The 57,671-nt window shown below is 47.9% G+C and carries 47 protein-coding genes (1 of these 47 cut by a window edge); 20 read left to right on the top strand and 27 right to left on the bottom strand.

Annotation, left to right across the window (positions count from 1 at the left end):
• From OCV62_RS00955 to OCV62_RS00930, 6 genes are all read left to right on the top strand, one after another.
• Nucleotides 1–935, top strand: partial view of a DrmE family protein gene (locus OCV62_RS00955; RefSeq protein WP_262584719.1) — the 3' end only. It extends 1,657 nt beyond the left edge of the window; 935 of the gene's 2,592 nt are visible here — the last part of the coding sequence; its start codon lies beyond the left edge, outside the window; it ends in the stop codon at nucleotides 933–935.
• 2 nt (nucleotides 936–937) lie between these two features.
• A complete protein-coding gene (locus tag OCV62_RS00950) occupies nucleotides 938–4,633 on the top strand; it encodes a helicase-related protein (protein WP_262584718.1) in 3,696 nt (1,231 codons plus the stop codon).
• Entirely contained in the window at nucleotides 4,626–6,968 is a 2,343-nt protein-coding gene (drmB, locus tag OCV62_RS00945) for a DUF1998 domain-containing protein (protein WP_262584717.1), read from the top strand. Before OCV62_RS00950 ends, drmB begins: the two co-directional genes overlap by 8 nt.
• 1 nt (nucleotide 6,969) lies before the next feature.
• Nucleotides 6,970–8,682, top strand: coding sequence for an ATP-binding domain-containing protein (locus OCV62_RS00940; RefSeq protein WP_021914076.1), 1,713 nt, complete (start codon nucleotides 6,970–6,972; stop codon nucleotides 8,680–8,682).
• Nucleotides 8,683–8,688: 6 nt separating this feature from the next.
• A complete protein-coding gene (locus tag OCV62_RS00935; RefSeq protein ID WP_021914077.1) occupies nucleotides 8,689–9,138 on the top strand; it encodes a very short patch repair endonuclease in 450 nt (149 codons plus the stop codon).
• A 144-nt stretch (nucleotides 9,139–9,282) separates the two neighbouring features.
• Entirely contained in the window at nucleotides 9,283–9,930 is a 648-nt protein-coding gene (locus tag OCV62_RS00930; protein WP_021914078.1) for a hypothetical protein, read from the top strand.
• Here the strand turns inward: OCV62_RS00930 and OCV62_RS00925 are convergent.
• From OCV62_RS00925 to OCV62_RS00895, 7 genes are all read right to left on the bottom strand, one after another.
• On the bottom strand, nucleotides 9,896–10,147 hold the full coding sequence (locus tag OCV62_RS00925; protein ID WP_021914079.1) for a hypothetical protein: 252 nt from the start codon (nucleotides 10,145–10,147) through the stop codon (nucleotides 9,896–9,898). The two genes, OCV62_RS00930 and OCV62_RS00925, sit on opposite strands and share 35 nt — an antisense overlap.
• Nucleotides 10,144–10,455, bottom strand: coding sequence for a hypothetical protein (locus tag OCV62_RS00920; RefSeq protein ID WP_262584715.1), 312 nt, complete (start codon nucleotides 10,453–10,455; stop codon nucleotides 10,144–10,146). The genes OCV62_RS00925 and OCV62_RS00920 overlap by 4 nt, the downstream gene beginning before the upstream one ends.
• 261 nt (nucleotides 10,456–10,716) lie before the next feature.
• Complete coding sequence (locus OCV62_RS00915; protein ID WP_021914081.1) at nucleotides 10,717–11,229, bottom strand: hypothetical protein; 513 nt, start codon at nucleotides 11,227–11,229, stop codon at nucleotides 10,717–10,719.
• Nucleotides 11,230–11,250: 21 nt separating this feature from the next.
• Nucleotides 11,251–11,568 (bottom strand): helix-turn-helix domain-containing protein, encoded by a 318-nt coding sequence (locus OCV62_RS00910; protein ID WP_262584713.1) that lies wholly within the window; start codon nucleotides 11,566–11,568, stop codon nucleotides 11,251–11,253.
• A 238-nt stretch (nucleotides 11,569–11,806) separates the two neighbouring features.
• Nucleotides 11,807–13,708, bottom strand: coding sequence for a sensor histidine kinase (locus OCV62_RS00905; RefSeq protein WP_262584712.1), 1,902 nt, complete (start codon nucleotides 13,706–13,708; stop codon nucleotides 11,807–11,809).
• A 1-nt stretch (nucleotide 13,709) separates the two neighbouring features.
• Nucleotides 13,710–15,728, bottom strand: coding sequence for a hypothetical protein (locus OCV62_RS00900; protein ID WP_262584711.1), 2,019 nt, complete (start codon nucleotides 15,726–15,728; stop codon nucleotides 13,710–13,712).
• Nucleotides 15,725–16,453, bottom strand: a complete 729-nt coding sequence (locus tag OCV62_RS00895) for a LytR/AlgR family response regulator transcription factor (RefSeq protein WP_262584710.1) — start codon at nucleotides 16,451–16,453, stop codon at nucleotides 15,725–15,727. Before OCV62_RS00895 ends, OCV62_RS00900 begins: the two co-directional genes overlap by 4 nt.
• A 203-nt stretch (nucleotides 16,454–16,656) precedes the next feature.
• Here OCV62_RS00895 and OCV62_RS00890 point away from each other — a divergent pair, with 203 nt between their 5' ends.
• From OCV62_RS00890 to OCV62_RS00880, 3 genes are read left to right on the top strand one after another with little or no spacing between them, the layout of a single operon-like run.
• Nucleotides 16,657–17,046, top strand: a complete 390-nt coding sequence (locus OCV62_RS00890; protein WP_117794962.1) for a hypothetical protein — start codon at nucleotides 16,657–16,659, stop codon at nucleotides 17,044–17,046.
• Nucleotides 17,021–17,395: a response regulator gene (locus tag OCV62_RS00885; RefSeq protein WP_262584709.1), complete on the top strand. Its 375-nt coding sequence runs from the start codon at nucleotides 17,021–17,023 to the stop codon at nucleotides 17,393–17,395. Before OCV62_RS00890 ends, OCV62_RS00885 begins: the two co-directional genes overlap by 26 nt.
• 1 nt (nucleotide 17,396) lies before the next feature.
• Entirely contained in the window at nucleotides 17,397–25,967 is an 8,571-nt protein-coding gene (locus tag OCV62_RS00880) for an S-layer homology domain-containing protein (RefSeq protein WP_262584708.1), read from the top strand.
• A 226-nt stretch (nucleotides 25,968–26,193) separates the two neighbouring features.
• On the opposite strand, the gene lexA is transcribed toward OCV62_RS00880, so the two are convergent.
• Nucleotides 26,194–26,814, bottom strand: coding sequence for a transcriptional repressor LexA (gene lexA / locus OCV62_RS00875; RefSeq protein WP_262584707.1), 621 nt, complete (start codon nucleotides 26,812–26,814; stop codon nucleotides 26,194–26,196).
• 193 nt (nucleotides 26,815–27,007) lie between these two features.
• On the opposite strand from lexA, the gene OCV62_RS00870 reads away from it, so the two are divergent.
• Nucleotides 27,008–27,412, top strand: a complete 405-nt coding sequence (locus tag OCV62_RS00870; protein WP_021914890.1) for a LysM peptidoglycan-binding domain-containing protein — start codon at nucleotides 27,008–27,010, stop codon at nucleotides 27,410–27,412.
• Here OCV62_RS00870 and OCV62_RS00865 read toward each other — a convergent pair.
• On the bottom strand, nucleotides 27,406–27,591 hold the full coding sequence (locus tag OCV62_RS00865; protein WP_262584705.1) for a hypothetical protein: 186 nt from the start codon (nucleotides 27,589–27,591) through the stop codon (nucleotides 27,406–27,408). The two genes, OCV62_RS00870 and OCV62_RS00865, sit on opposite strands and share 7 nt — an antisense overlap.
• 72 nt (nucleotides 27,592–27,663) lie before the next feature.
• Between OCV62_RS00865 and OCV62_RS00860 the strand changes: the two genes are divergently transcribed.
• Together OCV62_RS00860 and OCV62_RS00855 are read left to right on the top strand one after the other, a co-directional pair.
• Entirely contained in the window at nucleotides 27,664–28,374 is a 711-nt protein-coding gene (locus OCV62_RS00860; protein WP_262584704.1) for a response regulator transcription factor, read from the top strand.
• Complete coding sequence (locus OCV62_RS00855) at nucleotides 28,346–30,877, top strand: sensor histidine kinase (protein WP_262584703.1); 2,532 nt, start codon at nucleotides 28,346–28,348, stop codon at nucleotides 30,875–30,877. Before OCV62_RS00860 ends, OCV62_RS00855 begins: the two co-directional genes overlap by 29 nt.
• Nucleotides 30,878–30,974: 97 nt before the next feature.
• Here OCV62_RS00855 and OCV62_RS00850 read toward each other — a convergent pair whose 3' ends face one another.
• Both OCV62_RS00850 and OCV62_RS00845 read right to left on the bottom strand, forming a co-directional pair.
• The gene (locus OCV62_RS00850) at nucleotides 30,975–32,030 is read right to left on the bottom strand and encodes a tyrosine-type recombinase/integrase (protein WP_262584701.1); all 1,056 of its coding nucleotides are present in this window, start codon (nucleotides 32,028–32,030) and stop codon (nucleotides 30,975–30,977) included.
• Complete coding sequence (locus OCV62_RS00845; protein ID WP_118495521.1) at nucleotides 32,017–32,742, bottom strand: tRNA 2-thiocytidine biosynthesis TtcA family protein; 726 nt, start codon at nucleotides 32,740–32,742, stop codon at nucleotides 32,017–32,019. Before OCV62_RS00845 ends, OCV62_RS00850 begins: the two co-directional genes overlap by 14 nt.
• 226 nt (nucleotides 32,743–32,968) lie before the next feature.
• On the opposite strand from OCV62_RS00845, the gene OCV62_RS00840 reads away from it, so the two are divergent.
• From OCV62_RS00840 to dtd, 8 genes are all read left to right on the top strand, one after another.
• On the top strand, nucleotides 32,969–34,312 hold the full coding sequence (locus OCV62_RS00840) for a DUF2130 domain-containing protein (protein ID WP_262584700.1): 1,344 nt from the start codon (nucleotides 32,969–32,971) through the stop codon (nucleotides 34,310–34,312).
• A gap of 1 nt (nucleotide 34,313) precedes the next feature.
• A complete protein-coding gene (locus OCV62_RS00835) occupies nucleotides 34,314–35,753 on the top strand; it encodes an AI-2E family transporter (protein WP_262584698.1) in 1,440 nt (479 codons plus the stop codon).
• A 118-nt stretch (nucleotides 35,754–35,871) separates the two neighbouring features.
• Complete coding sequence (locus OCV62_RS00830) at nucleotides 35,872–36,420, top strand: GNAT family N-acetyltransferase (RefSeq protein ID WP_118762822.1); 549 nt, start codon at nucleotides 35,872–35,874, stop codon at nucleotides 36,418–36,420.
• Nucleotides 36,421–36,732: 312 nt separating this feature from the next.
• Complete coding sequence (locus OCV62_RS00825) at nucleotides 36,733–37,473, top strand: zinc ribbon domain-containing protein (RefSeq protein ID WP_118762821.1); 741 nt, start codon at nucleotides 36,733–36,735, stop codon at nucleotides 37,471–37,473.
• Between the two features lie 702 nt (nucleotides 37,474–38,175).
• Entirely contained in the window at nucleotides 38,176–38,664 is a 489-nt protein-coding gene (locus OCV62_RS00820) for a hypothetical protein (protein ID WP_262584697.1), read from the top strand.
• A complete protein-coding gene (locus OCV62_RS00815) occupies nucleotides 38,648–39,352 on the top strand; it encodes a hypothetical protein (protein ID WP_118763085.1) in 705 nt (234 codons plus the stop codon). Before OCV62_RS00820 ends, OCV62_RS00815 begins: the two co-directional genes overlap by 17 nt.
• Before the next feature lie 10 nt (nucleotides 39,353–39,362).
• Complete coding sequence (locus tag OCV62_RS00810; protein WP_118763086.1) at nucleotides 39,363–39,752, top strand: protein-export chaperone SecB; 390 nt, start codon at nucleotides 39,363–39,365, stop codon at nucleotides 39,750–39,752.
• Between the two features lie 212 nt (nucleotides 39,753–39,964).
• A complete protein-coding gene (gene dtd / locus OCV62_RS00805) occupies nucleotides 39,965–40,414 on the top strand; it encodes a D-aminoacyl-tRNA deacylase (RefSeq protein WP_117959766.1) in 450 nt (149 codons plus the stop codon).
• 562 nt (nucleotides 40,415–40,976) lie between these two features.
• Here dtd and OCV62_RS00800 read toward each other — a convergent pair.
• The 16 genes from OCV62_RS00800 to OCV62_RS00725 all read right to left on the bottom strand — a co-directional run bounded on the left by OCV62_RS00800 (nucleotide 40,977) and on the right by OCV62_RS00725 (nucleotide 57,670).
• A complete protein-coding gene (locus OCV62_RS00800) occupies nucleotides 40,977–41,723 on the bottom strand; it encodes an AlkZ-related protein (RefSeq protein ID WP_262584695.1) in 747 nt (248 codons plus the stop codon).
• A 66-nt stretch (nucleotides 41,724–41,789) separates the two neighbouring features.
• On the bottom strand, nucleotides 41,790–43,250 hold the full coding sequence (locus OCV62_RS00795; RefSeq protein ID WP_262584693.1) for an LptM family lipoprotein: 1,461 nt from the start codon (nucleotides 43,248–43,250) through the stop codon (nucleotides 41,790–41,792).
• A 303-nt stretch (nucleotides 43,251–43,553) separates the two neighbouring features.
• On the bottom strand, nucleotides 43,554–44,183 hold the full coding sequence (locus tag OCV62_RS00790; protein ID WP_262584692.1) for a cytidylate kinase-like family protein: 630 nt from the start codon (nucleotides 44,181–44,183) through the stop codon (nucleotides 43,554–43,556).
• Nucleotides 44,184–44,244: 61 nt separating this feature from the next.
• Complete coding sequence (locus tag OCV62_RS00785) at nucleotides 44,245–45,948, bottom strand: glycoside hydrolase family 13 protein (RefSeq protein WP_262584691.1); 1,704 nt, start codon at nucleotides 45,946–45,948, stop codon at nucleotides 44,245–44,247.
• A complete protein-coding gene (locus OCV62_RS00780) occupies nucleotides 45,945–46,541 on the bottom strand; it encodes an NUDIX hydrolase (protein ID WP_262584690.1) in 597 nt (198 codons plus the stop codon). The genes OCV62_RS00785 and OCV62_RS00780 overlap by 4 nt, the downstream gene beginning before the upstream one ends.
• 31 nt (nucleotides 46,542–46,572) lie before the next feature.
• Nucleotides 46,573–47,874 carry a ribonuclease E/G gene (locus tag OCV62_RS00775; protein ID WP_262584688.1) on the bottom strand — a complete coding sequence of 434 codons (1,302 nt, stop codon included), beginning with the start codon at nucleotides 47,872–47,874 and terminating at the stop codon, nucleotides 46,573–46,575.
• Nucleotides 47,871–48,572, bottom strand: a complete 702-nt coding sequence (locus tag OCV62_RS00770) for a TIGR03936 family radical SAM-associated protein (protein WP_262584686.1) — start codon at nucleotides 48,570–48,572, stop codon at nucleotides 47,871–47,873. The genes OCV62_RS00775 and OCV62_RS00770 overlap by 4 nt, the downstream gene beginning before the upstream one ends.
• The gene (locus tag OCV62_RS00765) at nucleotides 48,569–50,419 is read right to left on the bottom strand and encodes a TIGR03960 family B12-binding radical SAM protein (RefSeq protein WP_262584869.1); all 1,851 of its coding nucleotides are present in this window, start codon (nucleotides 50,417–50,419) and stop codon (nucleotides 48,569–48,571) included. The genes OCV62_RS00770 and OCV62_RS00765 overlap by 4 nt, the downstream gene beginning before the upstream one ends.
• A gap of 293 nt (nucleotides 50,420–50,712) precedes the next feature.
• A complete protein-coding gene (locus OCV62_RS00760; RefSeq protein ID WP_262584685.1) occupies nucleotides 50,713–51,066 on the bottom strand; it encodes a hypothetical protein in 354 nt (117 codons plus the stop codon).
• A gap of 284 nt (nucleotides 51,067–51,350) precedes the next feature.
• The gene (hisIE, locus tag OCV62_RS00755) at nucleotides 51,351–52,640 is read right to left on the bottom strand and encodes a bifunctional phosphoribosyl-AMP cyclohydrolase/phosphoribosyl-ATP diphosphatase HisIE (RefSeq protein WP_021914910.1); all 1,290 of its coding nucleotides are present in this window, start codon (nucleotides 52,638–52,640) and stop codon (nucleotides 51,351–51,353) included.
• A gap of 78 nt (nucleotides 52,641–52,718) precedes the next feature.
• Nucleotides 52,719–53,309: an imidazoleglycerol-phosphate dehydratase HisB gene (gene hisB / locus OCV62_RS00750; protein ID WP_317258826.1), complete on the bottom strand. Its 591-nt coding sequence runs from the start codon at nucleotides 53,307–53,309 to the stop codon at nucleotides 52,719–52,721.
• Complete coding sequence (hisD, locus tag OCV62_RS00745) at nucleotides 53,309–54,607, bottom strand: histidinol dehydrogenase (protein WP_262584684.1); 1,299 nt, start codon at nucleotides 54,605–54,607, stop codon at nucleotides 53,309–53,311. The genes hisB and hisD overlap by 1 nt, the downstream gene beginning before the upstream one ends.
• 28 nt (nucleotides 54,608–54,635) lie before the next feature.
• The gene (hisG, locus tag OCV62_RS00740; protein ID WP_117959778.1) at nucleotides 54,636–55,289 is read right to left on the bottom strand and encodes an ATP phosphoribosyltransferase; all 654 of its coding nucleotides are present in this window, start codon (nucleotides 55,287–55,289) and stop codon (nucleotides 54,636–54,638) included.
• Nucleotides 55,290–55,327: 38 nt separating this feature from the next.
• Nucleotides 55,328–56,536 (bottom strand): ATP phosphoribosyltransferase regulatory subunit, encoded by a 1,209-nt coding sequence (gene hisZ, locus OCV62_RS00735; protein WP_262584683.1) that lies wholly within the window; start codon nucleotides 56,534–56,536, stop codon nucleotides 55,328–55,330.
• A 71-nt stretch (nucleotides 56,537–56,607) separates the two neighbouring features.
• Complete coding sequence (locus tag OCV62_RS00730) at nucleotides 56,608–57,120, bottom strand: NUDIX hydrolase (RefSeq protein WP_262584681.1); 513 nt, start codon at nucleotides 57,118–57,120, stop codon at nucleotides 56,608–56,610.
• 10 nt (nucleotides 57,121–57,130) lie between these two features.
• Nucleotides 57,131–57,670 carry a Holliday junction resolvase RecU gene (locus OCV62_RS00725; protein WP_262584680.1) on the bottom strand — a complete coding sequence of 180 codons (540 nt, stop codon included), beginning with the start codon at nucleotides 57,668–57,670 and terminating at the stop codon, nucleotides 57,131–57,133.
• Nucleotide 57,671: the final 1 nt, after the last annotated feature.

Below are 57,671 nucleotides of genomic sequence, written 5' to 3'. Positions count from 1 at the left end.
GTCTGACTGAGAGAAAAAGCCAATCCCGGGAACATTTATTTAACTCCAGACAAAGAGTATCGGACGATTCCGCGGAAGACATTGCGGAAAACGTTTCCAATGATGACGTCGAGGAAATTGACCGGGTGGATGACGAGATTGCCGTATATGCGGATGAAATCGTGGAAAGCAAGTTTGATACCGTAATACGAGGGGAACGTGAAAACGGAACGGTTCCTCTTACGGATGTTTCCGTGCTGATCAGATTCGATGACGGAGAAGGTGCCATGCTTTCCAGACATTATGAGGCATATGTGCTGAATGATGAAAAAGGAGAGGTGGAAAAGAAGAAGGTGGATTCCCTGAAAATCGGGGATTCCCTGATATTTTTGAACCGGGACGATGACACAAGGGATATTGTTGATTATGTCCTGAAGGAACTGATCCGCGAAAAACGCATCAGCCCCGAAACCGTGCAGGATTATGAAATGTCCCGCAGATGGAAAAACGATCTGACGGAGTACATGAAGGAAACCGGTCATTCACCGAAACGGATTGCGGATGCAATGAAAGCAAACGGGGTTCGAGTTCAAAAAGCTTCCGTCATAAACTGGCTGGATGATGACGCGCACATCGTCGCGCCGCAGACAGTGGAATCACTCGAACAGATTGCATTGCTGACCAATGACACGGACATGTTCGATCATGTGAATGAATACTTTGATGCGTGCCGCAGGATACGGAAGGTTCGCAAAAACATACTGAAGGAACTGGGAACGGCGATTATCAGGCAGCTGGAGGGGCAGGAAACTTCCGGCACACTGATTCCGCCGGAAATACGAAAGCGTCTTGACACGCTTGCCGTGGTGCTCAGAATTGAAAATATCGTACAGACCGAACGCTCGGAGCCGTCATACCTGACCAACCGTCCGTTGGATCTGGAAGGGGGATTTTAACCATGGGATTTAAGTCTGAAATGCTTGAAGCCAGGGACGAATTCATCGCCCTGGTAAAAGACGAACTGCTCGGCCCCGGTTCGGAGGTTTCCGTGCCGGATGCAGAACATGAACTGATCACGACGCTGCCGGAAAAAAGATATTCCATCGGAATTCTTTTTCCGAAGGATAATAAAATGAAAGCGGACGAAAATGACGTGGATCGCGCCGAACAGGAGGATAATGCGGAAAGCGAAGAACCGACGGAAAGCATCGCGTCCGATAATTCCGACTATGTCGAAGTGAAAATACCGGAAAATACCAAAGATGAAAAGAGCAGCGAGGATATCGATGACGAGCCAGATCCGGAGAATAATCTGGATGAGGAGGTCAGTCTGGCGGCCCAGAACATGCCGTCTTCATTCGGCATCACGTTCTTTGTCAGAGGCAACACGGATCGCGTCAGAATTTCATTGAAATACGGCACATACAGAAAATCACGCCTGGAAGACTGTCGGATTCCTTTTACTCCGGTACGACAGGGAGAGTGGATTGCTCCGGACGGGTTTGATTCTTATGTCGGATACGACGTTGAGGAAAAGACTCTGAAACTGCTTCAGCCGATGGATCGAAAAACAATCCGTCAGTTGAAGGAACGTGATCTGTTGGATACGGATGATGATCACCTCATTGACAATCTCTATAAGCTTGCCGATCAGCTGAGAAACGGTTATGTCCGTGAACCGCGGGAACTGAATCATGAAATCGTGTTCGGAGACAGGGACTATGTAAGCGAATCCGAAATCCCGGAACACGGACTTCTGGAAATAACCGCCCTGAGAAGAAAAATGGAAAACGGAACCACGTCCCTGACGATCATGGCGGTGAATAAAACCGTGGACCGCCCACGCGGAATCAACTGTATTTTTCAGCCGGAGCTCAGAATTGATTCGGCAAATAATGATTTCGTGTTTGAAAAATATGCCGGAGCCGTAAATTTTGACGTTCTGGATGAGGAGGAACAGTCTCTGGAACTGCAGTACCAGAACAAGCATGTGTATGGCACCGGTCTCGGAACTGCCGTTAATTGGGATATTGACGCAAAAGGGTCCGGTTACATACGGAATGACTTTTTCCCGGAATGCGAAGTACCGTCCATGGACTTTACTCTTCCGAAAAACTGCGGAGTAAGCGATAAAACACTGTCCATGAAATACCTTTCCGACCTTGATGAAACGGACAGAAATGAAAAAATCAATGATCTGACAAAACTGGTTGATGCGTATTCGGCCTGGATCGATGATTTGTTTGCACGATCTCATTCACTGAATCCACGTTTTATGAAAGCCGCCGAGAAAAATCTGAAGGGATGCCGGGAAGCGTGCGAACGCATGAGGAACGGTATCGGAATTCTCAGGGAAGATGGCAGGGCGTGGGATGCCTTCCAGCTTGCCAATCGTGCCATGTTCATGCAAAGAGTTCAGCTTGCGGTTCAGAGGGAATATCCGGCTACGTTCCCTGATGAAAGAGAACTTTCGGATGTTTTGAAAAACATTGATTACGTAACTGCCGACACGGCATTTCCAAAAGACAGATATGCCTGGAGACCGTTCCAGCTTGCATTTATGCTTCTGGATGTTGTTTCGGTTACGGATGACTCCTCCGCGGACCGTTCCATGGTCGATCTCATTTGGTTTCCGACAGGCGGCGGAAAAACGGAAGCATATCTCGGTCTTACGGCAATGACCATTTTTTACAGACGGTTCCGCCATCCGGAAGAAAGTAACGGCACGACGGTTATCATGCGTTACACCCTGAGACTTCTTGCCGCACAGCAGTTTACCCGTGCATCAACGCTTATCTGTGCCTGTGAAAGGATCAGAAAGGATTGTGAAGCGAAAAAATCCAGATATAAACGTTATGTGCTTGGAAAGTCTCCGATAACCATAGGGCTTTGGATCGGAGGGGACCATACTCCGAACACCAATGAGAAAGCCAAAAAGAATTTGGAGCACTTGAACAAAAGTGCCGGATATAGTCTGGAATATGCAAAGGATACCTATAACAAGTTTCAGGTTTTAAAGTGTCCGTGGTGCGGAACCCGCATGACGCAGGAACAGGATAAAACAAAGAAAATAAGGGGAATATTCGGCTATAGAATGCGCAGCAGCAATCATTTTGAATTGTTTTGCCCGAGACAGTCCTGCCCGTTCGGCAACGGTTTGCCGGTTCAGGTCGTGGATCAGGAACTGTACACGAAACCGCCGACGCTTCTTTTCGGAACTGTGGATAAGTTTGCAATGCTTCCCTGGAATGAGCAGATAGGGAATTTCTTTGCCCTGAACTCAGCAAACCGTGCGCCGGAACTGATCATTCAGGATGAACTTCATCTGATTTCGGGTCCGCTCGGAACCATGGTCGGTCTGTACGAGAGTGCCATAGATGCGTTATGCCGTAAAAAGGGAAACATTACGAAAATCGTGGCATCAACCGCAACCATCCGGCGTGCGGTGGAGCAGTGTGCGGCGCTTTATGACAGGGATGTCAGTCAGTTCCCGCATCCGGCTCTGGATGCAGAGGATTCCTTCTTTGCAAGGGAATCAAAAATCGATTATGGGAATGAAATCTTCGGAAGAAAATACGTAGGACTTATGCCGTCTGGAAAGACGAAGGCCATGATGGAGATCCGCTCCATGGCAGCGATGCTGCAGAAGGCAAAGGACATGGATGTCAGTGATAAAGTGAAAGACAAACTCTGGACCCTTACGGCTTATTACAACAGTCTGAAGGATCTTGGAAAAGCGGCAACCATGGTGGATGATGATGTCAAGGATTTCATGAAGAGAATGTGTTATCGTCTGAAATCCAATGTGGAGGTAAGAAAAATCGGTACCGCAGATGAACTGACCAGCCGGGTTTCCACCACGCAGTTGAACCAGACCTTGGACAAGCTGGAAAAGAACGAATATTCAACCGAAAACATGCAGAAACATGTTCCACCGTATCCGTGCAACGTTCTTCTTGCGACAAACATGATTTCGGTCGGAATCGATGTAGCACGTCTGAACGTGATGCTTCTTGTCGGGCAGCCGAAGCTAACCAGCGAGTACATACAGGCATCCAGCCGTGTCGGCCGTGAATTCCCGGGTGTAGCTTTTACCATGTATGACGGAGGAAAAAGCCGTGACCGCTCCCATTATGAACAGTTCCGGCCTTATCATGAATCGTTCTATCGCCATGTGGAGCCTACCGGTGCAACACCGTTTTCTGCACCGGCGAGAAAAAGAGCCCTTCATGCGGTTCTGATTGCATATATCCGACTGTCGGTAAAGGGACTGGAACAGGAAAACGATGCGGTGAAGTTTCGCGGTGACGGGTATGAGGAAACGGTAAAAAATATCTGCGAATACCTGATTAACCGCTGTATTGATGTTAACCGCCGCATCAATCCGAACATGAAGGATGAATCCGCGGAACTCAGACGGGAAATGGAAGAGATTCTTGACAAATGGGAAGATTTGGCGAAGAATGCGGCTGATATCTTTTGCTACGGAAAAAAATTCATGGTAACCGGCCCTGATGCTCCGGGAGAGCGTCTTATGAAGACATTCGGGACGTATCGTGATGATCCGGCATTTGAAACCATGACCTCAATGCGTAACGTGGACGTCATGGTGCCGGGATCGATCATCGAATGGAAGGAGGAAGAAGATGGCTAAACACACTGAAAAAATCAGACTGAATGTTACATCGCATTCCGTGCGCGCCTCTCAGGCCGTACTGCAGTACGGTGTCGGTGCGATGGTGGATTTTCCTTCCCAGACACTCATGACCGCCGCACCGGAGTATTGGAACGATCAGATTGTCCGCATTCATGACGAACGCCTGGAAAAATCCCTCGGTGTCCGTTATTTCGGCATGCCTGCAGGCGGAAAGAATCGGGACGGTATCGCCTATGCCCGTTTCCCGGAATGGTATTTCTGCCCGAAATGCCGCCGTTTCCAGCCGCTTTCCCAATGGATTGCGGAATTCAACAAAGGTGCCAAGGAAAAAGAAAAAACCGCCAACAGAAACATGAGCCGTCGATTATATTGTCCGAAGGATCACGTTGAACTTGTGGTCGCAAGAATCGTAACGGCATGTGCTCACGGACATATCAACGATTTCCCGTGGGTAAAGTGGGTGCATGCGAAAAATTTCGGCGGAGCAAAAGACATATGCGGAAATCCGAAGCTGACATTTACGACAAGTCCGATGGCTTCCGAAGGTTTGGAAGGTCTCAGCATAAAATGCACGACCTGCAATGCGTCGGCAACATTAAAGGATGCCTTTAATGAAGGGGAATTTGCACGTCTTGATGATAAGTTTGGCGGGAAATATGACTTTTCCTGCGACGGCGGGCATCCGTGGAAAAACGAGAAGGAAGGCTGCGGCATTTATCCGAAAGTCCTTCAGAGGGGCAGCTCTTCGGTATATTTTCCGGTAACCGCCAGTTCTCTCGTAATTCCTCCGTTTTCCGACATCATTAACAGCCGCATTGAAGACAGCAGTTTGTATGAAGAATTCAGGACGAAAATTGAAGCATTCATGGAAATGAAGAAAGCCATGGGGCTGCCGGAAGAACAGGTGGATAATTACATACAGGGGAAACTGGATGAATACGCAAAAAAGATAGGCGACAATATCGGATGCAGAGCCGAACAGGTACGGGAGATTCTCAGCCGACGCATGTCCGAGCATGAGGAACTTAATTATGATACGGGAAGCATCGAATACCGTTCGGCGGAATTTGACGCACTTTCCGGGCGGGCTTCCGTGACCGGAACTCAGTATGATGACTTTAAGCGTGTCGGAACGGACATTAAAAAATACGACATTCCATTTGTCAAAAGCATATCCCTGATTGAAAAAATCAGGGAAGTGCAGGTCATGCTCGGTTTTTCAAGAATCACCCCGTTTCCGGCTTCCCTGATATCCGGTGCTTCCTATAATTTTGTAAACATCAAAAAGAAGGATGATGACTGGTATCCGGGCTACAACGTATACGGAGAAGGTATTTTCATTGAATTTGACGAGGACTTCATCAATGCCTGGAGAAGCGGAAATGCGGCTCTCGAAAGACGGGTGAACACGCTTCAGGAAAATTACGATAAATCATTCCTGGGAAGTCAGAACCCGCGAAAGATTTCGGGAAAATTTCTTTTGCTGCATACGATTTCACACCTGCTGATCAAACAGTTGAGTTTTGAATGCGGCTATAACATTTCATCCCTTAAAGAGAGAATATACTGCGGAGAAGCCGCGGACGGCAAGGAAATGGCCGGCATTCTGATTTATACGGCAAGCGGCGATTCGGAAGGAACACTGGGGGGACTCGTGCGTCAGGGAAGATACGACACGTTTCCGGGAATATACAAAAAGGCGATTGAATCTGCCGTTATCTGTTCCAATGACCCGGTATGTTCTCTCAGTAACGGTCAGGGTCGGGATTCCCTGAACCTTGCCGCCTGCTATTCCTGCTGCCTTCTTCCGGAAACATGCTGCGAGGAATTCAATGTTTTTCTGGATCGTGGAGTCGCGGTCGGAACATATGACAATAAAAAACTGGGATTTTTCCATGAACAGCTGTATGGGAGAGACGGGTGGAAAAGCGTGCCGGGAAAAACGGCTTCAGCCTGGACCGATAAGAAAAAAGACGGAAGTTCCGTGACTGTCATATCAGGAACTGACATGAGCGGAGAAGACTGGACAAGCGTGACGTCGGACATCTCGCAGTTTGCGGAGACGGACGGTGAACGGGAACTTGCCGACTGGATTGCGGAAAATCGGGCGTTTGAGGGAAAGCGGATGCCGCTCCGTAATGCAAAATTCAGCGTGCCGGGAAATCCCGATACGCTGGAATGCGATTACTGCTGGTCCGATCAGCAGATCATGTATTTCGCTTCCGGTCAGGAAGATGCCATGAAAGCCGCCATGAACAACGGCGTGAAATGCATTTACGGTCCGAACGGTTTAAGCGAGGACAATAAGAAAATCATCAAGGGGATGAAATAAAATGGCCGTTATGATTCCTGAATACCCGAATCCATTTCATCCGGGCAGTCTCGAAGACGTGATGTTCGATGCGTTGAAAGGACTGCCGGAGGCTTTTATGGTGTTTCATTCCTTTCGCTCGACAAATGTAAGCTCAGGCATGATTCATGAAAGCGAAACGGATTTTATCATTTTTCACAGTGAAATGGGAATTCTGTGCCTGGAGGCCAAGGCCGGAGCGGTTTCCTACAGGGACGGAAGCTGGATGTACGGAAATGGACAGCCGATGCGTTCGGGAGGACCGTTTAAACAGGCTGCCGCAAATAAATGGAAACTCATGGAACTGATCGGGAACAGCCGTTTCGGACATCTGACGGAAAAGATCAAATTTCTGCATGCGGTATGGTTTCCGTCTCTTTCCGATGAACGGATAAAACAGATTACTCTGCCGCCGGAAGCGGATCCTGCCATTACGTTGGGAAAGGAAGCACTTTCGGATCCTTTGCCTTATGTGGAGCGCCTGTTTTCCCTGAACGTTCCATCCGGAGTGAACACGGAACTTTCGAATCGTGAATTTTGCGAACTTGTCCACGAAGTGCTGTGTCCGCAATTCAACATATTTCCTCCGGCCGGATTTGATGTTGATCTGAAACACGCGGTGTTTCACAGAATGCTGGGCGAGCAGAGCGGAATCCTGAATTTTCTCACGGAGCAGAGATGTGCCGTCATAAACGGTGCGGCCGGAACGGGGAAGACCCTGATTGCGGTTGAAAAGGCACGGCGTCATGCCTTAAACGGGGAATCCGTGCTGTTCCTCTGTTACAATGCGGAATTGAAAAAGTATCTTGCATGTCGGTATGAGAATCCAAATATTCATTTCATGACCCTGGACGGTTATGCATGCAGAATCTGCGGAACGGCGGTTTCAAATTATGCAAAGGCAAAGGAAAAGCTGAAAGATTATGCGGCTTTCTACAGTTTCCCGTATGATCATGTCATCGTCGACGAAGGACAGGACTTCGGACGTGACGGAATCGAAAACGCGAAGCTTCTGGAACTGCTGCATGACGCCGTTTTGGCGGATGCGGAATCGAAGGCCTCTTTTTATGTGTTTTATGATGAACTGCAGTCCGTTCAGACGGATTGGGTTCCGAAATTCATCCTGAATGCGGAATGCCGTCTTACCCTGCACAGGAACTGCAGAAACACGGAAAACATATCGGAAACGGCCACCAGTCTGTTAAAAAAGAGCGAAAACCGGACATTTTTGCTGACTGCGGGTGCGATAACCGGGAAAATTCCCTGCCTTCATTTCTGCGAAGATGTCGGATCGTCCATTTCGGCACTGGATGAAATTCTCGACGGTCTGAAGCGTGACGGAATTGATGACATCGTGATTCTTGCCCTCAGAACGGTGGATGAAAGCTTTCTGAACGGATACGCGGCGGACGGAACATATGGAGGATTCCGGTTCACGACCTGCAGAAAATTTAAGGGGCTTGAGGCGGATGCGGTCGTTCTTGTCGATTTTACGGAGCGGACCGTGTTGAAGGATGACATGCTGTTTTATGTGGGTGCATCCAGGGCGCGTGTCCGGCTCGACATCATGACAATGATGGATAATGAATCATGCAAAAGAGCGGTGGAGCAGGCGGGAGAAACCGGTCGCCGACCCATGCGCGATTTGGCTTCCGCGTTGAAATGCACGGCACGGGTGCATCACAAAGGAGAGTGACCGATCATGCAAAATCCGGTAAGTAAGCAGCGAAGCGAAAACATGCGCTGCATCCATGCAAAGGATACGAAGATTGAACTTGCCCTACGGAAAGTTTTAAGACAGCATGGATACGGATACCGAAAAAACTGGGCGGAACTGCCCGGAAAGCCGGATATTGTTCTGACGAAGTACAGAATAGCCGTATTCTGTGACAGTGAGTTTTTCCACGGCAAGGATTGGGAAGTATTGAAACCGCAACTGGAGTGTGGAAATAACGGGGATTTCTGGGTAAAAAAGATCGCCAGAAACATGGAACGCGATGACGAAGTCAACAAGGAACTGCTTTTTCGTGGCTGGACGGTCATCCGCTTCTGGGGAAAAGATATATTGAAAAAACCGGATGAGTGTTTACGGATTATAGAAGAAACAATTTTCGAAGGAATGCTGGCAGAGCATGATGCAGATGATGAATAATGGAAGAAAGCAGGAGAGTGCAGGCATATGGCTTGCACTTTTTCCTTTTTCTGCAGGAATATTAAACCATGGGTTCAATGCAGCCTTTCCAGAGTCATGATATAACTGTCGTATCAAGGATATTACGGGAAAGGAGAAACTGCAATGGATGAAACCGTAAAGAAAATTACAAAGCGAATGAGTCCGAAAGAAAACAGAAAGAGACGGAAGGAAGAATGTTCTGTTTTTCTGTCGTACCGGAAGAGAGAATCATTATGGGAAAGAATTTCCATATGGAAGGAAGATATCATCTGCATTTATCAGAGACTGCGGTACGGATACTGTTACCGAGATACCTGGTCAATTGACCAATGGTTCCTTACGGTTGTTCCGAACATGATCCATGACCTTCGCATCAACAGCCATGGTTACCCAGGCTCTTTTGAGGGACTGGAGGAAGAAAATATCCAGAAATGGAACCGTATTCTGAAGAGAATGGAATTTCTGTTCCGGGAAGCGAATGAGGACACATGCAGAAAAAAGAATCCGTATGAGAAAGAACATGATCTGGCACGGGAAGAATTCACAGTAAAATACGGCATGCTCGGTGAGAAGCTGAAAACGGAAGAGGAGATTGCGAGGGAAAAACGGGAGCATACGCACCGTTTATATATGATGAGCGATGTGCCGGAATATGCGGAGATATCGGAAAAGTGGCTGGCGGCTGAGGGTGAACTGCGAGAGTACCGAGACCGGTGCCTAAAGCAGGGCATGGTGCTCATGACAAAATATTTTTGGAACCTGTGGGATTGATCAGCAGAGACGGACAAAAAGGAAGCGGCAGGGAGTCGAAGGAGGATTCCCTGTCGCTTCTGTCGTTGACCTTCTGTTTCTTTCGGTCATATGCCTTGCCGTTCGGCATGGTCCGCGTTGCCGGGTTCAGGATTCCCCAGGTGGAACGCTGTGCGGAATGATATGCTTTTCTTGCTTTCTTACTCTGTTTATTGATTGGGACAAATGATTTTTTCATGCGGCACCTCGATTCTGTTCCAGTGTTTCCATGATATTGTTGCAAAATCCCATGTAATCGCTGTGTTCGAAAAAAAGCATCTTGTTGCACAGCAATTCCATGGATTTCTCAAATTCCGCTGTGTCTTTCTTTCTGACTTTGCAGAGAATGATGCGGTACGGGGAATCGTCCCGCGAAAATTCGTTTCCGAACCGTACGGAGACATGGTTCTGTGCGAGTAAGGAATCGACAAGATAGTCTTTGTGGTCAATGTACATATATGGGACAGACAGAATGGACAGACCATCCAGTCTCAGAAAATTTTTCATGCGTCTCCTCCTTTGCGATGATTATCTGTAAGGAAAAGCTGCGAAATTCACATTTCGCAGCCGGTGGTGCCTGAAACCGAACCCCGGCACCGGTGTGATCGCTCACGGGTTTTCTACAGGGGAATTGTTTCCCATTGATATTTGCTGAATTAGCGTACCATGAACCGAAAGATACAACGGATAAAAAATAACAAAACAATCCATGTCACTGAACGTTAACAATCCCATCTGTATTTTTAAAGACCCTGTACGGAAAATTCTTTAAATGTCCGCTTCAAACAGGAACGTCTGATTGTACCGGTCAAGAGCAATCTGCATTTCCATTATTTCGCCGGAAATGCGTTCGTAATCCTGTTTTACCAGCTCTGGATCGTAATTGGTGTAGCGGTATTCAGGAACAGCATTTCTGGAGCTGAATGCATGAGAAGATTCCCTCATTTTCGGAAGACATTTCCGCATAACGTCCAGGGTCGCTTTGCGAGAGTTAAGCTGTGCCATTCTTACCAGGATGCTGTCAACGCTCATTTCCGTATCCCCGACCGGGATCTTTGCGGTGGCGTTGGCCAGGTTCAGAGCATGTTTGATGATGACGGTTTTACGGTCGATTTCTTTTAATGTCGCAGAAACAGCGGTGTAGTCATACTCCGGGATAACCGGTTCCTCACCGACGGCGGCAACATAAGTGCGGGATGCAGCTTCCTTGGCTTCCCAGTAGGATTTCTCGTCCGTCAGGCTTTTGAGCAGTTTATTGGCATAAGCCGATGTGATTTTCATGATGTATTCGCCTCCTTCGCATCAGTTCCTTGTGACACGATTATAAGGCGGGAGAGAGAGGAAGTCATTGAACCTTTGGTTTAAAAAAACCCCTAAACGAGGAATATCCCCGTCAATGACGAGGATATTTTCAATGCTGGTATGTAACAGTCGGCTGAGAATAACAAAGTTGTCCAGGCTCGGTAGCGATTTTCCAGAGATCCATTTGTAGATCGCCTGCGGGTTCTCAAAGCCGAACGCACCCTGGATCTCCCGGATCGTATAGTTCTGCTCTGAAAGCAGCTGCTTGATCCGCTTCCCGGTTTCCACGGGCTGGATTGACAAATACATCGGTTCCATTTGCATCCCTCCATGATTCTGTACCATCCCGAAACACTGCTTTCATTCTATCACGGTTGTGATGGATTGAACAGCAGAATTTATCCGGCCGGACAGCTTATCTGGAAAATATCCAGGCATATAGAAGATGATAGTGTGATTAATTCCTTTTATATCACGAACAGAAAGGGAAAAACCTGCAAATGGTTTTTCCCTTTTATCGTGAATAAGAGATAAAAACTTGATCAAAAAACAGTTTTTACATCTGTATTGTAATTCCAACAAGAAAGGATTCCTCACCAGGAACAAGATCGAGATCACCGCCATGACCTTCAATGATTTTTCGAACAGAGGAAAGCCCGATTCCATGATCAGCAGATGTACCCTTTCGGGAGAGGAATGTTTTTCCCTCCTGCAAGGCCAGACCGTCGTAAGTGTTTTCGATCTTCAAAAAGTACATAGTGCCTCTGGTTTCGCCTGCAATGAAAACGCGGCGCACCCCTTGCTTTTGGCGGCTGCACGCCTCAACGGCATTGTCCAGAAGATTGCCCAGCACCGTACACAGTTCCACATCGGTAAGCGGCATCTGATCGGGAAGATCGAGCCGTACCTGAAATTCTGTCCCTTGTGCCTGTGCCATGCCGTAGTAGTATTCAATCAGTGCATTTACGACGGGATTTTTGCAGAACGCAACATGGGAGTGACCCGATGTTGCCGCAACCTGTTCCTCAACCTGTAACAGGAAGGAGCAGATCTCTGTCTGCCCATGTTCAGAGGCCATGCGGTCTATGGTGCGCAGATGGTGTTTGATGTCGTGGATCAGCCTTCTGTTTTCTGCCGCTGCCTCAGAAACCTGACGGCTGTATTCGGTCTGCATAGAAAGCTGACGGATGACCTGCTTGCGTTCTTCCTGGAAAATCAGGCTGTTTCCATACCCTTCTATCACATCGCGCCAGAGGGAATAACCGATGGCGGCTGCTATGAAAAAGCTGCCCCATTCCAAAAACCAACCACCGATAACCGGCTCATAAACCGGCAGAAGGCGATCCCATATAAAGGCGCAGGTTGCGGCTGCCGCAGCATAAAAGATCGGCCTACTCCGTTTTTCTCCTCTGTGAATGGCAAGCACAGCGATGATAAGCAGATAGAGCGCAGATGCCGCCTTATAACAAAAGACCGCTGCAGAGAAAAAGCGAATGGCTCCAAGGGAGAGATGGGAAGCCATCATGCCATACAAAAACGCATATACCAGGAAGGCAGCGCCCACCCCATTACTGATGGCCGCAGGCAGGAAGCCCGGCCTGCATATCCGGTTTTGCAGAACCACGATCAGCCAGGTAACCAGATAGATACAGAACAGTTCCATCGTATACCATGGGAATACGGGAACCGCAGCCAGCATATGAAGTACAGGATAGGATGACAGGCCGCACATAGCAAGGCAGATCAGTCCGAACAGGAATGTATTTTTTTGTTTCATCCGGCGGCTGAAATAAAAGGACAGCAGCGCACAGACAAAGGTAACTGTACAGCCAAACAGGCAGAATGCAAACCGGATTCCTCTGGTTGTATTTACCGCCAGCATCGTTCCGAAAGCAGGAGGATAAACAATCCCTCCGTAAAAGTGGTCATAGTTGCTGACCGCTATGGTGAGTGTGACCGGTTTTCCGCCATAAAAAGTGACCATGCGGTTTTGAACCAATGGCGTCCCCTGTGCCGGTTCCCCCATTTGCAGGATCAGGTCATAATCCAGATAAAGATTGTAAGCAGAAAACACTTCCGGGATTTCCAGTGCATATGCTTCCTTCCGTTCCGGCAGGAAGAATGTCATCTGGTAAGTCCCGCAGCCATAGGGAGAAGGGTTTGCAGGGCTGGAGAAATTGGTCTGCTCTCCGCTGGAAAGGTAGCTCATATAATGGCTTTCATCTTGTATTTCTTCCGGGGTCAAAAGCGCGTCAGGATAAAATGCCCAGCCGGATACCAGAAAGCGCACCGGTGACTTTTGAAGTTCTTCCTCTGAAAGCGCCAGAATCCCATTTGCCGCTTGGATTGTGTTCTGGCTATATTTATTATTGAACTGATACAGGCCAAGAAAAAACAGGGATGAGCACAGGCAGACCATACATAAGGCAGCATATTTTTTTACCGCAGAAGATACCATCTTATTTTCGCCTCCTCCTTAGGAAAAACACACCGGCAGACAGAAGAAGCAGACAGGCCGGAATCAAAAAGAATATGGGCGACCAGCTGTGCTCTGTGTCGGCAGCATGTGCCAGGGAAGCGGTATCTTCCTTTCCCACAATGGTGTAAGTCCCTGTATGGCTGATCTGAAAGGAAGCGGCTTTCGCCGTATCGTCATAGTCGGTCATGGGAACTTCCACGCCGCTTTTATCACAAAGGAACAATGTGCCGGCTGCCGGGTCATTTGGATAGGGCAGCATGACAGAAACATCCGGCAGGGAGTTGAGCACAGTTCCATTGATGGAAAACGAAAAAGAAAAACCGCCATCCGTATCCTTTTGGATGATGACTTCAATCTGATCTTCGTTTTGGATACCCTCCGGCAAGGCGTCTTTGGGTATGCTGATAGTGATTCCCTGTTTGGAAAAGACGGCTCTTTGCGCCCCTGTTTGCAGCATCATCAAAAAGCGTGTTCCGGAAATCCGGTCAGTGGTTTCATCAAAGAACTCTGAAAAAGCAGAGTTTTGGGAATCTGCGGCTTCCTGGGGAACGGTCATAGCGCTTTGCACTGAATCTTTCCTGTTTTCTGAAAGCTTCCAGGCAGGATCGGTAAGCTCTGAAGCGCCGACAATCGTCTGCACTTCAGGGGGCTGCATCAAAGTGGTATCTTCCTCTGGCTGATCTGATCTAACGGGCGCTTCGATTTCCGGTATAGTCGGTTCATCGGAATCCGTTCCACCGTCATTTGTTGCAGGCGGTTTTGAAGGCTTCGTGGAGGGCCTGTCTGCAAAACCATGATCCTGATCGTCGGTATCTTCAGGAGGCGGCTGAATGATGGTGTCGGGTGGATTTCCGCCTGCATCCCCTCCATCCCGGTCGCCTTCATGATACCCTTCAAGAACAATTTCATCTGCGTAGGTAAAGGACAGGATGCCGGTCTGTCCGCCGTCATAATCAACCTGAAGACGGTAACCGCTGCCCGGCGTCAGCAGACGGGTAGCAATCGAGAGCATTTCCCGTCCCACGTAAATGCCATTTTCCAGCTGGTTCCATGAACCGTTGTTTTCGGACAGCCATACGCTGATCTTATCCAGTTCTCCCGGCGGTGTGACCCAAGGAAAATAAAGGTTTCCTCTGGCGGCCAGAAAACAGTTAATGTCTGGTCTATCCGGAGCCTGAACAGAAACAGGAATTGTAATTTCAGGGAAATCGACACGATCCGCAAATACGGTATTTTTCGGTGCAGTCAGCCTTCCTGTTGCATGGTACAGTCCCACAGTATTCAGATCAATACACGAAAAATCCCATTCCACCACAGCGGTGTAGCTGGTTCCGTTTTCCGCATAGCATTCCAGATAATACGGGGAGGCGGCGAATAATTCTTCCAGTGCTTCAATTTCGCTGCCCTGTGGGAGCGCAAATGCATTTGTATAAGGATACCATTGCTCTATAGAGGTAATGACAGCAGGCGTCATTTCTTCTACCCGGACGGGAATCTGCAGCTCCTGCAATACAGCTTCACCAAAGGCATACCCCTCCGGCAGTTCAATCCGGCCTTCTGCGGCATATTCTCCCGGAGTGGTCTGGTCAATGGCCGAAAAATCCCATGCGACAGAAAATGTTTCCTGCCGGATTTCTTCACCGGCTGTTACAGTGGCGCAAACGGTCTGATACTGAAGGGCCAGCTGATAAATTTCCTCCAGGTCATCATCAGACGGTGTGGTTCTAAGGGGCAGGGTAAAAGCCGGCAGGGAGAGCAGTTCGCCTTCCTTTTGTATTTTTGTGACAAGGACGAGGGGTATTTCTTCCGGTGTTTCCAGGGTTCCGCTATCCAGTGCCCCTGAAGCTTTGTTTTCTAAACCCGGCGGATTCTCCCTTCTTTCATCGGCGTTGGCTGGGGTTGCAGTTCCAGCGGCAAATGTAGGGATACTGCCGGTCAAGCAGAGGAGGCAGGCCAGACAGCCCCCCAGAATACGCCTGCGTATTTGTTTCATTCTCATACGATACGCCCCATTCCAGAGAAAACATACTGACGGTAGGTTTCCCGCAGCTGTTTTCCATTGCGGAGAGCAATCGGAAGTTCCTCCCCGTTTATCAAACGGAAGGCCTGGCTGTCAACATGGCTGATATAATCCATGTTGATTAGAACGCCCCGGTAGCAGGGCAAAAAACGCTTGTCCTTCTGCAATGCGGCAGTGACCTCCTGAAAACCTCCGCTTACCGGTATCACGCGTTCCGCCGTATGAATCCGCGTCATACGGTTTTGATAATCTATGTATAGAATTTTCTCTGTGGGAAGTTCCAGCTTTTGACGGCCAGCCATAACCGAAAGTGTCATCACTTCATAGGGCGGTTTTAGCTGGCACAGCTCCATCGCTTCTTCAAAATCTGCCTGATGGAGCGAAAGCGGCTTCAGCAGATAATAGCTGGCGGACAGGCTGTACCCCATCCGGGCATAATCTTCTGTAATGGTCAGAAAAACGATCTTACAGAGCCTGTTTTTCTGGCGCAGCCTTCTGGCGGCTTCTATTCCATCCATGTTCTCCATATAGATGTCCATAAAGACAAGCTGAAAATTGACCTGGGCGGCAGCTTTCAGAAAATTCTCTCCGTCCTCAAATTCTGTCAGCGTATAGTCCAGCTGATGCTTTTTCATATAATTTTCCAGGCAGACAGACAGTTCTTCTCTGTCCTCTGCTCTGTCATCCACAATCGCAATCTGCATCGTGCCATCTCCTTTGCACAATAATCCAATATTAGTATAACATAAAACCGCAGGAAAAAACTTGCGTCTTAAACAGGAAACCTGCGTCTTAAACAAAGTCGGTTGCATTTCTCTTGACAAGATGCTACTCTAATTATACTACCAGACTTTCCGATGAGAAGGTCTGGTTTTTTTATTTTTCTTTTCAGGAAAGGAGGCTCAGCATGAAAATCGCACTTTGTACGGAATTAAGGAATGCAGAATGGTTTGAGAGCAGGCTGCGCTCCCTTTTTGCTGGGGACGGACAGCTTGTCATCGACGAGCTATGGAATGAGAAGCAGCTATCTCAGGCACTGCGGCGGAGCCGCTACCATGCGGTTGTCATCGCCATGACCGGGGCAAGGGGATTGGAGGCTGCCATTCAGGCAAAGCAGCTGGCACCGGAAACACCGCTTGTCTGGTGGAGCGATGATAAAAACTTCGCCCTGATCGCGTATCACCTGCGTATCCCTGTGTTTCTTCCGGCAGACTGCTCCGATCAGGAGCTATATGAGGCGATAAAACCCATCATGAAATGGAGGTGCGAAAATGCGAATTGCGCTATGCAGTTATAGCCAGAAAGAAAAAGAAACCGCTTTGCTGATGAAGCTGGGCAAAGTAGACCGCTTTGATAACGGCGTGTTTTGTACCTATGCCATGCAGCGGGATGGGCCTTATGATGCTGTGGTGGTCATGGAGGACGGAGCCAGGGGGATGAATTTCTGCATGAGCATACGAGGGTACAGCAGGGATGTCCCTCTCCTGTGGATTAGCGACCAGGCAGAGTTTGAACCCCAAAGCCGCAGGCTGCAGGCGGACACCTTTTTGGTGAAGCCTGTGACGGAATATCAGCTGCGGGAGGCAGTATCCCGGCTGCTTCAGAAAACAACGAGAAGGAACGAACAACGTGAGGAGGATGAATAAAATGAAATGGAAATGGAAACGGCCGGCCGCATTTTTACTGGCGGCGGCAATGATTTTTACGATGCCGGGCGTTCCGGCATCTGCGGTGGAAGCGGGTGTGTCCGCCGTCCATACGGGGTTGTGCGAGCATCACCCGAAACATACAGAGGACTGCGGATATACGGAAGGAACCGAAGGGGCAGACTGTGAACATGAGCATACTGAGGATTGCTACACCCTTGTGAAGAAGTGTGTCCATGAGCATGACGAAAGCTGTTACCCTGTTTTGGAAGGCAGCGTACCAGAAAATACGGCGACCCCATCTGAAGCAGAGGAGGCACAGCCGACCGCGTGTACCCATGAATGCAGTGAGGAAAGCGGCTGTATCACAAAAGAATTAAGCTGTCCTCATGAACGCGGCGAGCATGACGATAGCTGCGGCTACATCCCGGCCACAGAGGGGACGCCCTGCGGGTATACCTGCGAGCAGTGCAATTCCCAGGACAGCGGGCTTGTTCCCGGCGCGTCCGGGAATGCTCCGGCGGAGTGCATCTGCGAAATCCGCTGTGAGAAAGAGGCGGTCAATCCCGACTGTCCGGTCTGCTCTGCGGAAGATGCAGACCTCTCTGCCTGCAAAGGCACAGAGGAAACCGTCTGTATCTGCACCGACCGATGCAGTGAGGAGATGGTGAATCCGGACTGTCCCATCTGCTCTGCGGAGAATGCAGACTTCTCTGCCTGTCTTGGAAAAGAGGCGGCGGTGCTGGCTGTGCAGGCACTCATTGACGCCCTGCCAGAAACAGTCACGGCGGACAATGCGACCAAAATTGAGGAGCAGCTGAAAGCCATTGATGCAAAAATAGAGGACCTCACCGATGAGCAGGTCGCCAAGCTGGACATGACGCGCTATAACGCCGTTTATGCGGCGCTGGCTGCGTTTGCGCTGCCGCAAGCCGCTCATACCCACTGCGTCTGCGGCGGGAATGGAGATGTCAACGGGCACGAACATGACACTGCTGGCACAGAGTGGACAACTACCGATTCCCTGCCTGATTCTGCGGGCAGCTATTATCTGACGCAGTCTGTGTCGGGGAGCTGGACTGTACCAACGGGTGAGGTCAACCTCTGCCTGAACGGGCAGACGATTTCCGGCAGCATCACCGTCGGCAGCGACGCGACGCTGACGCTGACTGACTGCTCCGGTAACGGAAAGGTTCAAGGCGAAGTGACCGTCAATGGCGGCAAATTTGAGCTGTACAGCGGCACGATCACCGGCGGCGTGCAGGTCGGTATAAAGGGTGGCACCTATCAGACCGGCTCGTCCTTTACCATGTATGGTGGAGAGATTACCGGTAATAAAGCAGGCAGCGGCTCCGGCGGCGGTGTGTTCCTTGTCGGCACGACGAATCAGACCGACCCGCCGAGCTTCACCATGCACGGCGGCACCATTTCTGGCAACACCGCAGCCGCGTCCGATGGCGGTGGCGGCGGCGTGTATGTAGGCGAGAAGTGCAGCTTCACCATGGACGGCGGCACCATCACCGGCAACACGGCAACCGCCGGCAACGGTGGCGGCATCTATATCCACTTTAACGCCGGCAATGTTTCGATCTCCAACGCCACGATCACCGGCAACAAGGCGTCCGCCACGGGGAATACAAGTTATGGCCACGGGGGCGGCATTTATTCGGAGAGAGGGGTAACCGTCGAGAATGTGACGATCACCGGAAACAACAGTACCTTTGAGGGCGGCGGCATCTATGGAAAGGGCGCTATTACCCTCACCGATGCTACCGTTACCGGCAACAATCAATATGACGTTTACTACGGCGGAGGGGAAAGCTCAGCTCCTAAGCTCACTGTTTCCGGCTCGGTGAAGGCCGGTTATTACGCCAATTATGCGTGGAAGCTGCCCATTCTTGTATCAGGCGCATTGAGAGAGGATTCGGTCATCCGTGTGGGCGTGCGTGAAGGCATAAATCTTGGGGCCATCGCCGAACCGGCAAGCGGCGTGACGCTCCGCGCCGAGAACTTCAAGGCGGACGCCGCCGACAGCGAGACCAGCCTGGGCAAGGACGGCAAGGTCTATCTTGTGCCCTGCACGCACGAGATGGACGATACCGGCTACACCTGCAAGAAGTGCCATACGAAATTCGACGCGCGCGTGGGCGAGAGCGCCTATTATCAGACGCTGACGAAGGCGTTTGATGCAGCCGGAGGCAGCACCGTGACGCTGCTGCGGGATGTGACGCTCACAGGAAATTGCTCTGCTGCTTACAATTCCACAGCGACGCTGGATTTGAATGGCAAAACTGTCAGCAGCGAGGGTTATTACATTGGTGTCGGAGACGGGAACCATTCCAGGACTCTGACGGTCAAGGATTCCGGAACAGGCGGCGGAACGCAGGCGCTCGATGTCACGTTTTACGTTTCCTCCAACGGAACGCTTACAGTTGACAACTCCTACACCGGCGAGATTTCGCGCGTGGAGCTGCAGGCCGGCGGCGCATTGGAGCGCTTTGGCGGCAAAATCGGCGAGTTGGCTTTAAGCAATGCTGCGGGCGGCTCCACAAGCACAGGCTACAATCTGAAGCTGTGGAATGGCAATACAAACGCCTGCACCATCGGCAAGTTCACGGATAACAATAAGAGCAAGAGCCTCACCGTTAAAGACCTGCTGGGAACCGACTACGCGAAGTGCGAGCTGTACGGCGAAAACAGCGGTACATGGAGCGTCGTTGATAAGAGCACCAAAATTGTGGACTTGACCGGCTATGCAGCGTACAAGGTGCAGTTCCCGGAGTGCGTCCATCAGTGCGCCGATGACAGCAACCCCGTATGCTCTGTGTGCCACAAGAAACTGTACACGAAAATTACCGCCCAGAGCACCGACGGCACGACCAAGACTGCCTACTTCACGGCAGACAGTGCGCTGGAACACGGCTATGCAGAGGCCATCCAGACCTTGAACGGCTGGAGCGCAGCGGGCTGCACCGAGCCGACGCTGACCCTGCTGCGGGATATGGATGTTTACAACACCTCCATGCCGCTGACCGGCACGCTGACGCTGGAGGGCGGAACGCACACCGCCAAGAATGTGACGGTCGCTGAAAACGCGAATGTGACCTTTGCCAGCGGCAGCTATCGAGGTGCGACCATCGACGGCACGGCGACGGTGAAGGAGGGCGTCACATTTGCCGACGACGCCACCGTCACGGTGAACGGTACGCTGAACGCCAAGGGCGGTACCTTCACTGGTAATGTCAAATTCAACGGCAGCAGCATCGCGAACATCAGCGGCGGCAACTTTACCAATGATAAGTTGCATGGCGGCGTTGAGTTCTTCAATTCTTCTGTCACGGGCACGATCTCCGGCGGCACGTTTGTCTTCGCGGATTTTTACACCACCAAAGTCAAGCTCTCCGGCGGCACATTTAAGGAGATCAGAAGCTACAGCGACCACAAACTTGCCGACCTGCTGGCGGAGGGCGCGGCGTATTACGGAGCAAGTGATAATCAGGCTGTGACCAATGATAGAGTGAATAAGCTGGAAAATGTCAAGGTCGTGTCGCATACGCACAACGGCGGCGCGGACGGCAAGGGCATTTGCAGTGTCTGTAAGAAACAGATGACGGCGTCGCTGACCGTCGGCGGCAAGACGAGCTGGTACGCGGCCTTTGCCACTGCCATCGAGGCGGCGAACGCGGCGGACGGTGAAAAGACCATCACGCTGTATCAGAATGTGGATGACACTGTCTACGGGAAGCGGACCGCCTATGAGCTGACCCGCGGGCCGGTGACGCTGGCGACCGGCGGGAAAAGGGTCGATGGTGTGGACCTCATCGCCAAGGGCATTTCTCTGACGGTCACGGGCAGCAACGGAAGCTTCTATGTGACGGTGGACGGCAAAGACGCGGAATTGATCGTCAACGACAAGGATACGGAGCTCGCCATTGTCACGGCGAAGAACGGCGGAAAGCTTTCGCTGAGCAACGGCACCTTCAGCCGTGTGGCTGTAAAGGACGACGGCAGCAGCGCCAGCCTCAGCGGCGGCAGCTACGGCGAGATCACGAGCGATGCCGGCTATGTCAAGCCCTACGCGCTGCTGGCGAAGGGGTACGCTTACAAAAAAACAAAGGATAACCAATGGCTCCCCAACGCCAATTCAATCCCGTCAGAAGTCACCGTTGAAAAAGCGCCCTTCGCGGTCGAAAAGATCTATCCGAATAGCGATACGAACTACACCGGAAACTCGGCGTTTGCGACGGACGGCAGCATCACGCTGACTGCGGTAATCGCGCCCGAAACGCAGGGCGTCACCTACTACTACTGGTGGGAGCGGTTTGACGAATCAAGCAAAGACTGGACCACGAAATTAAACGATGTTAATACTGCGACGCATACCGGCGGGCAGAGCAAGACGCTCTCCATCAGCAATCTGCCGGAAAACAGCAGCTACCAATACCACGTTTATGTGAGTAGCGACAACGGCTACAATTGCTACAGCGAGCCGTTCACCGTGACCCGGCATCAGCATAGCTGGACGTACACGGCAAGCGGCGCGACCATCACCGCAAGCTGCACAGACACGACTTGCACCAGCCCGAACGGCGGCAGCGTGACCATCAAGGCCCCCGCCGAGCTGACCTACAGCGAGGAAGGCAAACCCGCCACGGTGACTGCAAGCAGCGATTGGCAGGGTCTGGCGGCGAGTGGGATCACCATCAGCTACATAAAGACGGGCATGTATGGTCCAGAGAAATTGGAAAACGGCGCGCTCCCCACGTATGCCGGTACCTACACCGCCAGCATCACCCTGGGCGAGGCGACCGCCAGCGTGACCTATACCATTGGCAAAGCTACCCCCAAGGCGGAGGACTTCACCTTCACCGCCCCGACAAGCCTGACCTATGACGGCAATGTCAAGAGCGCGACGGTTTCTCCCGCAAAGGCCGGTACGGGCGATGTCATCGTAAAATACTACGATAAAGACGGTAAGGAAGCCACACCTAAGAACGCGGGCGAATACACCGTCAAGATCGATGTAGTCGAGAGCACGAACTATGCTGCGGCCAACGGCCTGACGGCGGATGGCTGGAAGTTTAGCATCACCAAGGCTGTCGCACCCACGATGCAGCCCATAGAGCTGACCGTTATCAACGGGCTGGCAAAGACTTACTTGGTCAATCTTCCCGCGCTGCCGACGCTGGGCGATAATTGTAAGTACGGCTCCATCAAATATGAGGCCTGCAACTTCGATCTGAATGGAGAGGGCGGCTACGCAAATTCGACGGCAATGATCACATCAAACGATGAGTTCCAGTTGACTGTCCCGGCTGTCGAATCTCAGACCGAAGGTTCCGTCGGAACCGTAGGCGTCAAGATCACCACGGACAACTATCAGGACATGCTCCTGACCGTTAAAGTCATCGCGAAGAACAAGATCGTTCCCGTGCTGGACGGCGAGATCACCGCAACGCCAATCACCTTTGGCCAGATCCTGCGCGTCAGCACCATTACTGGCACGATGAAAGACGACGGCAAGCCGGTCGAAGGCACCTTCGAGTGGACGGATCCTAGTACCAAGCCCGACAAAGCCGGCAACTATCAGGCTGAGTGGACATTCACCCCGGCGGAGGGCTATGAGGAATACGCGACCGCGACCGGAACTGTGACCATCAAGGTGAACAAGGCTACCCCCACCTTCACCGCTCCCACGGCGCAGGAAAATCTGACCTATACCGGACAGGAGCAGGCGCTGATTACTGCGGGCATGACGGACCATGGCACCATGCAGTACAGCCTGACCGAGAACGGCACATACAGCCAGGACATCCCTACCGGCACCGATGCCGGAGCATATACCGTGTGGTATCAGGTGATTGGCGATGAAAACCACAACGATACCGCACCCGCCAGCGTGGCGGTCCGCATTGGGCAGAAGCCGCTGACGATCACCGGGGTAACGGCTGCGTCCAAGCTTTATGATGGCACGAAAAACGCGGGCATCACCAGCGTGACCTTCGACAACGTGATCTTGAACCGAGACACAGACTACAACGTGACCGCCAGCTTTGACGATGCCAGTGCGGGCAACGGCAAGAACATCACTGCCACAGTGTCCTTGATGGAGCAGACCGCGAAGAATTACGCCCTGGAGCAGAGCAGCTTCCCTACTACCGGCAGCATCATCAAGGCCGCTGCGCCTGACTTCACCAAGGAAACTGCGCTTACCATTGTAAATGACTGCGAAAAGACCTACACTGTGACGCTCCCCGCCCTGCCCACGCTGAAAACTCCCAAAGAGTACGGTGCACTCACCTATGAGATCGGCGAAATCAAACTAAATGACGGCTACTACACCAGCGGCGCGAAGGTGGAAAACGGCAAGCTGACCCTGCCCATTCAGAAAAATGATGTGGCAACCACCGGCTCTGTGGGTACTGCGACCGTAGTAATCAAGAGCACAAACTATGAGGACATCACGCTGACCGTCAACATCAGCGCAAAGAATAAGCGCATCCCCACCGTGACTGCACCTACGGTCAACACACTGACCTACAACGGTGCAGAACAGGCTCTGGTTGCGGCGGGCAAGACCACTGGCGGCACGATGCTCTACCGGCTTGACGATTCTGAGTGGAGTGAGCAGCTCCCCACAGCGAAAAATGCCGGAGAATACACCGTTTGGTACAAGGTTCAGGGAAATGCAGAGTACGCAAATGTGGCAGAACAGAACGTGACTGTGACCGTAGCAAAAAAGTCAGTTACCGTTACGGCACTTGATAAGAGCGCCTACACTGGCAGTACCGCGCCCGATCTGAGCAGCCCTAAAGCAGATAAGGATTACAAGGTGGAAGGTCTGGTTGGTGCAGACACCCTGAGCGGCACTGTAACATTGACTTACGAGCAGACACCGGATATGAGCAAAGCCGGAGAAATCGCAATCAACATCACTGATACGCTGTCAAATGACAACTATGAGATCACCTATGTTTCTGGAACGTTGACCGTTTCCAGGCAATCTTCCAGCGACAGCGGTTTCTCCTCTGGTGGTTCGGGCGGCGGTGGAGGCTCATCCTCCGGCGGTTCCGGCAACAATGATAACACCAACCAGCCGAGGGAAAAGCCTCAAGCCCCTGTCACCGGTGAAACCAAACCCATACAGCCGGATAAAAACGGCAATGCGGCAGTGGATAATAGCTCTGTCCAGTCCGCCATCGACAAGGCCAAACAGGATGCGAAAAAGAACGGCACCACAGAGAATAGGATTGCCGTTACCGTTCCCATCACCTCGGCGGCAGGCCAGACCTCTTTTAACGTGACCATCAAGGCGCAGACATTGGATCTGCTGGTTAAAGAAAACGTCCGGCAATTTACCGTAGCAATAGACCATCTGGTTTCGGTTAATATCGGGCTGGATACTCTGAAGCAGCTGGATGCCGCCTCCGCTGGAGGGGACATCATTCTCCGGGCAAATAAGGTGGATGCGCTGCGTTCTACCGAGGCCAAAGCCGCCATAGAAACAAGACCGGCCTATGACCTGTCGCTGGTGTACCTCTCCGGCGGCAAAGAGACGCCGATTACCAGCCTGAATGGACATACCATCTCGGTGCGTTTGTCCTACACACCGGCAAAGGGTGAGCAGACCGGTAATCTCTATGCAGTCTATGTAAACGACGCGGGCAAGGTGGAATGGATCACCAAATCCAGCTACGATGCCAGCCTGAAAGCGGTGGTTTTTGAAACCGGTCATTTCAGCGTTTACGGCGTGGGCTACAAGAACCCTGCCCCTGCCTTTACCGACATTCATAACCATTGGGCTGCGGACAATATCCTCTTTGCAGCCAGCCGGGGACTGCTCTCCGGCACCAGCGACACCACCTTCAGCCCCAACACCGGCATGACCAGAGGAATGTTTGTGACAGCTCTGGGGCGGTTGGCGGGCATCAACCCGGACAGTTACAAGACCGGGAAATTTACTGATGTGAAAGCTGACGCCTACTATGCCCCCTATGTGAACTGGGCGGCGCAGAACGGCATTGTGGAGGGCGTTACTGCCACCACCTTTGCGCCGGATACCAACATCAACCGGGAACAGATGGCGGTCATCATGGCAAATTACGCCAAAAAGCTGGGCTACGACCTTCCGAAAACCCTCCAGGCTGTGACTTTTGCGGACAACGCACAGATCAGCAGCTGGGCGAAGAATGCGGTCAGGGCCATGCAGCAGGCGGGCATCCTGGCCGGGAAGAATGGAAATAAGTTTGACCCCAAGGGAACCGCTACCCGCGCCGAGGTTGCCACCATACTGCGGCGGTTTGTGGAGATCGTCATTGACCCGCAGACCGCAAACGGCTGGCAGCAGAATGACAGCGGTCAGTGGAGCTATTACAGAAATGGGAAGCCAGTGAAGGGCCGGCTCTCCGACGACCAGAAGTGGTACTGGCTGGATAAGACAACCGGAATGATGTTTGCCGGCGGCTGGAAGCAGATTGACGGAAAGTGGTACTACTTCTACACAGACGGGACGATGGCGGTGAATACCACCATTGACGGATATACCATCGGCTCGGATGGTGCAAGAAAGTAACCTACAATAAAAAACGATTTGCCCGTATATCAGCGGACAAAGATAAACGCGGTCGGGTATCAAGAAACCCCACCGCGTTTATTTTTTCTCTTGAAGTGATGAAAAAATAGGAAGCTGGCGTCAATTAAACTGCCAGCTTCCCAATGTGAAAAGGTGTATCCCTAAAGCTTATGTACTAAGCTTTAGTTATATGTTCTGCAATTTTTGTGCCCTTCACCGAATCTGTTCAATGGAAGATCCGCATCATTCCGAACACACGTCCGATCACCTGGCAGTCGTCTACGATGATCGGGTCCATCGTATCGTTTTCCGGCTGCAGACGGATGTGATCCTTTTCTTTATAGAAACGTTTTACTGTAGCAGAGTCATCAATCAGCGCAACCACGATCTGTCCGTTATAGGCTTCCTGACAACACTGCACAAAAATCTGGTCGCCATCCAGAATCCCGGCATTTATCATAGAATCGCCGCGGACATTCAGCACAAAGCACGGCTCACCGGTCGGCACGGATTCTGCCGGAATCGGAAGATAGCTTTCGATATTTTCTTCGGCAAGGATTGGTTGTCCGGCTGCAACATTGCCGACAACCGGAAGGCTCGTCATCTCTGTGCGAACAGCCTGAAAGCTGTCGTCTGTGATCTCAATCGCGCGCGGCTTAGTCGGGTCCCTGCGGATATATCCGTTCTTCTCCAGCGTCTCCAAATGAGAATGAACGGAAGACGTGGATTTTAAATGAACTGCCTCGCAGATCTCACGAACTGCCGGCGGATATCCCTTTTTTAAAATTTCTTCTTTTATATAATCAAGAATTTCCTGCTGTTTTGCAGTGATCTTTCTCTGTGCCATAGAAAAATTCCTTTCTGCATTTTAATGTAAATTCAGTATAACATACCCCTGATAAAAAAGCAAACATACATTCCGAAGAAGTGTTCGATTTTTACCGTTTCCTGTTGACATTCGAAAGTACGTTCGATATAATCCATGTATAGAAACATATGTTCGAAACCGTATGTTCGATTGTACTCAGGAGGGGATTTCTATGAACACAACATACAGCACCTATTTTCAGACCGCCAGAGCAGTAGCAGCATATCAGGAGCGTTCCTATCGCAACCACCTGCGCAGGACCAGACAACTGACCAAACGGATCTTTTTCAGCCTTGCAGCAACCCTTATCGCGGTCTTTATCGGTATTTTGACAACCGGATTTTTATCCAGAGCGCAGGCATCCTCCGAACCTGTCCATTATAAGTATTTCCGCAGCATTATGGTATATTCGGGAGATACGCTTTCCGCTATTTCCAGCCGCTATATGGATAATCATTATACATCTGTCCAGGATTATATCGACGAGGTCTGCGAAATGAATCACTTACAGGATGCAGACGATATCCACGCCGGAGATTATCTGATCATTCCATATTACAGCACGGATTTTCATTGAACGGTTCCGTCACATTTTTCGGAAATCATTCCGCTGATACCTGCTATTAGGGCACATATTTTCAAAACTTTAGATTTTTTTTCGTTTTTATGCCGCTTTTTTCTAAGCTCTTTTGCGTATCGTAAAGTTTGTCCGAAGGTTTGCTTTCCCGGGACGCGGATGCTATACTGATAGGACATATGTCAGGCAGGCGATCTGAACACTATTTTTACTATCAGGCGCCATACAAAAGAGGGGAGTTTAAAGCTGCAATGGATAAGAATCATATTCTGATCGTAGAAGATGACGCCGATATCCGTTCCGGAATCGAGATTTATTTAAAAAACCAGGGATATGACGTATCTCAGGCAGGCGATGGAATCGAGGGTCTGGCGATCATTGAAAAAGAAGAAATTGATCTTGCAATCGTAGATATCATGATGCCGCGCATGGACGGCATTACGATGATGATGAAGGTGCGGGAAAAGGGCTATGATTTCCCGGTGATTATGCTTTCCGCCAAATCAGAAGAGGTCGATAAGATCATGGGCTTAAATATGGGTGCTGACGACTACATTACAAAGCCGTTTACGCCCTTGGAGCTTTTGGCGCGTGTCAATTCCCACCTGCGACGCTATAATCGTTACCGGGAAGCGATCGCATCTGCTGAACCGGTCAAGGATACTTATCATGTGCTGGGCGGAATCGAATTGAACGAAGAGACTGTAGAAGTCTTTGTCGATGGCGCGCCGGTGCGCCTGACACCCATTGAGTTTAAAATTCTGTTGCTTTTGATGCGTAATCCCGGACGTGTTTTTTCCGCAGACGAAATTTACGAACGCATCTGGAATGAAAAAGCGGTCAATACTGACACGATTATGGTTCATGTCCGTAAAATCCGAGAAAAAATAGAAATCGATCCGAAGAATCCGAAATATTTAAAGGTGGTGTGGGGTGTTGGTTACAAAATGGAAAAACAGTAGTCCAAAGGCAAAAAGCGTTACAGTGATGCTTGTCATCCTCCTGTCTTTGACACTCTGTCTGATGGCGTTTCTGCCGTTCTTTCAAACGCGTGCTGCCAGCGAATTTTCCACTCCGCTGACGGAAATGTCCTTTATCGAACAGCTTTATCAGAGCAACTATATTCAATATAAATACCTGAAAGAAAAGACCGATCAGAAAAACTGGTCTTATTCCGATCTGTATCTGACGATCGACTATCTGGGGAACCGTGAATCAGGTGATCCTGCATTTTCTGCCTCTTCAGCAACTTATCAGATCGCTGACAGAATCTCTTCCGACGCTTCGTCTGACACCCCCGTTTCTGACGGTGATCTGGAAGAAGCCCTGTATAATGTATTTCTGTCACAGATTGATGAAATGAAGGCGGGTGCAGAGAAACTGACGCAATATGTCGATTACTGTGCACAGGATACTGCTTCCGGTACGCAAATCGGAAACAGCAGTGTTTCTGAACTGACTGCGCTTTTAAACGGACAAACCTCGACAGAGCATCCGTCCTATATTTATTATGCAGTTATCGAATATGATGCCGCCGGACATGTCAGCAGCTGCCGCGCTTATTTTGGCGACGAGTCCGACAGTTTTTTAAAAAAGCTGGAAACTGCCGGAAGAGAACAGTATTTTCAGCAGTTTTCTGATGACTCCGACAGCCTTTTGTTAGATTTCGATTCAGACTCTGGCCAGACTTACCGTTACCGTGTTTCGCTTTCCGGTCCTTCGAATATGCGGATCATTTATGCCATCACCCAACAGCAGTATCAGAAGATTCTTTCTTCCCGGGATCTGTTCATGAGCGATACCAATTACGATAGCCTCCAGTATCAGAGCTATTGTGCCGCCGGGGTTCCCCACGTGCTGATCGGTTTTTTTGCTGCAGCATTCCTGTTCGGTGGTTTTATGGTTCTCTTGTTTGAAAAAAGAGGTTACTGTATCCGCAGCTTTTCCATCTGCCAGCTTCCGATCGAGATAGCAGCAGTGCTTCTCTGTCTGTTTTTTCAGGGACCCTATTTCCTGACTCATCTGATCTGCGGCGTTCAGCAAGGACAGCTCTTTCCGAACCTGACAAAGCATGTTCTTTCGCCGCTGCATTTGTCCGGGACGCTGTATCTGTTTTTGGCGATTGTTTTTTTCCTTTGCTTTTTCGTCGCCTTTCTTCTCGGCACGATTGCAGCAGGCTGCCTGCGCAGCAAACAGGAGTTTCGCGAGCACAGCCTGATAATCCGCTACTGGCGCAGGATTATGAATGCCTGGAACCGGTTCTATCAGGAGCTTGTCAGCTTCGATATCGGCACAGACGCCAAGAAAATGATTTCCAAATTAGTCATCGTCAATTTTATCATCCTGTTTGCCATTACGTTTTTCTGGGTATGGGGCTTTGTTCCACTGTTGATTTACTCCCTGATTATCTATTTCCTGCTCAAAAAATACGTCTATGACATACAAACCAAATATCAGAACCTCCTGCGCGCGACCAGCTCGATCGCAAGAGGGGATTTCGATACCGCTTTTTCAGAAGACTTCGGCGTTTTCGAAAGCTATAAAAAAGAGCTTTTACAAATTCAGACTGATTTCAAGAAAGCGGTAGACGAAGAGGTCAAGAGCCAACGGATGAAGTCCGAACTGATCACCAACGTATCTCATGATCTAAAGACGCCGCTGACTGCAATCATTACCTATATCAATCTCTTAAAGGAGCCGGGACTTACCCCCATGCAGCAGCAGGAATATCTCGATACGCTGGACAAAAAGGCGCTCCGCTTGAAGGTACTGATCGAAGACCTGTTCGAAATCAGCAAGGCAACTACCAATAACGTTACCCTGCATTATGACAATGTCGATATCTGCAACCTGCTTCGACAGTGCTATCTGGAATATGAAACCCGCATGCAGGAAAAGAATCTGACATTCAAATTTCAGCTGCCGGAAGAAAAAGTAATTTTACGGCTTGATCCGCAAAAGACGTTTCGTATTTTTGATAACCTTTATACCAACATCAGCAAATATGCCATGCCATCCACGCGCGTCTATGTTACTGTGACCGACAGCGCATCCGAAACGCAGATTGCGATCCGAAACATTTCCCAGATGGAGCTGACCGTCTCCGGAGAAGAGCTGACCGAACGTTTCGTCCGCGGAGACGGCTCCCGCAACACAGAGGGAAGCGGACTTGGTCTCGCCATCGCAAGAAGCTTTACTGAGCTGCAGCACGGCACAATGCAGATTCTTCTCGATGGCGATCTGTTCAAGGCGATTCTGACCTTCCGCAAGCCGGGCGCTGAACCGGTCGATAACCGATCGGAACACCTGGATACCGCACATTCTGCAAACGCCAATTTATCTGGAAATTTAAATTGCCCCGGCGCTGCAGACAATCCTGCAGAGGGTATCGAACCACCTCCGATTTATCGCCCAAGCCGATGGAGAAGCGATAAAAACCTTCGCAAGCACGGGCAGAAAAAGTAACAAGAGAACGAAAAAACGGTCGCTCAGTCCAACACTGGAAGAGTGACCGTTTTCCATTCCGCACAATAGATTGCACGCGTTACAAGTCAACGAAAAATCATAACTCCCGTAATTTTACTGTTTTGGCAGCTTTCCGTTTATGATCGTCCTTCATCGCAGCGTAATGCTTCCGTGTGGTATTGACATCCTTATGTCCCAGAACGTCTGCAACGAGGTAAATATCCCCGGTTTCCTGATACAACGTCGTGCCGTAGGTGGAACGGAGCTTATGAGGCGTGATCTTTTTTGTCGTTGTGACGAGAGAAGCGTATTTTTTGACCAGATTTTCCACGCTGCGCACCGCCATGCGTCGGTTCTGCAGGGATAAAAATAATGCATCCTCGTGGCCACTCATCGGAATCATATGTTTGCGTTGATCCAGGTAGGAGAGAAGCGCTTCCTCCACCTCTTCCCCAAAATAGACGACGTCCTCGTATCCACCCTTGCGTCGCACCTTGATTGCGAGATTATCAAAATCTACGTCGCTGATATCCAGACCGACACACTCCGACACACGAATACCGGTTCCCAGCAAAAGTGTCAAAAGCGCAAGATCGCGCACCTTCGTCTTATCGTGGAACTTCATCTGACTTTTGGTCATTTTGGTGCCGTCCTCCACCTGGTCAAGCAGAATTGCGACCTCGTTGGGGTCCAGACGCACGATTTCCTTGTCATGGAGCTTCGGCATCGGCACTAAGGACGCAGGATTGCTTTTAATCTGTTCGTCCCGGAAAAAATAATTATAAAACGAGCGCAGGGAAGCGAGCTTGCGGCGTTTCCCGCGTTCATCGTTGGTATATTCCGTGCCGTCGTCTTTGACATAATACGAAAGATATTCCAGATATTCCTCGATATCCGCCTTTGTGATCTGATCCAGAACTGACAGCGGAAACTCCGTGATATCCATCTTCGAAAGCACGCTGTTATTTTTGTGCAGAAACTCAAAAAAGACACCGAGGTCATACGCATAGGCAAGCCGCGTGCGGGGCGCGGTCGTCTGCTCGATTCCACGGAAATACTGGCGACAGAAACGCGGCAGCTCTTCCTGCAGCTTTCGCAGCTGGAGGATATTTTCCTTTGCAGTTTCATCATGGTAATTGTTACTGTTTTTCATGTACCCTCCATTCCGCAAGACCACTCTGAACCGCAGTGAACATCCGATCCTTCACACCCGGATTTTCCAGGTTCAGCTGACGCAGCAGCTGCTTGACATATTCTCTGCGAGTATGTCCGTCTGCAGGGCAGGGACTTTTAACAACCGGAACATCATGCTTATGGACAAATCCGATCACATCCGCTTCCTTCATATAAACGAGCGGACGGATCACCGTCAGATTCATCCGATCCAGAAAAGTGACAGGGGCAAACGTATGGAAGCGCCCTTCATAAATCAAAGACAGCATCAGCGTCTCCACGACATCGTCCTTGTGGTGTGCATAAGCAATTTTGTTGCAGCCTGCCCCACGGATCGCTTCATTTAATGCGCCTTTCCGCATTTTTGCGCACAGTGCGCAGGGATTTTTTTCTTTCCGTTGGTCAAATACGATCGAAGCGATCTGCGTCGGCACAATTGTATACGGGACATCCAGCTCTTTACAGAGTGCCTCTATTTTGCCCAAATTTAAGTTTTCAAAGCCAAGGTCGACAGTTACCGCATGCAGTTCAAAGGGATGCGGATAAAATCGTCTGAGCGTGCTCAGCGCATAAAGAAGCGTCAGGGAATCCTTTCCACCGGAAATCCCGACTGCGATTTTGTCTCCGTCCTGAATCATTTCATAATCGTCGGCGGCTCGCCGCACCTGGCTCAATACCTGTTGTAACGTCATGCTGTTTCCTCGTTTCATAGTTACCGGCGTCTGCACGCCGGAATGGTTTTCTCATCCTGATTTTCCTTTTGACAGTATACTATTTTTTCTTTCTTTTTGCAAAGAGACCGCAGTGATTCATACCGGATTTGGATCGATCCTAGGTTTCTATCGGGATTCGCCTTGAAAAAAAGTGCTCGACAGAGTAAACTAATAGAATATCCAATCATGATAAAGGAGCAGGTGCATGCAGGAAATCAAATGTCCCAAATGCGGCGAAGTCTTTCAGGTAGACGAATCCGGCTATGCGGCGATCGTCAGACAGGTCCGTGATAAAGAATTTGAGAAAGAGCTTTCCGAGCGTAAAGCGCAATATCTTTCTGAAAAAGAAAACGCTGTCCTTCTGGCGCAGACCCAGACGAGACAGGAGCTGGCGGAGGAAATTTCCCGGCTGCAGGCAAAGCTTGCGGCAGCAGAGAGCGCACGGCAGCTGGCAGAGGCAGACGCCCGTTCCCGGCAGGAAAAGCTTTTGTCTGAACAGGAAAAGGCTCTGTCCCAAAAGGACGCTCAGATCAGCCTTTTAAATGCCAAAATCACATCTGTACAGGAAACTGCGGACAAGGATATCGCCCTGGCGGTTTCCAAAGCAGCTGCCCAGAAAGAAAAGCAGATCAACGAAATGGACCGGCAGATTTATGACCTGACCGGTAGAATAGAACATGCAAAGCAGGAAACCCGGCTCCGAGAGCAAAATATTAAGGAGCAGTACGAAGAGCGCCTCCGCATGAAGGACGAGGAAATCGCCTATTATAAGGATTTCAAGGCGCGCCAGTCCACCAAAATGATCGGAGAAAGCTTAGAGCAGCACTGTGAGACAGAATTCAACAAGTTGCGCGCAACCGGTTTCCAGAATGCATACTTTGAAAAGGACAACGATGCCAGAACCGGCAGCAAGGGCGATTATATTTATAAAGAAACGGATCCGGACGGGACCGAATTTATTTCCATCATGTTTGAAATGAAAAACGAGATGGATGAAACCGCAACGAAAAAGAAAAATGAAGATTTTTTCAAGGAGCTGGATAAGGACCGGCGCGAGAAAGACTGCGAATACGCCGTTTTAGTGTCCATGCTGGAGCCAGACAGCGAGCTGTATAACACCGGCATCGTGGACGTTTCCTATCGATATCCGAAGATGTATGTGATCCGTCCGCAGTTTTTTATCCCGATGATCACGCTGCTGCGCAATGCTTCCCTGAATGCGCTGCGGTATAAGCAGGAGCTTGCTGTCATCAAAAATCAGAATATTGACATTTCCCATTTTGAGGAAGATATGAATGATTTTAAAGAGAAATTCAATCGGAATTTCCGTCTGGCGAGTGAACGATTCCACCGCGCCATCGATGAAATCGACAAAACGATCGACCATCTTCAGAAGACAAAGGAGGCCCTGCTTTCTTCTGAAAACAACCTGCGGCTCGCAAACAACAAGGCGGAAGATCTGAGCATCAAGCGCCTTACGAAAAACAACCCGACGATGAAAGCGAAATTCGACGAGCTTTCTTCGCATGACGGAAAGGAGAGTACTTGACATGAAATTTCGCTGGGAAAAAAAATATCTATACTGGGGCGTAACGGCGCTTCTGGTTGTAATCGGCGGGCTGCTCGCCTATTATCTGATCTTTCACGGCGGCAACTTTAAAGATCATCTGCAGAATCTGCTGCACATCTGCATGCCGATTCTGGACGGCTTTATTCTGGCATGGCTGATGTGTCCGCTGGTAAACGCCATCGAGCATTTTGCATTGTATCCCGCCAGAGACTGGCTGATTTCCCAAAAACCGTCCTTACAGAAAAAAAAGAAACAGCTGACCAGCTATTGCCGCGGCATTTCGATCGTCCTGACGCTGTGCTTTGTCCTGTTTTTGGTGTACGGATTTTTCAGAGTTGTAATTCCGCAGATCATTGGAAGCATCCAAAGTATTGCCGGTCAGTTCCCCAGCTATGTAAAAAACGTCAGTGACTGGGCAGAAAAACTGCTTGCTGATAATCCAGACATCGAAACGACTGTATCCGATCTGATCGATCATTATTCGACAGATCTTGAAAACTTCCTCAATAAAACCATGATGCCTCAGATCAATGCCATCGTGAAAACAGTCTCCCTAAGCATGTTAAGCTTTGCGAAGGCAGTCTGGAACCTCGTTATCGGACTGATCATTTCCATCTATCTGCTTGCCAGTAAGGAACGCTTTGTCAGCCAGGGGAAGAAGCTTTTATACGCTTTCTGGGATACCAGACAGGCTAATGTAATTATGGAAGACTTCCGTCTGATCGATTCCACCTTTGGCGGATTTATCAGCGGAAAAATTTTGGATTCAGCCATCATCGGTGTTCTCTGCTTTGTTGTTGTCAGCATCATGAAAATGCCATATCCAATGCTGATCAGCGTCATAGTCGGCGTTACCAACATTATTCCGTTCTTTGGTCCGTTTATCGGAGCCGTACCCTGTGCATTGCTTATTTTAATGGTCAATCCGATGCAATGCCTGTATTTTATCATCTTCATCTGGATTTTGCAGCAGTTTGACGGCAACTTCCTTGGGCCTAAGATTCTTGGCGATTCCACCGGTCTTTCTGGGTTCTGGATTATTTTTTCCATCACCATCTTCAGTGGTCTCATGGGTGTACCAGGCATGATTCTCGGTGTTCCGATCTTTGCTGTTTTTTATGCGCTGATCAAGCGCTACGTCAACCGCAGCTTGCAAAAAAAGGGCATGTCCGATAAAACAGAAGAGTACCAGACACTGGATTATGTCGATGTCCAGACCGGCAGCTTTATTTCCAAACCGGAAGATAAGCCCGCAAGACATCGCAAGAAACAGTTTTCGTTCCGGAATTTTAAAGAAGATTTGAAGACGTTTATTCCGCACCCTGCAGAACATGTAGAAAAAAATGCAGAAACCGCTGCAAAGGATTCCGCGGGAAAGGACAATCAGAAGCAGGAAAATTCTGAGCCCTCTGATCGATGAAAAATGATCAGATATTTCAAAATCAAAATCCATTCCGATAGAGGTTTGAGAAGAAGAGATAAATACCTATGAAATTTGTTATTCAATGTACTACACAGGTTATAGAGGAGACATTATTATGAGGTTTGATACTTTAGAAGTAAAAGATAAAACAGGACAGACAATAGTTTTGAGAAATGCAGAAGAATCAGATGCAGAAGATTTAATCAAATATTTGAGAATAACAACTGGAGAAACACCGTTTTTGATTAGAGAACCTGATGAAGTCAAATTGACGCTTGAACAAGAGAAACATTTCATTACAAGTTGCATTGATTCTGAACGGGAATTAATGCTAATTGCAACCATAAATGGAAGGCATATTGGTAATTGTTCCCTTAGTAGTATTGGAACTTATAAAAGATATGCTCATCGTTGTGAGGTTGCTATTGCTTTGTATCAGAAATATTGTGGGAGAGGTATCGGCAAAATTATGCTGAAAACTATTCTTGATATGGCAAGGAACCTTGGATATGAGCAAGCGGAATTAGAGGTGGCTGCTGGAAACGAAAGAGCAATTTCGCTTTATAAAAACCTAGGCTTTGAAAAATATGGTGTATTCCCTAATAATATGAAATATGCGAATGGTCAATATACAGATTCCTATTGGATGATGAAAAAATTGTAAGTATATGCAAATTTCCAATTTGTAGTTATATTGAATCGATGAAATTATATTTGATAACACTTTTGTGATAACAATTTGATAACACGAGGTAAGGCAGTCCATACGATAAGGACAGTTCAAACCAAATTGAGTCAGATAGAACCAATATACCGATACAAAATTGTATAGAACCAACTTTGATTTTGCGAGTTCGAAACGTGACGTATATTTGTATAGTGTTTATACAATATTGATGACAACTGAAACATAAAGAAAGTCAAAAAGATTTTCGTAAGAATATGACGCCAATGCGAATAAATAAGGAATATATTAATGGAAGAAGAGCAAACAAAAGCTAGTACAAATAAAACTACGCAAAAAGAACAGAAAAAATCAGAAAAAGATAAAAATGGGATAATAGGTGGACTTGTATTTGGGGCAATGGCAGTCTTTGCTACTTACCAAATATATGATAAATTTTTTGAGTTTGCGATTGGAAAAATACTAGTATATATTTTGGGGGTTTTAGCATTTATTTGCTTTGCAGTATCTATAAGTAGTTTTTTTGATTTCAAAGAATCAAAAAAACTGGAAAAACTAGATGAAGATGTTCGCAGAGAAGAAAAAGAATTTTCAGAAATAAATCCTGAAAAGAGAGCTTTAAGAGCAGAAAAAATGTTTAGAATGAACCAAAAGGAGTTAATGAGATATTATGATATGAATTTGGCTCAGACAAAATTTTTATCTGGTCTTGGTATTATGATGATTTTATTTGGTATATTGATAGTAGTAGCAAGTTTATATATGTATATGTCTTTGGATACAGATAAAATTTTACTATTTGTAGGTAGTTTTAGTGGAATAATTGTAGATTTTATAGGAGCTATTTTTATTAAGATGTATACCAAAAATATTGAAGCAGCAGTTAAGTTTCATGCAAAATTTGCGGAGAGTAATAATCTTTTACTTGCCAATTCAATTGCTAATAAGATAGAGGATGAGAGACTTAGGGAAGACACCTTATCAGAAATATCTAAAAGGATTATTTCGGTTGAAAAAGATATGAAGGATTAGTGGTAATCTAATATAGGAGAATCTAAATCACTTTATGTGGGAACATCTGCTAGGAATGCTCCGCTACCTTGCAATGGCTAATTAGAAAAATAGCAGAGTTATAGTTTGGAGTTGGTTGGAGAGGTAGAATTATTCCAATTGATGATATTAGATGGCTTGGGTTTATATCACATAAGCACTGTACCTATCATCTTGGTTGATGAATAAAAGAACGTTAAAAAATGTAATCAATGTCCAAGATTTCCGCGTTAAAAATAAAGGATATGTTTAAGCTACCTAATGAATATGATAAAAACATAGAGAAGTCTACATAATAGATGAAGAATACCAGAAGTGCTAAAATAACACATGAATACCTTGTATTGACCATTATAGTGGGAGTGGAGTTATCCTAAATAAATTGTAGAAATTTTACATGGGAAAAGTTAATTGTTCAGTTTTGGATTGAAGTTATGATTCTTGCATTAGCACTTACTTAAATAACAAATGAAATTTGTTTATTGATAAAAGGCAAAGTTTTTCCTATTTGATATACCTTATTTCTTGTTAATGATTAAAAATTATATTTTATATCAATACTAAAGGTGATAACAAGCGAAAAATATTTGACAAAGCAATTTGTTTTATGGAAGGATGGACAGATAAACAATTTTATGAGACAATAACAAATAAGAAACATGTATAAATAATAGAGGGATAAAGTTGGACGAAAAACAAACTAAACGGATAGAAAAAATATTTCCAGATTACTTCGATAGATTTGAAATGCCTGCTGGTGCAAGGGAGGAAAATATAAAAGTGTACAGAGCTTGTAGAAGTGGTAAGTGTGATAGAGATTCATTTTTACCATCTTTTGAAGAGAATGGATTTGCATTGAATCCACTTGCTGATCCAACAGATCCGGGGCAGTATTCTCTATCAACATTTGAGAAACCTACACATGTTAAAAGATTTGCGGGCGCTATTTCTGATATGAAAGTTCCTTATCAGATAGCAATTGGAATGACAAACCCAAAGCATGGAGTGGTACAAAGGACAAGGGAGAGAAAGAAAAAAAGTGGTTCACATGTAGATTGGTGGCTTTATGAAAATGCAACACCGTACGATGAATTTGAAATAATTGTAGATTTTGAAAAACATCTTCAAAATTATATTCGAGAAAGAGATGAGAAAAATGCAGGAATTTGTTAATACAGAAAAATATGGAAAACTTTATATTGATAGAATACTTTTCGAATCAAACTTTCCAATTATTTTTACTTGTAAAAATGATGCAGATGAGATATTTATATGTGTGTGTTGTCAAAATAATATCAAAGGATGTAAGTGGTTAGTTGGAAAAACAGATGCTATAAATATTATACGAATGCTTAAAGATGAGTTAACACTTCGTGAATTAGTTCGAGGATATTCTTCCGGTAGAATATCAGTCGATTATATTGATGGAGAATATAGAGTGGAATATAATAATTCTGATTGGAATGAAGACAGCATATATTTACCTAAAGAAGATTCTTATATGTTTGCCGATGAAGGTGAATTTGCCGATGATATTTCTTATTATTCTACGTTAATTAAAGTTTGTTATGATGAAAATTATTATAAAAATATTTCCAAGAAATTGGAAACAATAAATCAAGGATTTGAGTCTATAACGGATAAATTTAATGAGTCCGTGTCTTTGTTTGGAAATATATCTATTTCAAGTAAAGTAGTGAGTACGTTAAATGTGGCTGGCACACTGTCAGTAAACACGGAAGAGTATAAAAATCAAAGATATTATAAGGTTACATCAGATAGTTGTTTTGATACATTGTTGAATGATAATATTAGTATTGAAGTTGATTTCAATGATTGTAGTTTTATAGATGCAGCGTAAAGGAGAGACGATGAAAAATTATAATAGTTTATTGACTTTACAGAAACTGGTGTTTGATAAAATTGAATTTGATAGAAAGGGATTTAAAAACAAAAATGAATTAACCTTTGAATTACAAGTTCAAATTGGAATTGGTGAGGACAGTGTGCACAGAGTAACGCTTGTATTGAAAGGAGAAAAAAAAGAAGAATATAATCTGATCATTAGTTTATCAGGTTTCTTTAAAGTTGAAAAAGAAGATTCAGTGAACGATGAAATGGTTCAGAATTTAATAAATAAAAATGCAGTTGCAATTATGATGCCGTATCTGAGAAGTGAATTGACATTACTAACAGCACAGCCAGATACAGATAGTGTTGTTCTTCCGCCTTTTAATATAAATGCAATGTTGGAAAAGTAAGTTTAATAGTTGGGTAATAGTCTGCTTATCAAAATGGTAGTATATTATACTGATAACAATTTTTTGATAACAGATTGATAACACTAGCAGAAAAAGACCGTAGAGACATGAAAGTTGGAAACAAATAAAATCAAATAGAACCAAATCTCCTATACAAAACTGTATAGAACTAGATTTTGTTTTGCGAGTTTGAGAAGGAGAGACAACTACCTATGAAATTTGTTATTCAATGTACTACACAGGCAAGCGTTACAATTGACCAGAAACTATATTCTGAAATTGGAAAAGGCTTCCTCGTCCTGATCGGAATCTGTGACGAAGACACAAAAGAAACAGCAGACAAAATGGTTCGCAAGCTGATCGGAATGCGGATTTTTTCGGATGAAAACGGAAAAACGAACCTCGCGTTAAAAGATGTCGACGGACAGCTTCTTTTGGTTTCCCAATTTACCCTGTACGCGGACTGCAAAAAAGGCAATCGGCCGTCCTTTGTCAAAGCCGGATCACCACAGCATGCAAACGAGCTTTACGAATACATCATCGACGCCTGCAAAAAGGAAGTTCCCGTCGTTAAAACCGGCGTATTCGGTGCGGAAATGGAGGTTGCGCTGATCAATGACGGACCATTTACAATCATTCTGGATTCAAAAGACCTGGCGTAAGCATATAAACATTATAAAACGGATTCCAGATATGTGACATATAAGATGGTAAATAATAAGACATAAATTGCAGACATTTAAATATTTAAATTACAGATTTTAATTATAATTGGAAATTACAGAATCTACGAAAAAAAGCGAAAAACCCAGGAGGCAATCATCTGCGTCAGCAGATATATGCCTCCTGAACTCATTTTTATCAAGCACCCCGCAAGTTTAACGAATTAGTTAGCACCAAAGCAAAAACGTATTTTTCTGTGAAATCCCAGAAAGAAGTTCTAACTATTTTTTATCAAACACCCGCAAGTTTAACGAATTAGTTAGCACCGGTCAAAAACGTATTTTTCTGCGAAATTACGGAAAACGGTGCTAACTATTCGTTAAACTTGGCTTTTGCGAATAGTTGGATGTCTCAATCAAAACCGCTCTCTCCGGATCAATCCACCGCAAATTTCCGCTTCTGCTGCCCGAACCGATCCACTGTATATATTTTTATGAACATCCATATCCCTTTGCTTGTTCTGTTTCACATAATTTCCAAATCATAGAAGAATCTTATCAATTACAGCGCAACAATATTCCCCACCAACCGATGTACCTGCTGCCTGGTTGCAATCGGGTAGATTTCCCGCATGTGCGCTGCGATTTTTTCTCCGGAGGAAGCCGCTGACTCTGTATAAGCGCTTGTCACATGATCCCGTCCCCAGAGATGCTCCGGCGTACAGTAAACGGCGACAGGCCAGCCGTAGGCTTCTCCCTTTTTGTTTTTTCGCTGGCGAAAATCTCTGACACAAAGATAAGTCTGCATCTGAAGCGCCGTAATCACGCCATCAAAGCCTTTTTCGCCGCCCTTTCCAAAACCGGCTTTTTTCTTTAACTCACTGGAAAAATATTCTGCTTCGGCATTTTCTTCTAAATAGAAATCCATGATTTTCTTTTGCCGGATGGATGCCTTTTCATCATCCCAAAGCGCATCAAAATCATATCCGTCCCGCCTAAAGTTTGCAAAATACGGAAACCACTGCTTTGAAATAAAACCCGCTTTCTTATCAAAAAATTTTCCATAGGCGACTTTACCGCTTCGGGCAATGATCTCACGCCATTCCCAGGGATCGCTTTTGGGATCGCCGCTCCACCAATATTCCGGAGCAGTGCGCTCTTCCAGTGAAAACCCCGGAATCTCATTTTTAAAGAGCGGCAAAAATCCCACCTTATTGATATATTCCACTGCTTCATCGACTGTATGGATACATTCCGGGTCCTCCCGACTTACCCCATACATAATCCAAGTCCCGCTTTCGTTTCCCATTTTTTTCCTTTCATTTCTGCGCACGCTTTTTACGCATATCGAGTTTGTGTCAATTTATCTTCTGTTTTAATCTGGCTTTTCTGCACCTAAAATTGCAATATTTTCTTCCTTCAAATCCCAAAACCAGATATCGTCCATTTCCGACGCTCCCTCCAAAAAGGATTCCCGCCATGTCCGGTACTTAGCTCCATCTACAGGCTCCATATCATAGTTTCCATCCCAGTCGGCCGGCAGCAGATAATAAACGACACTGTCTTGATCTGCATCGATATCGTCCGGAAAAACTTCTCCCTGTTCCTTCGTCTTTGCCACGCTTTTATCCCATGCATCTGCTCCGCCACAGATTTCATACTGATCAGTTTCGGCATTATAGCGGTATAGAAAATATGGCCAGAATTCTCCGGCAAGTCCCTGATTATGCGACCATTCTGCTTCAATCACTCCATTGTCATAACAGGTCAGCGCCGGAAACTCACACAGCTCTACATAAGTGCCGTTATCTCCGTATCCCCAGATATATTCTACCGTATCCGCCATCGAAGCACCTGTCCAGTTGAGCAACAGCTCTTCTTGTCCATCGCCATCTACATCGTACAAAGCAAAATACGTGCTTTCCTGTCCATAGGTATCCGGCACTCCATGATCTGTTCCCTCGATTTTTCCGAAACAATATGCATCCCACAGGATTTTGCCAAACGCTTTTGTCTGTTCCTCTGCCGAAAAAGGCTCTGCCCCATAAACTGCAAGAACGCCATAATAAGTGCCTACGGTTCCCGCATCGGCAGTATATTGCCCAACGTCCTCAATTCCGTATCTTAAAAGAAAATAGTCCAGATCATGGAGCACCTTATAGAGTTCATTCGCATACTGCATCTCATGCGTTGTCTGCGCCATTCGCGTCAGATCCATCAGCTGCTGTAAATCTGCTGCCAGGGCTTCATTTTTTACAAAGGACTTCATTTCGGAAATCAAATCAATAAAATCTGCCGCGTCAAAGCTATTCGTCACAATTCCAGGCTCCGTATAGGTTTCCGCAAATTCCTCTTCTGTGATATTTTCCGCTTTCATGATGACATCCTTCGGATAGATCGCCTGATGATACCACCAGCCCAGCTGAATGTCGCCTTTGCAGTCAAAATACTTCCAGTATGGGCTTTCTTTATCTGACAGCTTTTTAAAGAGGTTGTCATTCAGATATGCGGATTCCATTTGAAGATTTGCAACTTTGATATTTTCCTTCAGTCTGGAAATTTCCGTCTCCGGCATCCCATCCAGCGTTTTTTCCCGCATGGCAAGGACTTCTTCTTTGGAGGGTCTTACGTTGTCGGAAGCTGACTTTATTTCCGCTGTTTCTGCATCCGCGTCAGTCTGCTGCTGCATCACGGTTTCCGGAACGCCTGTCTGGGATTCCGTAAAATTACTTTCCGGTACCGCAGATACAGATTCCGAAAAACCTGCCTGCTGCCCGCAGCCGGTCAGGATAAAACATAATAAAATTGACAAAACGTATTTTCTGAAATATTTCATAATGGTCTCCCGCTCGGATGTTTCTCCATCCATGCCATGATACGCCAGCAGCTCATTCCATCCAAAAACAGCGGTTTGAAACTACATCACAAATTTCAAACCGCTGTTTTTCCTGACAATAGACTGCTCACAAAGCATAGGTTCTATTGTTTCACTTTTGTTTTACTGCTCTTTTTGTTCAAAATGTAACTGTTCCGTACCCTCACAGTTACGTGCAAAAATCCATTCCAAATCGGCTGTGCCGATAGGATTTTTGCCTTCCAGTTTAAGTTCTCTTACGGTCAGCGCAGTAAATGCGCAGACCTACTGCTCTTTTTGTTCAAAATCTTCAATGATCTGCGTAATCAGCTTCACGGTTCCATCAATACCAAGGATCGAGCTGTTTAAACAGAAGTCGTAGCTGTCTGCGCGTCCCCACTTTTTGGAGGAATAATAGTTGTAGTAACTCTGACGCTGTTTATCCTTCTTGACCATCATGTCTCTTGCCTTGGACTCGTTTAAGTCAGGATATTTCTTCACCAGACGTTTGATCTTCGTCTCTTCGTCCGCATAGATGAAGAAATGCAGGCAGTTTTTCATGTCGTGCAGCGCATAGTCTGCGCAGCGGCCAACCAATACGCACGGACCCTCTTTTGCGATGCTCTTGATCGCATCAAACTGTGCCAGAAAAACTTTATGGCTAATCGGCATATCCATAAAGGTGGATGTATTGTAGCCGAAAGAATAAGTATCCATGACCAGATTGTAAAGGAAAGAGTTGGTCGGACGTTCATCATGTGTCTTAATCATCTCTTCGCAAAATCCGCTGTCCTTGGCGGCTCTGGATAACAGCTCCTTGTCATAACATTTGATGCCGAAATGCTCCGCAAGCTTTTCCCCGATCTCACGGCCACCGGAACCAAACTGACGTCCAATCGTAATCACTGTATTCATAGCATCACCCTCTCTTCGTTGTTGATACTGTTATTATATACAATTCCCGCGAAGAATTCAACTATTTTTTCGTCGTTTCCACCACAATCAATTGATAGGGATGCAGAATCAGATTGTCACCAATTCTCGTCACCTGCGGCAGATTGACAAAAACCACTTCCTCATAATCCTCTTTTAAGGCCAGGAAACGCTCTGCAGAGCTTTCATTGCAGATTACAGTCAGACACTGCTTACCGAGCGTTCTCTTAAATGCAAAAATCCTTTCCTGATCCTCGTACATCGGCTCGAACGTACCATAAGTCAGCAAATCACGGTATTCCTCCGACTTGCGGAAGCACAGCAAGCGCCTGTAAAAATTCAATACAGAACCGTATTCCTTTTCCTGCCGCGCCACATTGATCTCAGGATAATTCGGATTGACCTTCAGCCAGGGTTTTCCGGTTGTAAAACCAGCATTTTCCGCGTCACTCCATTGCATCGGTGTTCTGGCGTTATCACGACTTTCCCGCGCACAGCCAGCAAACGCCTTTTCTTCCGGGAATCCACAGGCAACTGCATAACGATAGTTGTCCAGCGTCATGATATCATCAATGTCTTCCAATTCGAAGGGACAGTTTGTCATGCCGATTTCCTGTCCCTGATATAAAAACGGCATACCACGCTGCAGCACCTGCAGACCGGCAAGCGCCGATATGCTGGCAAAGCCGTAATCCTCGTCCGGGATATAGATCGTCGCACCACGCGCCATATCATGATTTTCGATAATATTTGCCTCAAATGCAATATCTCCAAGCAGCTTCTGGTTGACAAACACATCCCTCTTCCATTCGTCCGGATTCATGTTCCGGTCAAACTCACACTGACAGGTTCCTTTTTTGTAGCTCTGGATCGGATCAAAGGCAAACATCGTGGAAAAATATCCGTCCTCTCCGATAAATTCTTCCAGTTGCTCCCTGTCGACCTCGAACACCTCTCCGACCGTAAACGCATCGTGGGGCGCAAAACAGCGTTCCTTTAATTCTCTTAAAAAGACGCCAATGCCATTTTTCGTCCCGCCGTCGCGCTTCTGCATCCGGGTGATGCTGTTGGTTAAAAAGCCTCTGCCGTCCGGCCCGTCCACCGGAAGATCTTCCCAGGTCAGGTCTTTTTTAATGTTGATGATCGCGTCAATCCGGAAGCCTGCGATGCCGCGGTCAAGCCACCAGTTGACCATCTTGTAGATTTCCTCTCGCAGGGCAGGATTTTCCCAGTTTAAATCCGGCTGCTCTTTGGCATAGGCATGGTAATAATATAAATTCTCCTGTCTGGGCAGCTTTTCCCAGACACTGCCGCCAAAATAGCTGCGCCAGTTGTTCGGCTCTTTTCCGTCTTTTCCCTCTTTCAGGTAAAAATAATCGCCATAAGGACCTTTAGGATCTGCAATCGCTTTCCGGAACCAGGCATGCTGATCGGAGCAATGATTGACCACAAGATCCATGATGATCGAGATATTTTTCTTTTTGGCTTCTGCGATCAGACGATCCATATCCTCCAGCGTACCAAAACGCGGGTCGATATTCTCATAATCGGAAATATCATATCCATTATCCACCATCGGAGACGGATAGACCGGAGAAAGCCATAAAATATCAACGCCGAGCTGTTCCAGATATGGAAGCTTCTCGATCACACCGGTGAGATCTCCGACACCATCCCCATTTGTGTCTAAAAAGCTCTTCGGGTAAATCTGATATCCGATCTTTTCATGCCACCATTTTTTCTTCATTTGTCCTCATCCTCCTGTTTCGGATCGTTTTTATTCCAAAGCTCTGCTCCCTCTGTAAAGAAAAATGCCGCCATCTGGGAACGGGAAGAAAATTCCTGCGTTTCCAAAAGCGCTTTTACTTCCTCCCGGCTGTAAAAACGTGCGGAAATTTCTTCATTGTCAGACGTATGGTCTGAAAAATCTCCGTCTGCCTCTACAAAGGCGATATAGGTTTTCGTATCGGAAAAACCGACTGCAGAATAGGAGGGCGGCAGGATCTTCAGCATTTTTTTCACCGAAAGTCCTGTTTCCTCATACAGCTCCCTACGGATACATTCCTCAATCGTTTCTCCTTTTTCCTGCATCCCGGCGCATAGGTTGAAAATCGCTTTATTGATGCTCATGCGAAACTCCCTTAAAAGGAGCATTTTCCCATCCTGGAATGCCACAATAGAGACACCGCTTGCCCGTCTGCCAAGATCCTGCACATCTTCCAGCTCTTTTCGGCTGACGATTTCGTAGGTTTTTAACCTGCCTGCTTTATTTTCATAGGACAGCTCATAATTTTTCAGATATTTGCCGTCCCACACCTTTTTCATGCCAAGAAATTTCATGCCTTTTCCCTGCCTGTCTGATCGATTTCAGTTATCGCTGTACCCCTAGTTTCAGCCCCTTTAACTGCTCTGCCAGTGTGCCTTTGACCTTTTTGCGCGTCAGCTCCACCAGTCCAAGGGCAGTGATGTCCACGACGCGAACCGGGACCGGATCCTCTTTACAAAGGCTGCGCAGCTCCTCCAACAGTTCTTTTGCCGCCTGCCGGTCCTTCTGATTGATAAAGTCTATCAAAATAATACCGGAAAGATTGCGCAGCCGGATCTGGCGCGCTGTTTCCTGCGCCGCTTCTCGATTGATCAGGGCAAAGGTTTCTTCCACATTTTTGGAGCCGTCATATTTTCCTGTATTGACATCGATCACCGTAAGCGCTTCTGTTGGTTCGATGACCAGATATCCGCCGGATTTTAGCCAGACGCGCTTCAAAAGCGCTTCTTCCAGCTTCCCGGCAAGCCCATAGAGTGCAAACAGGTTCGGTCGGCTGTCTCTGTAGAACGAAATTTCCGGACATTTCGTGCCTTCCTGCAACTCCGGAGTTCTTTTGTCGAACCGCTCCACGGAATCCGCTGCAGCGGAGGATATTTTTTTCTCTATACTGGATGCACCGCTGCCGTACAAGTCCTCCAGCGCGGTATAGACGAGCGTTTCATCTGTCACGATCTTATCCGGCAGCTGCTTATGTGAGAGAAGCTCTATCAGCCAGCCGGGGCGTTCCTCCGAAATCATGGAAAAGACCGTCCGGCTTCTGCCGACGCTTAAAAGCTTCTGCGCCTTTTCGAGAAGAGCGCTTGCCTCGCGTAAAAGGGCTATATCCGCAGCATCCCCCGCCGCAGTCCGCACCACCAGTGTCATTCCATCCGGAACGGTTACACTTTGCAGCACTTCCCGGAAATGATCTGCCGTCTCTTTTGGGAGCTGCTTGGAATACCGCACGCCGTGTCCGCCGTCCAGAACGACTGCTGCCAGCCGCCCCTCCAGGCTGATCTTCGCTGTCAGGGCAGGCTCTTTTGTCTTTAATGCATCGCGCATCACCTGCACCAAAATCTCATCGCCTGCCAGCAATCTGCCATCCCAGCGTCGGTTCGTCAGCACCGGAGCCTGTGCTTCTTTGAAAGGCAGGTAACAGGTCTGTCCACCGGCGATCTCCACAAATGCAGCGTCAATATTTTTTACCACATGCTTGACTTTTCCGACGTAAATATTTCCCAGAAGCGACCGTCCCTCCAGATGGGGATGAACCTCTGTCAGTTTGTCCTTTTCCAAATAAAAGGAAGTTAAAACCGGTTCTGTATGTTCCTTTAAAACTGCTCTTGTGATCACGCATACACTGCTCAAAATGCTTCTCCTATCGCATCCAGCGGAACAAAGGAAGGCTCTTCTTTCGTTCCCGTATTCATCCAGGTTTCCATGCGCACGGTCTGCAGCTCAATCTTTGACGCCTCCAGACCTGCGAGGGAAAGGACTGCATCCGTTACGAACTCCGGACGGATATTTCCGCCGCTGCTTGCATCTACCATAAATACCAACGCGCCGTCGTCGATGTGACAGTCATAAATACCGGACCGAATATCGACCTCTGCCGTGCTGCGCTTGGTTTCCTTTGTAATCCAGAGTTCCTTTTTGGAAAGCAGCCCGTCCACCGCGCCCTGACAGCCTGCAAAGCTCTTTTCGGGATCTTTAAATGCTACTGCATAGGTTGCCGCAGCGACGCTCGCCATCGCGTTTCCCGCCTTTTCCGGCAGCATCTTTACACTCAGGATATCGATTCCGTAAGGACATGCCTCCTGCAGGCGCTTCTTAAAATCCTCTGCGCCATCAGACGAAGCGATTTCCACGTCCATATATTCGCCCACGCTGCACAGTCCGACACCCAATGGCGCAGCAAAGCTCATGACCTGATGCGGATTAAATCCATGTGTATACACAACATCCAGTCCGGCTCTGCGGATCGCTTTCTGGAAAAAGCGCAGCACATCCAGATGTCCGGTAAAGCGCAGCGGACCATATTTCGCAAATTTTACACGTACCATCATACCGCATCCCCTCCTCTTTGTTCGAAACAGATTCCGCCGCCGAAGCGCGCAGCGCCGCAGCCCTGACACTGCATCTTACAGTTGGGCGTTACGACAGCCTCCGCCGCACGTTTCCACTCCCGCAAAAGGAAGGCTCTGTTTACGCCGCAGTCCAGGAAATCCCATGGGAAAACTTCCTCATCGCTGCGCGTTCTTGTCGTATAAAAGTCCATATCGACATTGCACTCCTGAAAGCAGTCCACCCAGGTCTGATACTTGAAATATTCGCCCCAGGCATCGTAAATACAGCCTTTTTCATACGCCTTTAAAATCACGTCGGCAACCTTTCTGTCGCCGCGGGCAAACACGCCCTCTAAAACGCTGACGTCCGCCTCATGCCAGTTGTATTTGATCCGCTTCTGGTTGAGCTGTTCACGCACCGCCTGCTTGGTCAGCGCTGCCTTATCCAAAAACTGTTCCTTTGTACACATCGGTGCCCACTGAAAGGGAGTGAACGGCTTCGGGATAAAGAAGGATGTACTGGAAACGATCTGTACCGGCCCGTTTCTCTTTTCTTTTGGAACAACCTCATAATAGAGGGCTGCAATCTTGTTGGACAGCTCTGCGATCCCACGGATATCTTCTTCTGTTTCAAAGGGCAGCCCGAGCATGAAGTACAGCTTCACGCGGCTCCATCCGCCCTCAAATGCAAGTCCTGCGCCCTTTAAAATCACTTCTTCGGTCAGTCCCTTGTTGATGACGTTTCTCAGACGCTGACTTCCTGCTTCCGGTGCAAAGGTCAGGCTGCTCTTTTTGACGTCCTGTACCTTTCCCATAACGTCTAAAGAAAACGCATCAATTCGCAGAGAAGGCAGGGAAATATTCACTTTTTTCTCCTGACAGGTCGTCATCAGGAAGTCTACCAGCTCTTCCAGATGGGAATAGTCGCTGGAACTCAAGGAGCTCAAGGAAATTTCTTCCTGACCGGTGCTGTCCAGCATCGTTGTCGCGTAATGCTTGAGGGTCTCGAGGCTCTTTTCGCGTACCGGACGATACAGCTGCCCTGCCTGACAGAAACGACAGCCGCGGATACAGCCGCGCTGAATTTCCAAAACGACACGATCCTGTGTCGCACGGATAAACGGAACCACCGGTTTCTCCGGATACGGCGCATTGTCGAGATCCATCACGATTTCCTTTGTAATCTTTGCCGGAACACCCTCCTTGGTCGGGACAAAAGATGCGATCGTCCCGTCCTCTTTATAGGATACTTCATACAGGGACGGCACGTACATGCCGGGCACTTCCCTCGCCGCGCGCAGAAGAAATTCCTGACGGCTGCCGCCTTTTTCTTTTACTTCTTTATAGACGTCCAGCAGCTTCCGGTACGCAGTTTCTCCCTCTCCGATGTAGAAGAGATCAAAAAATTCCGCGATCGGTTCCGGATTGTAGCTGCAGGGTCCGCCGCCAATCACGATCGGATCTTCTTCGGTACGGTCTTTTGCAAGCAGCGGAATCCCGGACAAATCCAGCACCTGCAGGACGTTTGTATAACACATTTCGTACTGCAGCGTGATGCCTAAAAAGTCAAAATTTTTCACCGGCTCCTGAGATTCCAGGGCAAACAGCGGAATTTTTTTCTCACGCATGATTTTATCCAGATCCAGCCACGGCGAATAAACCCGCTCACACCACACGTCGTCATAACGGTTGAACATATCATAGAGAATCTGGATGCCGAGGTGAGACATGCCGATCTCGTAGACGTCCGGAAAACACATGGCAAACCGGACCATTCCCGGTGTAAGTGTTTTCATGACGGAATTGACCTCCCCACCGACATAACGTGCAGGAGAAGAAACACTCATCAGGATGTCATCCCCGAGGGCAAGCTTTCGCTCTCTGCCATTTGAAAGTTCTTCTGCACCGATACAGTGCTGTGCCAGCTGCCGTGCCGAAAGCCCTTCAATATTTGATGTTAATCTTTTCATTTTTTCCTGTTTCCTTACCATTTTTTATCTGCTGCCGGTGTGGCTGTAAAATACCCGGTACGGGTTGCTTCCCGCAGCCAGAACATAGAGCCCCGATGGCGCAGACTTTTCCCATTTTGAAAATGGACATTATGGTATGATTATAGGGTATTTCCGGCTTCGTTGCAAGGCTAATGCAGTGCCTCCACCGTAGAATTTCCCATTACAGAAGTTTCCAGCTGCCTGCTTATCACGGCAACTGCACTCTGCCCCTTCCAGTCAATCTGATTTTTATCCAGATAGATAACGCCCGCAAACAGCATCAGGCTGACTGCCAGCCGCAGCCCAAACATAGGCCCCTTATGCCCCTGCTCCCGGATTCTGTCATATTCTGTCAGTTCCAAACCATCGTCTCCATACAGCATTTCACTGTTTTTACCCGTTCCGTACAAAATATCTTCCCGATTTTTTACCTTCATCCGGTTTAAATTCTGTTCCTGCCGAAGGTATCTGGTCAGCTCCAGCTTTCTTTCCGCATCTTCCATCTGGTCCATCCTTTCTTTTTAGTTTACATAATATTTTTATGTAAACTGCTATAGTGTAGTTTCCTATTCATCTGTATGATGGCGTATCTGAAAAAATAATCTACAAAACCGGAAAATACATGTACTGGAAGTATTCTATTGTCCTAAAACCAAAATTTGGGGAACAAAAACGGGCGGCCAACCCTTTTGCTTTCAAAGGATTTGACGCCCGGTCTTTTCTCTTTTTTTATCTAAATTTAATGCGCAGACGCACCTGCCGCGCTACGCTGCTTCCCTATACATTTTTATCGGTTTGCCAGCTCTGTCGTGACCTCTTCCCAGGTCACGCCTTTTTCTGCCATCAGCACCATCATATGGTACAGGAAATCAGCGATTTCATATTTGATTTCGTTCGGATTGGGGTTTTTTGCTGCGATGACGATTTCTGTCGCCTCTTCCCCGACTTTCTTTAAGATCTTGTCAATACCTTTATCAAACAGATAGTTGGTATAGGAGCCTTCCTTGGGATGCTCCTTACGGTCCTCGATCACCGAAAATACCTCTTCAAAGACCTTCATCGGATTGTGCGCTTCCTGCTTGCTGCTGCGGTTCTGGATTTCGTTAAAGAAACAGCTGTAGGAACCGGTGTGGCATGCCGCGCCGACCTGTGTTACTTTTGCAAGGATTGTATCCAGGTCGCAGTCCGCAGTCAGAGAATGCACATACTGATAGTGTCCGCTGGTTTCTCCCTTTAACCAGAGCTCGCTGCGGCTTCTGCTGTAATAAGTCATGCGTCCGGTGCGCAACGTCTGATTGTAGGCTTCTTCGTTCATATAGGCAACCATCAGCACGGCATCGGTTTTCACATCCTGTACAACCACCGGAACCAAACCGTCTGGTCCCTTTTTCAGATCGGAAAAGGCATAGGCCGCCCCTCTGTCCTCTACCGGAATTTTATTTTCCCGGCAAAGGGCTTTGATCGCGGAAATCTCTGTTATGTTTTCATTGACCAACTTACCGGAAATACCGCTGATATTGGCATAGGAAAGCACCTCGATGAGCTTTTCCAGGGAAACCTCCGGCAAAAAGGTTACCACCGGAACCGGAGACATCAGCGCAGCCTCCGCCGTTGCACCGGGACAGAACAAAAATACGTTGGAGGTATATTCCTTTAGCAGCTCCTTTTCCTGTTCCAGAAGCGAAATATCTGCAACGCCCGCTGCGATTTTTTCTTTGCCAAATTTCAGAGAGACCTCTTTTGTCAGCTCCAGCTGCACCGGATCGGCATAATCCAGCATCACCTGCTGGCAGCCTGCATATAACAGTTTTTTCACATCCTCCATTCGGAAAATGTGTCCGCTTCCAATTACCGGAACCGCCGTATTCTGACAGATTTCCCGCAGAACGTCCAGATCCTTTTCATGCTCTGCATCGTTCTCCGAAAGCAGACCGACATAAATTGCATCGCATTCGTTTTCGCTGTAGCTCTCCGCCAGCGCGACCGGCGTTTCCTCGATTCTGCATGTGCCCTCTCTGTCCTGATACGCGACCTCATTTTTGAGGTACATGCATGCCATAAATTTTTTTGTATTCATTCTGATCCTCATTTCCAGACAGCTGTTCTGCATCCGGTCTGGTTCAGCCAGACGACTGCCCGATATGTATTCTGTATGTTACAGGCTTCCCTTTGTGGAAAGCACGCCGTCTAACCTCGGTTCGTTGGATACTGCCATATCAAGTGCCTTGGAAAACGCCTTAAACATCGCCTCTGCAACATGATGTCCGTTGATGCCGTCCAATACCTTGATATGCAGGTTCATACCTGCACTATAGGAAACGGCATAGAAAAACTCCCGGATCAGCTGAGTATCCAGCCCGCCGATCATCGGAACATTAAATTCGTAATCAAAATTGAAATAGGGACGTCCGCACAGATCCACTGCGCACGCAACCAGCGCGTCATCCATCGGCAGCAGAAAATATCCGTAACGTTTAATTCCTTTTTTGTCTCCGACTGCCTCAGCGATCGCCTGCCCGAGTACGATTCCCGTATCTTCTACGGTATGATGTCCGTCCACAAACAGATCTCCGTCCACTTTTACAGACAAATCAAAAAATCCGTGCCGTGCAAAGCCGTCCAGCATATGGTCGAAAAATCCGATGCCGGTATCAATATCCGCGCTGCCGGTGCCGTCTAAGGAAAGTGTCAGTGCAATTCTGGTTTCTTTTGTATCGCGTTTTATATTCGCCGTTCTTTCCATCATCAGTCCTCCTTTTCAAAACGGACACGGATGGAATTGGCATGCGCCGTCAGCCCCTCATTTTCTGCAAAGCACTCAATATCCTGATGGATCTTTTCCAGCGCCGGTCTGGAATATGAAATGATGCTCGTCTTTTTCAAAAAATCATCTACATTTAACGGGGAGAAAAATCGTGCCGTACCATTTGTCGGAAGCACATGGTTTGGACCTGCAAAATAGTCCCCCAAAGGCTCGGAGGAATACTCCCCAAGGAAGATCGCTCCGGCATTACGGATTTTTGTCATCATGGCAAAGGGATCCTTCGTCAGGATTTCCAGATGCTCCGAAGCAATCTCATTGGCGGTGTCCGCTGCCTCATCCAGAGAATCTACCAGCAGAATATAGCCATAATTGTTGAGGGATTTTTCGATGATCTCGCGTCTTGACAGGTTTGCAACGAACCTGTCCACTTCAACAGAAACCTGATCCGCTAAAGTCTTACTGGTGGTGATTAAAATGGCACTGGCCAGCTCGTCATGTTCTGCCTGGGACAACAGGTCTGCCGCCACATAACGGGGATTTGCCGTTTCATCTGCGATCACCAGAATTTCACTGGGTCCTGCGATGGAATCGATGCTCACATAGCCGAAGCATGCTTTCTTTGCCAAGGCGACAAAAATATTTCCGGGGCCGGTGATTTTATCTACCTTCGGGATGCTCTGTGTGCCAAATGCCATGGCTGCGATGGCCTGTGCGCCGCCGACCTTGTAGATCTCATCCACACCGGCGATATGTGCAGCAACCAATGTACCAGGATTGACCCTTCCGTCTGCTCCGGGAGGGGTTGTCATGATGATACGCTCCACGCCCGCGACCTTTGCCGGAAGCACGTTCATCAGTACGCTGGAGGGATACGCAGCCTTTCCACCGGGCACATAAACGCCGGCAATCGCGATGGGCAGAATCTTCATGCCGAGGATCGTCCCGTCCGGTTTTGGGTCAAACCAGCTGTTTCTCAGCTGTTTTTCGTGGAATGCACGGATATTTGCCGCACTTTTTTTCATAACCTCCACAAAGTCTGCATCCACCTTCTGATATGCCTCGTCGATTTCTTCCCGGGTTACGCGGATGTGAGCTGCATCCATTTTGCAGTGGTCAAACTTCTCTGTATAGGAAAAGAGCGCCTCGTCGCCGCCTTTTTTCACCGTTTCAATAATTTCCGCCACAGCACTTTCGTACTGTCCGTAGTGGTTCGGGCTTCTCTGAAGCAGATCCTCCAAAAGTCCTTTCTTGCTTTCTGCCGTCAATTTGACAATTCTCATCGGTTTTCCTCATTTCCGCCGCCTTGGCTTATGCTTCCTCCAGCTGTTTACGCAGCCTTAAAATAATCTCCCGGATCCGTTCCGATTCCATTTGCATGCTTACCTGATTGACAATTACGCGCGCAGACAGCTCACAGATTTCCTCCAGCACGCCCAATCCGTTTTCCCGCAGGGTCGAACCGGTTTCCACGATATCGACAATGACATCGGACAATCCAACAATGGGACCCAATTCAACAGAACCGTTTAATTTGATGATGTCGACCGTCTGATGCTTTTTATTGTAAAAATAGTCCTTTGCGATCACCGGATATTTGCTTGCTACACGGATTCTCTCATGATGCTGCAAAAGCTCCCGCGCCGATTCCGGACCGCAAACGCACATCCGGCATTTGCCAAAGCCAAGATCCAGCACTTCATAAACCCGTCTTCCCTCTTCCAGCAAAATATCCTTACCGGTCACACCGATATCTGCGGCTCCGTATTCCACATAGGTTGGCACATCCGGTCCCTTTGCCAGGAAAAATTTCAGTTTTAATTCTTCATTGACAAAAACAAGCTTCCTGCTGTTTTTATCCTTCATCTCTTCACAGGTAATTCCAACCTGCTCCAAAAGAGACAGCGTTTTGTCTGCCAGACGCCCTTTTGTCAGGGCGAAGGTCAGGTATCTATCTTCTGCCATTTTCATGTCCCCTATTTGGTGTTCTAACATCGTGCACTCTATGATTTCAACTGCTCGCAGCTTCCGTCTGCATGAATGAGCATCGCCTCTCTGCGCAGTCTTCCTCTCAAATCTGCCCGCCTGCAGTCCTGATCACAGGCAACCGGGATCAGCTCTGCAGAAACACCTGAAAGCCGCAACTGATTTGCCTTTTTCAGTGCTGCATCATAGCTGTCCGGTGTATAAAACAAAAGGCAGCCATCCAGACCGGTATGCGGCTTTTTATTTTGTCTCGAAAGGGCTTCCAGAACATCATCCACAACGACGACAAATCCGATCGCAGGTGCATTTTTCCCAAAATAGGAAAGCAGCTTATCATAGCGTCCACCTGTCACGATGGCATCTCCGACACCATAGGTATATCCCTTAAAGATCACACCGGTATAATAATTGTACTGATTTAACAGCCCGAGATCAAAGGAGACATATTTTTCTGTTCCGTATTTTTTGAGCACCTCATAAAGTGCCTCCAGGCGTTCAATCGCCTGCAGGGAACGTTCATTATCCACCTGCATTTTCGCACTTTCCAGATCCTGCGTCCCTTTGACAAGATCCGCAAGCCCCAAAAGCACCTGTGCATAATCCTTGCGCACTTTCTGCTCCTCTAAAAGCTCCTGGGCACCGAAATAGTTCTTGGCGGAAATAAAGTCACGCAGCTTTAATTCCACTTCTTCGTTTAGGCCTGCCTGTGCGCAGATCCCCTTAAAATATTCCACCTCGCCCACTGTGATCTGCAGATCGGTCAGACCGCAGTTTTTCAATGCTTTGACGACAAGGCTGATCATCTCGGCATCTGCCTCCACAGATGGCTCCAGCATCAGCTCCGCGCCCATCTGGGTCACTTCTTTTAATTTGCCCTGCAGGTTCGACGTATTCGTAAACGTGCTTCCGCTGTAGGTAAAACGAAGCGGTGCGGTCTCATCCATGAAATATTTTGCGGCGCATCTGGCACAGGACGGCGTAAAGTCCGGACGAAGCGCCAGGGTATTGCCTTCCTTATCGAAAAATTTATACAGCTGGGAAGACGGCGTCGTGCCGATCTCCTTACTGTAAACATCAAAAAATTCAAACGTCGGGGTCTGAATATCCTGATACCCGTACAAATGGATCGTATCATGCAGCTTTTTCTCCACAAAAAGCTTACGCGCATATTCTTCTCCGTAAACATCCCTTACACCCTCCGGTGTATGAAGCAAGGATTTATTCATCGTTGGATCTCCTTTGCACTTTATCATGCTACCGTATTAGCATATGAAATCCTGTATAGAATATCAGATTTTTAAAATGCTGTCAACTCAAGTTCTTTGCCGTCCAGCACACATTTTATCAGCTCGTCGCTGTCATATTCCAGTTTCAGGGAAAAAAACGGACGGTTTTCCTGCAAAAGCTGAAAAAATACGCGGTCACCTTCCCACAGATTTAAGCTTTCCAGCTCTTTTATCAAAACCCATTCCAAATCACCCTCCGGGCAGTTATAATCCAGGGTCCCCTCCCAGCCATCTGCTGTATACAGGCACATGTACTGCGTTTCCACATCCTTTAACGCAAACGTTACGATTCCTCGAAACCGATAGGAGGTCAGTGTCAGACCGGTTTCTTCCTTTACTTCCCGAAGCAGGCAGTCCTCCGGACTTTCATAGGCGAGTGCATGTCCACCGACACCGATCCATTTGTCCTGATTGACGTCATTCTTTTTTTTGACACGATGCAGCATCAGATAGCTGTCGTCTTTTTCCAGATAACACAGCGTCGTCATTGTCCCGATCAGGGAATTTCTTTCTTCTCTGTTCATATCATTCCTCCTAGCTCTCCGGCCGATCCTCCAAGTCCTTTTGCAAAAGATCAAGATACGGAACAAGAACACCGTTTTTTTTCGGCAGGAAATACTCCGGGTTTAATTCGTCCAACCGGAAACTTTTGCGCCCGCCCTCCTGCGCCCGATTCCAGAAATAGCGCAAATGTGCGTAGGGGAGATAGTAAAACTGTTCCCGATGCGAATAGTAGATCAGAAAAAAAGCAATACCCTTCTGTTTTTCAAACCGATCCATAAACGCTACCTGATGCCTGTGAATGTTTTGCAGGGCAAAGGTATCCTGGGCACATTCCTTTGCATCGAAGCAGACCGGAATGCCCTGTACAACTCCGATATAGTCTACCGTACTTTTCTGGTCAAAATATGCCAGCGTGATGTGCCTGTGCTCCTTGTCGATTTTGATCGGCGTAATCGGGGTCGGGATCTTCTGGATCAATGCCAGATTACTTTCCAGATATTTTTCATTCGTGCGGTTGATCAGATCCTCCAGTGTTGATCCCCGCAGTCCTCTTGAGTTCCAGGTTGCCATG

This window comes from Gallintestinimicrobium propionicum, from assembly GCF_025567525.1.
Classification (GTDB): Bacteria; Bacillota; Clostridia; order Lachnospirales; family Lachnospiraceae; genus Gallintestinimicrobium; species Gallintestinimicrobium propionicum.
Note: the sequence above shows the minus strand (reverse complement) of the source record. Positions and strands in the feature narration are given on the sequence as shown.

Excerpts from the sequence above, each read along its gene's own strand:
- OCV62_RS00950 (WP_262584718.1), top strand. The coding sequence starts at position 938 with ATGGGATTTAAGTCTGAAATGCTTGAAGCCAGGGACGAATTCATCGCC.
- drmB (WP_262584717.1), top strand. The coding sequence starts at position 4,626 with ATGGCTAAACACACTGAAAAAATCAGACTGAATGTTACATCGCATTCC.
- OCV62_RS00940 (WP_021914076.1), top strand. The coding sequence starts at position 6,970 with ATGGCCGTTATGATTCCTGAATACCCGAATCCATTTCATCCGGGCAGT.
- OCV62_RS00935 (WP_021914077.1), top strand. The coding sequence starts at position 8,689 with ATGCAAAATCCGGTAAGTAAGCAGCGAAGCGAAAACATGCGCTGCATC.
- OCV62_RS00930 (WP_021914078.1), top strand. The coding sequence starts at position 9,283 with ATGGATGAAACCGTAAAGAAAATTACAAAGCGAATGAGTCCGAAAGAA.
- OCV62_RS00925 (WP_021914079.1), bottom strand. The coding sequence starts at position 10,147 with ATGAAAAAATCATTTGTCCCAATCAATAAACAGAGTAAGAAAGCAAGA.
- OCV62_RS00920 (WP_262584715.1), bottom strand. The coding sequence starts at position 10,455 with ATGAAAAATTTTCTGAGACTGGATGGTCTGTCCATTCTGTCTGTCCCA.
- OCV62_RS00915 (WP_021914081.1), bottom strand. The coding sequence starts at position 11,229 with ATGAAAATCACATCGGCTTATGCCAATAAACTGCTCAAAAGCCTGACG.
- OCV62_RS00910 (WP_262584713.1), bottom strand. The coding sequence starts at position 11,568 with ATGGAACCGATGTATTTGTCAATCCAGCCCGTGGAAACCGGGAAGCGG.
- OCV62_RS00905 (WP_262584712.1), bottom strand. The coding sequence starts at position 13,708 with ATGGTATCTTCTGCGGTAAAAAAATATGCTGCCTTATGTATGGTCTGC.
- OCV62_RS00900 (WP_262584711.1), bottom strand. The coding sequence starts at position 15,728 with ATGAGAATGAAACAAATACGCAGGCGTATTCTGGGGGGCTGTCTGGCC.
- OCV62_RS00895 (WP_262584710.1), bottom strand. The coding sequence starts at position 16,453 with ATGCAGATTGCGATTGTGGATGACAGAGCAGAGGACAGAGAAGAACTG.
- OCV62_RS00890 (WP_117794962.1), top strand. The coding sequence starts at position 16,657 with ATGAAAATCGCACTTTGTACGGAATTAAGGAATGCAGAATGGTTTGAG.
- OCV62_RS00885 (WP_262584709.1), top strand. The coding sequence starts at position 17,021 with ATGCGAATTGCGCTATGCAGTTATAGCCAGAAAGAAAAAGAAACCGCT.
- OCV62_RS00880 (WP_262584708.1), top strand. The coding sequence starts at position 17,397 with ATGAAATGGAAATGGAAACGGCCGGCCGCATTTTTACTGGCGGCGGCA.
- lexA (WP_262584707.1), bottom strand. The coding sequence starts at position 26,814 with ATGGCACAGAGAAAGATCACTGCAAAACAGCAGGAAATTCTTGATTAT.
- OCV62_RS00870 (WP_021914890.1), top strand. The coding sequence starts at position 27,008 with ATGAACACAACATACAGCACCTATTTTCAGACCGCCAGAGCAGTAGCA.
- OCV62_RS00865 (WP_262584705.1), bottom strand. The coding sequence starts at position 27,591 with ATGTCCTATCAGTATAGCATCCGCGTCCCGGGAAAGCAAACCTTCGGA.
- OCV62_RS00860 (WP_262584704.1), top strand. The coding sequence starts at position 27,664 with ATGGATAAGAATCATATTCTGATCGTAGAAGATGACGCCGATATCCGT.
- OCV62_RS00850 (WP_262584701.1), bottom strand. The coding sequence starts at position 32,030 with ATGAAAAACAGTAACAATTACCATGATGAAACTGCAAAGGAAAATATC.
- OCV62_RS00845 (WP_118495521.1), bottom strand. The coding sequence starts at position 32,742 with ATGACGTTACAACAGGTATTGAGCCAGGTGCGGCGAGCCGCCGACGAT.
- OCV62_RS00840 (WP_262584700.1), top strand. The coding sequence starts at position 32,969 with ATGCAGGAAATCAAATGTCCCAAATGCGGCGAAGTCTTTCAGGTAGAC.
- OCV62_RS00835 (WP_262584698.1), top strand. The coding sequence starts at position 34,314 with ATGAAATTTCGCTGGGAAAAAAAATATCTATACTGGGGCGTAACGGCG.
- OCV62_RS00830 (WP_118762822.1), top strand. The coding sequence starts at position 35,872 with ATGAGGTTTGATACTTTAGAAGTAAAAGATAAAACAGGACAGACAATA.
- OCV62_RS00825 (WP_118762821.1), top strand. The coding sequence starts at position 36,733 with ATGGAAGAAGAGCAAACAAAAGCTAGTACAAATAAAACTACGCAAAAA.
- OCV62_RS00815 (WP_118763085.1), top strand. The coding sequence starts at position 38,648 with ATGCAGGAATTTGTTAATACAGAAAAATATGGAAAACTTTATATTGAT.
- OCV62_RS00810 (WP_118763086.1), top strand. The coding sequence starts at position 39,363 with ATGAAAAATTATAATAGTTTATTGACTTTACAGAAACTGGTGTTTGAT.
- dtd (WP_117959766.1), top strand. The coding sequence starts at position 39,965 with ATGAAATTTGTTATTCAATGTACTACACAGGCAAGCGTTACAATTGAC.
- OCV62_RS00800 (WP_262584695.1), bottom strand. The coding sequence starts at position 41,723 with ATGGGAAACGAAAGCGGGACTTGGATTATGTATGGGGTAAGTCGGGAG.
- OCV62_RS00795 (WP_262584693.1), bottom strand. The coding sequence starts at position 43,250 with ATGAAATATTTCAGAAAATACGTTTTGTCAATTTTATTATGTTTTATC.
- OCV62_RS00790 (WP_262584692.1), bottom strand. The coding sequence starts at position 44,183 with ATGAATACAGTGATTACGATTGGACGTCAGTTTGGTTCCGGTGGCCGT.
- OCV62_RS00785 (WP_262584691.1), bottom strand. The coding sequence starts at position 45,948 with ATGAAGAAAAAATGGTGGCATGAAAAGATCGGATATCAGATTTACCCG.
- OCV62_RS00780 (WP_262584690.1), bottom strand. The coding sequence starts at position 46,541 with ATGAAATTTCTTGGCATGAAAAAGGTGTGGGACGGCAAATATCTGAAA.
- OCV62_RS00770 (WP_262584686.1), bottom strand. The coding sequence starts at position 48,572 with ATGATGGTACGTGTAAAATTTGCGAAATATGGTCCGCTGCGCTTTACC.
- OCV62_RS00765 (WP_262584869.1), bottom strand. The coding sequence starts at position 50,419 with ATGAGTGTTTCTTCTCCTGCACGTTATGTCGGTGGGGAGGTCAATTCC.
- OCV62_RS00760 (WP_262584685.1), bottom strand. The coding sequence starts at position 51,066 with ATGGAAGATGCGGAAAGAAAGCTGGAGCTGACCAGATACCTTCGGCAG.
- hisIE (WP_021914910.1), bottom strand. The coding sequence starts at position 52,640 with ATGAATACAAAAAAATTTATGGCATGCATGTACCTCAAAAATGAGGTC.
- hisB (WP_317258826.1), bottom strand. The coding sequence starts at position 53,309 with ATGATGGAAAGAACGGCGAATATAAAACGCGATACAAAAGAAACCAGA.
- hisD (WP_262584684.1), bottom strand. The coding sequence starts at position 54,607 with ATGAGAATTGTCAAATTGACGGCAGAAAGCAAGAAAGGACTTTTGGAG.
- hisG (WP_117959778.1), bottom strand. The coding sequence starts at position 55,289 with ATGGCAGAAGATAGATACCTGACCTTCGCCCTGACAAAAGGGCGTCTG.
- hisZ (WP_262584683.1), bottom strand. The coding sequence starts at position 56,536 with ATGAATAAATCCTTGCTTCATACACCGGAGGGTGTAAGGGATGTTTAC.
- OCV62_RS00730 (WP_262584681.1), bottom strand. The coding sequence starts at position 57,120 with ATGAACAGAGAAGAAAGAAATTCCCTGATCGGGACAATGACGACGCTG.
- OCV62_RS00725 (WP_262584680.1), bottom strand. The coding sequence starts at position 57,670 with ATGGCAACCTGGAACTCAAGAGGACTGCGGGGATCAACACTGGAGGAT.